We start from the raw sequence: 57,671 nt of genomic DNA, 5'->3' as shown, positions 1-57,671 counted from the left end.
GCCCACGGCCGCGTCGTCCCGCCCGGGCCGCAAACAGCGGCCGCACGTCGCCAGCTACGTCACGATGATCCTCGCGACGATCGTGCTCGGCGCCCCGCTGATCTGGATGCTGCTCGCCAGCCTCAAGACCTCCCAGGAGCTCTACCAGTTCCCGGTGCAGTGGCTGCCCGGCGCGCCCAGCCTGGACAACTACGCCCAGGCCGCCGACACCGTGCCGCTCGGCCGGCTGCTGCTGAACAGCGTCGGCCTGACGGTGGTCGGCGCCGGCCTCAAGGTGGTCCTCGGCCTCACCTGCGCCTACGCGCTGGTGTTCCTGGAGTTCCCGTTCAAGAAGATCGTGTTCGGGCTGGTCATCGCGACGCTGATGATCCCGCCGCAGGTCACGATCATCCCCAACTACACCCTGGTCGCCGAGCTCGGCTGGCTGAACACCTACCAGGGCATCCTCGTGCCCGGCCTGGCCAGCGCGTTCGGCACCTTCCTGTTCCGCCAGCACTTCCTGACGCTGCCGGGCTCGATCCTCGAGGCCGCGGAGCTGGACGGGGCCGGCCACTGGCGCAAGCTGTGGCGGTTCGTGGTCCCGATGAGCACGCCGACCATCGCGGCGGTCACCCTCGTGTCCGTCGTCACCGAGTGGAACGACTACCTCTGGCCGTTCCTGGTCATCGACCGCGCCGACAAGATGACGCTGCCGATCGGCCTCACCCTGCTGCAGAACATCGACGGCCTCACCAACTGGGGCGTGCTGCTGGCCGCCACGGTCGTCGTGACCCTGCCGATCCTGCTCGTCTTCCTCGTCCTGCAGCGCCGGCTCGTCGCCGGCCTCACCGCGGGCGCCGTCACCGGCTGACCCGCCCCGAGACGTGGCCGGTCCGCCGGCCGCCTGAGACGGCCGCGCCCCCGCGCGACCGTCAGCCCCCGAGCGCCGCGACGCGGCGCGAAACCCCCGAAGGAGCACCACCGTGTCCCACCCCCGCAGGCGCCGCCGCAGCACCGTGGCCATCGCCGCTGCCGTCGCCGGCACGACGCTCGCGCTCACGGCGTGCGGCGGCCCGTCGACCGCCGCCTCGTCCGACGAGTCCGCGGCCGCCGAGGCGACCGACTGGTCGCAGGTCGAGCCCGCGTCCGAGATCACCTGGTGGAGCAACCACCCCGGCCAGTCCCAGGCCGTGGAGGAGCAGCTCATCGCCGACTTCGAGGCGGAGAACCCGGACATCAAGGTCAACCTGGTCACGGCCGGCGCCAACTACGACGAGGTCGCCCAGCGCTTCCAGGCCGCCTCGCAGACCGACGAGAAGCCGGACCTGGTCATCGCGTCCGACGTCTGGTGGTTCCGCTACCACCTGAACGACCAGATCATGCCGCTGGACGACGTCTTCGAGGCGATCGACGCCGACGCGGACGACTTCCAGCAGGGCCTGTACGGCGACTACGAGTACGAGGGCCAGCACTGGGCCGCGCCGTACGCGCGCTCGACGCCGCTCTTCTACTACAACAAGGACATGTGGGCCGCGGCCGGCCTGCCCGACGCGGGCCCGGAGTCCTGGGAGCAGCTCGAGGAGTGGAGCACCGCGCTCGAGGCCCAGGTCCCCGCGGAGGGCTCGCCCTTCGGCCTGTCGCTCGGCACCTCCTGGTCCGCCTGGTGGTTCGAGAACATGATCTGGGGCCAGGGCGGCGAGTACTCCGACGAGTTCGACGTCACGCTCGACTCCGAGGAGTCGCTGGCCGGCGGCGAGTTCCTCCGCGGCCTGTTCCACGGCGACGACGCGATCGCCACGGTCTCGGCGGACGACTCGATGGCCGACTTCGCGTCCGGCCTCATCGCCTCGACCATCGGCTCGACCGGCTCGCTGAAGGGCGCGCTGGACGCGGCCTCCTTCGAGGTCGGCACGGCCTACCTGCCCGACGGCCCGGCCGGCGGCGGCACGCCGACCGGCGGCACCGGCCTCGCGATCTCCTCCTCCAGCACCCCGGAGAAGCAGCTCGCCGCCGCGATGTTCCTCGAGTTCCTCACGAACACCGAGAACACCGCGACGTTCTCCCAGGCGACCGGCTACATGCCCGTGCGCACCTCGGCCGTCGAGTCCGACACGATGAAGGCCGTGTACGAGCAGTACCCGCAGTTCCGCACCGCGGTCGACCAGCTGGCGGAGAAGGCGCGCCCGCAGGACTACATCCGCGTGTTCGTGCCGGGCGCCGACGCGCTGCTGACCGACGCGATCGAGCAGATCGTCCTCGAGGGCACCGACCCGGCCGAGGCGTTCGGGTCCGTCACGCCGCAGATCGAGACGGCGTACACCGAGAACGTCGAGCCGTACCTGTGACCGGAACCGTCACCGGTCCGGTCGCCGGGGTCGCCCAGGAGGGCGGCCCCGGCGCCGGGGCGTCCGCGCCCCTCGTCGTCGCGCACCGCGGCAACTCCGCGGTCGCGCCGCAGAACACCCTCGCGGCGTTCGAGGCGGCGTGGCGGGCGGGCGCCCACAGCATCGAGATCGACATCCAGCCGACGGCCGACGGCGAGGTCGTGGTGATCCACGACGACACCGTCGACGCCACCACGGACGGGCAGGGCGTCGTCGGCGAGATGACGCTCGACGCGGTGCGGGCCCTGGACGCGGGCTCGTGGTTCGCGGCCGCCTACGCCGGGCAGCGGGTGCCGACGTTCGCCGAGGTGCTGGACCTGATGGTCCGCCGGCCGGGGATCGACCTGCTGCTGGAGCTCAAGGGCGCCTTCACGGTCGACCAGGTCCGGCCGGTCACCGAGGCGATCCGCGCGGCCGGGCTGGCCGACCGGGTGATCGGGCAGTCGTTCTGGCCGGAGTCCGTGCGGGCGCTCGCGGCGGCGGACCCCGACCTGCGCCGGGGGCTGCTGATCTTCCAGGTGCCAGAGGACGGCGGGGTCGACGAGGTGGTCCGCGTCGCGGGCGAGCTCGGCGTCATGACCGTCAACCCGTACGGCCCGCTGCTGGTCGAGCACCCGGACCTGGTCGCACGGCTGCACGCCGCCGGCCTGCAGGTCCAGGTCTGGACGCTCAACGAGCCCGAGCACTGGGCCGCCGCGGTGGCGATCGGCGTCGACGCGGTCATCACCGACCGCCCCGACCGCCTGGCCGGCTGGCTCGCGGCCCGCGCGTCCTGAGCGCACCTCCGCCCCGCGCGCGGGGGCCGGTCACCCCGGACGGGTGCGACCGGCCCCGGCGCGGGGCGGTACCGTGGAGGCCATGCTCCCCGCCACCCCGTCGCGCCCCTTCGGCGCGGTGCTCACCGCGATGGTGACGCCCATGCGGGAGGACGGCTCGGTCGACCTCGACGCCGCCGTCTCCCTCGCCACGCACCTCGTGGACCACGGGCACGACGGCCTGGTGCTCAACGGCACCACCGGGGAGTCGCCCACCACGCACGCGCCCGAGAAGGCCGACCTGGTGCGGGCCGTCGTCGACGCCGTGGGGGACCGAGCCACGGTCGTCGCCGGCGCCGGGTCGAACGACACGCTGCACGCCGTCCGGATGGCCGAGCAGGCCGCCGAGGCCGGCGCGGACGGCCTGCTGGTCGTCGCGCCCTACTACTCCCGCCCGTCGCAGCCCGGCCTGGTCGCGCACGTGACCGCCGTCGCCGACGCGACGCCGCTGCCGGTGATGCTCTACGACGTGCCCGGCCGCACCGGCGTCCGGTTCGCCGCCGAGACCCTCGTCGAGCTCGCGCAGCACGACCGCGTCGTCGCGATGAAGGACGCCACCGGCGACCTGTACGGCGCCGCGAAGGCCGCCGCCGCGACCGGGCTCGCCTGGTACTCCGGCGACGACTCGCTCTACCTGCCGTTCCTGGCGCACGGCGCCGCCGGTGTCGTCAGCGTGGTCGGCCACGTCGCCGGCCCGCAGCTCGCCGCGCTCACCGCGGCCCACGACGCGGGCGACCACGCCCGCGCGCTCGAGATCTTCCTGTCGATCGCACCGGCGATCGACGCGCTCAACGGCCGGGGTTTCCAGGCGGTCGCGGCCAAGGCCGCCGTCTGGTCCCTCGGCCTGATCCCGTCCCGACACCTGCGGCTGCCCAACGTCGCCGCGTCGGACGAGGACGTCGAGGCGGTGCGCGCGGGCCTTGCTGCCGCGGGCATCGCCGGCGTCCTGTCCGCCTGATACAGGAGAAGCATGTCCCACCCGCACCCCGACCTCGCCCTGCCGCCCGCCCTGCCCGAAGGGGGCCTGCGCATCGTGGCCCTCGGCGGCCTCGGCGAGGTCGGCCGCAACATGGCCGTCCTCGAGTACGGCGGCCGCCTGCTCATCATCGACTGCGGCGTCCTGTTCCCCGAGGACCACCAGCCCGGCGTCGACCTGATCCTCCCGGACTTCGGCTACATCGCCGACCGCATGGACGACGTCGACGGCATCGTGCTGACGCACGGCCACGAGGACCACATCGGCGCCGTGCCCTACCTGCTGCGCCTGCGCCAGGACATCCCGCTGATCGGCTCGCAGCTGACCCTCGCGTTCGTCGAGGCGAAGCTCAAGGAGCACCGGATCACCCCGCTGACCCACGCGGTCAAGGAGGGGCAGACCGAGCAGATCGGCGCGTTCTCCTGCGAGTTCGTCGCGGTCAACCACTCGATCCCGGACGCGCTCGCCGTCGCGGTCACCACCGGCGCCGGCACCGTGCTGCACACCGGCGACTTCAAGATGGACCAGCTCCCGCTGGACGGCCGGATCACCGACCTGCGCGCGTTCGCGCGGCTGGGGGAGAAGGGAGTCGACCTGTTCATGGTCGACTCCACGAACGCCGAGGTCCCGGGCTTCGTCACCCCCGAGCGCGAGATCGGCCCGGTGCTGGACAACGTGTTCGCCACCTCCGCGCGGAAGATCGTCGTCGCGTCGTTCTCCTCGCACGTGCACCGCGTGCAGCAGGTCCTCGACGCCGCCGCCGCGCACGAGCGCAAGGTCGCGCTGGTCGGCCGCTCGATGATCCGCAACATGACGATCGCCGCCGAGCTCGGCTACCTCAAGGTGCCGGACGGCGTGCTGGTCGACGCCAAGCGCCTCGACGACGTCCGGGACGACGAGCTCGTGCTCATGTGCACCGGCTCCCAGGGCGAGCCCATGGCCGCGCTGTCCCGCATCGCGAACAACGACCACAAGATCTCGGTGGGCCCCGGCGACACCGTCATCCTCGCGTCGTCGCTGATCCCCGGGAACGAGAACGCGGTGTACCGCGTCATCAACGGCCTGACCCGGCTCGGCGCGCGCGTCGTGCACGGCGGCAACGCCAAGGTGCACGTCTCCGGCCACGCGAGCGCCGGCGAGCTGCTGTACTGCTACAACATCCTGCGGCCGCGCAACGTCATGCCGGTGCACGGCGAGGTCCGGCACCTCGTCGCCAACGGCGCGCTCGCCGTGAAGTCGGGCGTCCCGGCCGACCGCGTCGTGCTCGCCGAGGACGGCGTGGTCGTGGACCTGGTCGACGGCCGGGCCTCCGTCGTCGGCGCCGTGCCCTGCGGGTACGTGTTCGTGGACGGCTCGTCGGTCGGCGGCATCACCGAGGCCGACCTCAAGGACCGCCGCATCCTCGGCGACGAGGGCTTCATCTCGATCTTCGCCGTCATCAGCTCCACCGACGGCAAGGTGCTCGGCAAGCCGCAGATCCTCGCCCGCGGCGTGGCCGAGGACGACAAGGTGTTCGACGCGATCCTGCCGGACGTCACCGCGGCCCTCGAGGACGCGGCGCGCGGCGGGGCGGTCGACACCCAGCAGCTGCAGCAGGTGGTGCGGCGCGTGGTCGGGCGCTGGGCGTCCAACCGCCTGCGCCGCCGGCCGATGATCATCCCGGTGGTCGTGGAGGCCTGAGCCTCCCGGCCCCGCCCGGACGGCCCGGGCGCGCGACCCCACGGGGTGCGTGCACCCGGGCCGTCGGCGCGTCCGCGGTCAGGCGGGGTCGGCGCCGCGGAAGGCCGCGAGGCGCTCGTGCTGCTCCGCCACCGCCCGCTCCAGGGTCGGGTCCCACGGCGCCCACGGGTCGAGCTCCAGCGCCAGCCGCCGGCCCCGGGCGCGCGGGCGCCAGGTGCCGACGACCGCACCGTCGGCCAGCACGGCCCCGGGGCGGCCGAGCACCGGCCACAGCGCCTTCGCGCGGGCGGCGTCGGGGACGAGGACGTGCCGGTCGCGGGCCTGGAGGAACAGGTCGTACGGGCCGAGCAGCCGGACGACGGGCGCGCGGGCGGTGCCGCCGCCGTCCGCCGCGCCGAGCAGCGCGGGCAGGTCGTCCGCCAGCACCGACGTCGGGGCGCCGTCCACCTCGACCGGCACCGCGTCGGCCGGCCAGCGGCGCTTCACGTCGGCGACCGGCGCGTCGAGGAACGCGGCGACGTCCTTCGCGGTCGCCGGGCCGAGCAGGTGCAGCACCCCGCGCACGAGGTCGTGCGCCCCGTCGTCCGCCGGGTCCCCGGCGGGGTCCGCGCCGTCCGCGTCCCGGTCGACCGCCCCCACCTGCGCGGCCGGGTACCCCGGCGACCGCCGCAGCACCGGGGGGGAGGTGCCGGGCTCCAGCTCCAGCCCGGCGTGCAGCGCCCCGAGCCGGAACGGCATCTCGAACATGTGCGTCGCCCCGCAGGGCCGGCACCAGCGCAGGTACGGCTCGTCCAGCTCGGCGGTCATGCGCGTGGAGAGCGCGCCCTTGCCGGTGGGCGCGTCGACGACCGCGTGCATCGTGCGCGCGACGTGCCCGAGCGCGTCGGTCGGCCGGATCCCCGCGGCCCGCAGCGGCTTCGCCGCGTCGTAGATCCGCTTCCCGGCGTCGGCGTCGGAGTAGGGCCGCAGCGCGCGCTGCACGGCGGGCAGGTCGGCGCGGCGGTAGGTGTGCGGCGCGCCGCGGACGCTCCACGCCACCGCGAGGTCGTCCGGCCACGCGCCCGCCCGGACCGGCACGCCGCGGAGCGCCAGCGCCCACAGCGCCCCGTCAGGCCCGGTGTCCTGGACCCCGGCGTCCAGCACGGCCGCGTCCGTCGTGGCGCGCGCGGCGCCGGGCGCGCGGTCGAGCTGCTGCGCGTGGACGCGGTACCGGCGGACCTGGTCGGCGCTGACGCGGTGCTCCATGGACCGAGCGTCCCACCGGGCGCCGACACCCGTCGTCCGCCGGCGTGCGGCCCACGCCGCGCACCGCCTGTGGTGCGCGTCACCGACACGCACCCCACCGGCGCGGGCTCCCGGTCCCGCACCCGGGTGGCCGCTACCGTGAGGACCATGGCCGCCCGTCCGTCCTCCACCGCCACCCGTGCGGCTGCGCCGTCGTCGCGCGCCCGCACCGCGGCACCGGCGGCGCGCGCGTCCGGCTCCGGCTCCCGCGGCTCCGCCAAGAACGCCGCACCGCCTCCGCCGCCCCGCCCCGCGCTGCCGATCCGGATCGTCCGCGGCATCTGGATGGGCTGCGCCCACGTCGTCGGCGGCGCCGCCCGCCGGGTCGGCCACGGCGCGCGCGACCTCGACCCCGCGCTGCGCCGCGACGGCGCCGCGTTCTTCCTCATCGCCCTCGCGATCGTGGTCGCCGCCCGCGAGTGGTGGGGCCTGGACGGCATGGCGGGCGACGCCGTGCACGTCGTGGTCGCCGGGACGTTCGGTCGGGTCTCCGTCGCGGTCCCGGTCGCCCTGGTCGGCATCGCGATCCGGCTGATGCGCCATCCCGAGCGGAACCAGGCGAACTCCCGGATCAGCATCGGCCTCACCGCGATCACGCTCGCGGCGTGCGCGCTGGTGCACGTCCAGCAGGACCTGCCCGCGCCGTCGGGCGGGTTCGAGGCGGTCCGGGACGCGGGCGGCATCGTCGGCTACCTCGTCGGGACGCCGCTGGTGAGCCTGGTGACCGCGTGGGCGGCCGTGCCGCTGCTGGTGCTGCTCGCGTTCTTCGGCGTGCTGGTCGTCACCGCGACGCCGGTCAACCAGATCGGCCCCCGGCTGCGCGGGGTCTACGACCGGCTCACCGGCAACCACCGCGACGAGGACGGGGTCGAGGACGACGACGCCCCGCTGGTGATCAACGCCGGGCACACCGCGGTCGAGGAGCCCCCGGCCAAGCCGTCGCGCCGGAAGCTGATGGACCGGCTCAAGAAGCGTGCCGCCGCCGACCCCGACGACCCCGACACGCTCGAGGGGTACGCCGGCGACGAGGCGTTCGAGCGCGCCGCGTTCGTCGAGCGCCGCCGCCGCGAGGAGGAGGACGCCACGGCGGTCCTCGACGCCGACGAGGACGCCGACGACGTCGTGGCCCCGAGCACGGCCCCGACCCAGGCCGTCACGGCCGTGGCCGCGGTGCCGGCGGCGGCCGAGGCGCCCGCGCCGCGCCCGGACCCCGTCGCCCCGCCCACCACGGGCGTGCCCCGTGGCGAGCAGCCGATGCTCGGCGGCGACGTGCTCTACACGCTGCCGGACGAGAACGCGCTCGCGAAGGGCGCCCCGCACAAGGTGCGCTCCGCCGCGAACGACCGCGTGGTCGAGGCGCTGACGAGCGTGCTGGAGAACTTCGAGATCGACGCCCAGGTCACCGGCTTCACCCGAGGACCGACCGTCACGCGCTACGAGGTCGAGCTCGGCAAGGGCGTGAAGGTCGAGCGGGTCACGGCGCTGAGCAAGAACATCGCCTACGCCGTCGCCTCCGCGGACGTGCGCATCCTGTCGCCCATCCCCGGCAAGTCGGCCATCGGCATCGAGATCCCGAACACGGACCGCGAGACGGTGTCGCTCGGCGACGTGCTCCGGTCGAGCGCGGCGCGCCGCTCCGAGCACCCGATGGTGATCGGCGTCGGCAAGGACGTCGAGGGCGGCTACGTCACGGCGAACCTCGCGAAGATGCCGCACATGCTCGTCGCCGGTGCGACCGGCGCCGGCAAGTCGTCGTTCGTGAACTCGATGATCGTGTCCGTGCTCATGCGCGCCACACCGGACCAGGTCCGGATGGTGCTGGTCGACCCGAAGCGTGTCGAGCTGACGATCTACGAGGGCATCCCGCACCTCATCACCCCGATCATCACCAACCCGAAGAAGGCCGCCGAGGCCCTCGAGTGGGTGGTGCGGGAGATGGAGGCGCGGTACGACGACCTCGCGATGTTCGGGTTCAAGCACATCGACGACTTCAACGTCGCGGTCAAGGCCGGCAAGGTGAAGCCGCTGCCGGGCTCCGAGCGGAAGATCGCGCCGTACCCGTACCTGCTCGTGATCGTCGACGAGCTCGCCGACCTCATGATGGTCGCGCCGCGCGACGTCGAGGCGTCCATCCAGCGGATCACCCAGCTCGCCCGCGCCGCCGGCATCCACCTGGTGCTCGCGACGCAGCGCCCGTCGGTCGACGTGGTCACCGGCCTCATCAAGGCCAACGTGCCGTCCCGGCTGGCGTTCGCGACGTCCTCGCTGACCGACTCCCGCGTCGTGCTCGACCAGCCCGGCGCCGAGAAGCTGATCGGCCAGGGCGACGCGCTGTTCCTGCCGATGGGCGCCGCGAAGCCGATGCGCACCCAGGGCGCCTGGGTGTCCGAGTCCGAGATCCACGCCGTCGTCGCGCACGTGAAGCAGCAGCTCAAGCCGGTCTACCGCGAGGACGTCGCGGTCGCCGCGGTCAAGAAGCAGGTCGACGAGGACATCGGCGACGACCTCGACCTGCTGCTGCAGGCCGCGGAGCTCGTCGTCACGTCGCAGTTCGGCTCGACGTCGATGCTGCAGCGCAAGCTGCGCGTCGGGTTCGCCAAGGCCGGCCGGCTCATGGACCTGCTCGAGTCCCGCGAGATCGTCGGTCCGTCCGAGGGGTCGAAGGCGCGCGAGGTGCTCGTGCAGCCGGACGACCTGCCGGGCACCCTGGCGATGCTGCGCGGCGAGCCGGAGCCGGGCGGCTCGGGCGGCGGCGACGCGGGGTCGGCCGGCGAGGACCGGTACGCCGCGCCCGAGGGCCGGATGCCCGGCGAGCCGCCCGAGGCCGTCGACTACTACGACGACGCCGACGACCTGCGCTGACGCACCGCCCGAGGTCGGTGGGGGTCGGCGCGGGCGCGCCGCCCGGGCCGTGGTCCGCGCCCGCTGCCCGTAGGCTGTCGGGGTGAGCCGCCCTTCGCCGATGAACGTCGCCAACGTCGTGACGGTGCTGCGCATCGCCGTCGTGCCGTTCTTCGCGTGGGCCCTGCTGGTCGACGGCGGCCAGGACCCGCGCTGGCGCTGGGTCTCCGCGGGGATCTTCGCCCTCGCGGCCGCCACCGACCGGCTCGACGGCTACCTGGCGCGGCGGCTCGGCCTGGTCACGGACCTCGGCAAGCTGCTCGACCCGATCGCCGACAAGGCGCTGATCGGCACCGCGCTGGTCGGGCTGTCCTGGATCGGCGACCTCAGCTGGTGGGTGACCGGCGCGATCCTCGTCCGGGAGATCGGCATCACGGTGATGCGGTTCTTCCTCCTCAGGTACCTCGTCCTGCCCGCGTCGCGCGGCGGCAAGATCAAGACCGTGCTGCAGTCCCTCGCCGTGGGGCTCTTCCTGCTGCCGCTGTCGGAGCTGCCGACCGCGGTGCTCGTCGTGGCGAGCGTGCTCATGGGCGCGGCCGTGGTCGTCACCCTGGTCACCGGGGCCGACTACGTGCGGACGGCCGTGCGCGTGCACCGCGAGCACGTCGCCGGCGGGGCGGACGCGACCCGGCACGCCGCGGCCACCGGGACGACGTCCCCGCACGGCGACCCGGCGTGACGACGGGGGCCGGCGGGCGGGGCCCGGCGGCGGAGGCGGCCGCCGCGGTGCTCGACGCGCTGCGCGGGCGCGGCTGGACGGTCGCCACCGCCGAGTCGCTCACCGGCGGCCAGGTCGCCGCCACGCTCGTCGACGTCCCCGGGGCCTCCCGGTCCTTCCGCGGCGGCGTCGTCGCCTACGCGACCGACGTCAAGGGCGCGATCCTCGGCGTCGACGCCGACCTCCTCGCGGAGCACGGGGCGGTGCACCCCGAGGTGGCCCGCCAGATGGCCGAGCGCGTCCGCGGCGTCGTGGGATCGGACGTGGGGCTCGCGACCACCGGCGTCGCCGGCCCGGACCCGCAGGACGGGTTTTCACCCGGGACGGTGCACGTGGCCGTCGCGACCCCCGAGCGCACGGTCGTCCGGACCCTCGACCTGGCCGGCGACCGGGCCGCGATCCGCGCCGCCACCTGCGCCGCGGTGCTCCGGGAGGCGCTGTCCGCGGTGCGGCCCGGCGGCGGCGCCTGACCCCCGGGAACACCGGGGGTCGTGCAGGCGTTGTGGAGATCGTGATGAACACCAGGCCCACCAGCCGTCCCGGCGCTGCCCGTCAGGGGAGCGCACTGTACGGTGGGAGCCTCCCCACGCGGGGCCACAAGGGTGCCGCCGTCGTCCGGCCCGCTGCTGCGGGTCAGCAGACGGCGCGGCAGGAGCAGGATCGGGACATGAGAGGGGGACGCCAGATGGTCGTGTTGCGCCGAGAGATCGGTGACGTGCTGCGGGATGCCCGCCAGCGGCAGGGACGCACCCTGCGCGAGGTGTCCTCCGCCGCCCGGGTGTCGCTGGGCTACCTCAGCGAGGTCGAGCGGGGTCAGAAGGAGGCGTCGTCGGAGCTGCTCGCGAGCATCTGCGAGGCGCTCGACGTGCCCATGTCGCTCGTGCTGCGCGAGGTGAGCGACCGCATCGCCGTCGCCGAGGGTCTGCTGATCCCCGACACCGTCCCGGTCGACCTGGCTTCGGCCCTGGGCGGCCAGGACAGCACCTGGCGCCGACGCCCGGAGCTCGCCCCGGTCGGCTGACCGCGGGGGAACACCCACCCCAGACACCGACGACGCCCGGTCGTCCCGCCCTTCGCTCGGCGGGAGGCCGGGCGTCGTCGCGTCCGGGGGCGTGCGCGCGCCGACCTGACAGTGGAACGTCGTGACCGACACGCCCACGGCGTGTCGGTCACGACGTTCCACTGTCGGACGGGAGGGCTTGTGGGCACGACCCGGCGGACGAGGCATCCAGGCCGCCGGGATGCCTCGGACACCCGGCAGGTGGGGCGCGTCAGCGCGGCGTGGTCGCCGGGGCCGGCGGGCGCTGGCAGACGCCGCAGAAGTACGCCGGACGTTCCGTCGGCGGGTGGCCGGCCAGACCGCGCCGCACCGGCGCGCCGCACCGCCGGCACGGCTCCTTGAGCCGCCCGTGCACCCAGGTCTCCCGCCCCCGGTACACCTCCCCGGTGGTCGACGGCGAGGACGAGCCGACCGAGCGCTGCATGATCGCGCGCGCCACCCGGAGCAGCCGGGACGGGTCGGGCACCTCGTCCGCGGGGGTCCACGGCCAGATCTTCTCGAGGAACAGCGAGTCGGCCATGTAGATCGTGCCGATGCCGGCGACGACCGTCTGGTCGAGCAGCACCTCGCACACGGGCGTGGACCCGCGCGCGGCCCACCGGCGCAGCGTCTCGGGCAGCCCGGCGGTCTCGAAGTCGTCGGCCAGCAGGTCGGGACCCAGGTGGCCGATGAGGGTGTGCTCGTCGCGGGTCGGGACGACGTCGAGCATGCCGATGAGCTCGCCGACCGCGGTCCACGTCTCGTTGGCGAGCACCGCGCGGACGTGCGGCGCGCCGGCCCGGGCGCCGGGGGAGCCGGTCCGGGCGATCCGCCAGGACCCGTCCATGCGCAGGTGGGTGTGCAGGGTGCGGCCGTCGTCGAACCGGGTGAGCAGGTGCTTGCCGTACGACTTCGTGCCGAGGACCGTGCGGCCGACCAGGTCGACGGTGGCGGCGGTGGGCCAGCGCAGGTCGCTGCGGACGAGTACCCGGCGGGCGAGCGCCTCGTCGAGCCGCCGGGCGGTGCGGGCCAGGATGTCGCCCTCAGGCACCGGCCGTCACCGCCCGGTCCGGGCGGCTCGGTCACCCCGGGGCCGCCGCGCGCGCCCGCGCGGCGTCACCGCGCGCTCCGCAGCCGGATGCCCCGCGGCGTCGGCGCGAAGTCGGCCAGCGCGAGCGCCCGGCCCAGGGCCGTCGACTCCAGCCCACCGGTCAGGAGCTCCTCGCCGTCGGCGCGCACCAGCGTGATCCGGCCGAGCCGTCCCTCGCGCACGGTCTCGGCCAGCCGCGCGGTCGCCAGCCGGAGCGCGGTCTCGTCCTCGGTGAACGTGAGCACCGTGCGCCCGCCGCGCTCGAGGTAGAGCGCCAGCACCCCGTCGACCAGCACGACCACCGCGCCGGCCTTCCGACCGGGCCGGTGCCCGGTGGGCGCGTCGGTGCGGACCGGCCACGCGAGGGCGGCACCGTACGGGTTGGCCGGGTCGGTCGCGGCGAGGAGGACGACCGAGCGGTCGGCGTCGGCGGGGACGGACTGCTCGGCGATCCGCTCGATCTGCCGGGCCTCCGCGCGCAGCTGGTCGACGGCCCCGGGGAGCGCGAACTGCGAGCCGCCGAGGTGCTCGACGAAGTACCCGCGCCGTACCTGCCCCTGCTGCTCGAGCGCGGCGAGCACCCGGTACACGGGAGCGAACTGCCCGGCGACGCCCTCGGCGGGCGCGACCGCGCGGGTCAGCACGCCGTGCCGGTCGAGCAGCTGCGCGGCCAGGGCGTGCGCGCGGCGGGTGGGGTCCTGCTCGCGGGACGGCAGGATCGACCAGCGGCCGCCCGCCTCGCCGCCCGAGGTCGCGAGGCCGCCGCCGAGCCCGCCCAGGCCGCCACCCGCGAGCCCCGCGGACCGGAGACCCACCCCGCTGCCGCGCAGGCTCGGCCGCCCGCCGAACCGGCCGCCGCCCATCGTGAGCTGCCGCGCCCGGGACGGCGGCGCCGAGGCGGTGGTCTTGTGGGTCGTCTTCCCGCCGGCCAGCCGCGCCCGCAGCGGCGCCAGGCCGTCGTTCGTCACGAGCCCGGCCCACACCAGGTCCCAGAGCGCGTCGACCAGCGCGGCCTGGGACGGCGGGGCCTCGGGCAGCGCCTCGGCCACCCGCGACCCCAGGGCGCCGACGAAGTACGCGCCGCCGCCGCGCAGCGCCTCGACCAGCGCGCGGTGCAGCGGCGTGTCCAGGTGCTCCGGCGGAGGCGCCGGCTCGGAGCCGGGTGCGGTCAGCAGCGGCAGCGTGAGGTCGGCGGTCGCGGCGAGGTGCAGGCTGACGAGCCCGTCCTTGCCGGGGAGCGTGCCGTGCCCGGCCCACAGCACCTCGCCGGACGCGGTCAGCTCGTCCAGGAGCGCGGGGCTGTAGTCCGGCACCCGCGCGGGCAGCACCAGCGACTCCAGGGCGGAGGCGGGCACGACGGCGCCCGCCAGCTGCTCCACCGCTCGCGCCAGCCCGTCGACGCCCCGGAGCGCCCCCGGCGCGGACCGGCCGATCGCGTGCTGCCACGCCGGCAGGAACCGGCCGAGCGCCACCTGCGGCACGGGCTCGACCTCGGAGCGCAGCGCCGCGAGGGACCTGCGGCGCAGGGTGCGCAGCACGTCCGCGTCGCAGTACTCGTCGCCGACCCCGCCCAGCGCGTCGGGCCGCAGCCGCCCCTGGACGACGACGCCGGCCCGCTCCAGCGGCCGCAGCGCCGCCTGCACCACGGCGGTGCCGAGACCGAACCGGGCGGCGACCTGGGCGGCGGTGAACGGGCCGTGCGTCCGGGCGTGCCGGCGCATGAGGTCGCCGAGCGGGTCGGGCAGCACCTCGGTGAACACCTCGGGCACCCCGACGGGCAGGGCGACGCCGAGGGCGTCCCGGAGCCGGCCGGCGTCCTCGACGGCGGCCCACTGCTCGGCGTCGGCGGGCGCGACGCCCGAGATCCGCACCCGGATGATCCGGCGCGCGTGCTCCAGGTCGGCGAGCCAGCCGGCGACGTCGTCCCGCACGTCCTCCCGGGTGCGCGCCTCGACCCCCGCGAGCGGCAGGGGCCCGTGCCGGCGGAGCACGTCGGCGACCTGCTCGGCGGTGCGCGCCTGCCGGTCGGGGGTCGGTGGCGGTCAGCTCTGCCTCGGTGCGCACGACCGCGTCGGGGTCGAGCAGGTCGGCGATCTGCGAGCCGCCGCCACCCCCCAGCAGCTCGTCCAGCAGCGTCGGGTCGAGGGTCAGGGCGGCGGCGCGGCGCTCGGCCAGCGGGGCGTCGCCGTCGTAGAGGAACTGCGCGGTGTAGCCGAACAGCAGCGACTGGGCGAACGGCGACGGCCGGGTCGTGGTGACCTCGACCACCCGCACCCGCCCGGCGGACACGTCCCGCATGAGCTCGACCAGCGCGTCGATGTCGAAGTCGTCCTGGAGGCACTCGCGCACGGCCTCGAGCAGGATCGGGAAGTCCGGGTACCGGGACGCGACGCTGAGCAGCTGCGCCGAGCGCTGCCGCTGCTGCCACAGCGGCTGCCGGCGGTCAGGGCGGCGGCGGGGGAGCAGCAGCGCGCGGGGCGGCGGCCTCGCGGAACCGGGCGCCGAACATCGCGGAGCCGCCGAGCTCCTCGCGGACGGCGTCGGCCACCTCGTCGGGCTCGATCAGCAGGTCCGCCGCGTCGACGGGCGCGGCGTCCGTCAGGCCGCCGGGGCTGAACGGGGAGCCGTCGGCCGACCAGGAGTCGGGCGCGGTCCAGCCGAGCAGGTCGCCCACGGGGTCGGCGGTCGCCGCGAGCATGTCGGGCAGCCGCAGCACGATGCCGTCGTCGGCGTGCATCGCGGCGGCGTCCACGCCGAACCGCTCGCGCAGCCGCGCGCCGAGCACGAGGGCCCAGGGCGCGTGCACCCGAGCCCCGTACGGGGAGTGCACGACGACGCGCCAGTCGCCGAGCTCGTCGCGGAACCGCTCGACCACCACGGTGACGTCGCTCGGCAGCGTGCCGGTCGCGTCCCGCTGCTCGCGGAGGTAGCCGAGCAGGTTGTCGGCGGCCCAGGGGTCGAGCCCGGCCTCGGCGACCCGGGTGCGCGCGTCCGCGTCGGGCAGGTCGGCGACCTCGCGGGACCAGGCACCCATCGCGCGGCCGAGCGAGGCGGGGCGGCCCTGGGAGTCACCCTTCCAGAACGGCAGCCGCCCGGGGACGCCGGGGGCGGGGGTGACGAGCACGCGGTCCGGCGTGATGTCCTCGATCCGCCAGGTGCTCGACCCGAGCGTGAACGTGTCGCCGACCCGCGACTCGTAGACCATCTCCTCGTCGAGCTCGCCGACGCGCTTGCCGCCGCGGGTGCGCCCGCCGGATCGCTCGGGGTCGACCGGCACGTCGGCCGTCTCGGAGCCGGACGCGAGGAACACGCCGTACAGGCCGCGGTCCGGGATCGTGCCGCCGCTGGTCACGGCCAGCCGCAGGGCGCCGGGCCGGGCGCTGAGCACGTCGGTCGCGCGGTCCCACAGGATGCGCGGGCGCAGCTCGGCGAACTCCTCGCTCGGGTACCGGCCCGCGAGCATGTCGAGCACGGCGCGCAGCGTCGCGTCGCCGAGGGTCGTGAACGGCGCGGAGCGGCGCACGACCGCGGCCAGCTCGGTGACGGTCCAGTCCTCCTGGGCGACCATCGCCACGACCTGCTGCGCGAGCACGTCGAGCGGGTTGGTCAGCACGTGCAGCGGCTCGATCTGCCCGGCGCGCATCCGCAGCGCCGTCACCGCCGCGGGCACGAGGTCGCCGCGGAACGTCGGGAAGACGACGCCGTGCGACACCGCGCCGACCTGGTGGCCCGCGCGGCCGATGCGCTGCAGGCCGCTCGCGGCCGACGGGGGCGCGCCCACCTGGACGACGAGGTCCACCGCGCCCATGTCGATGCCGAGCTCCAGCGAGCTGGTCGCCACCACGGCGGGCAGCCGGCCGGCCTTGAGCTCGGACTCGGTGCGGGTGCGCTCCGCCCGGCTCATGGACCCGTGGTGCGCGCGGGCGATGATCGTGTCCGCGTCCCGGGCGTCCACGCCGACCGCGGTCCCGGACTGGGCGTTGGCCTGCGCGGCCCACAGCGTGCCGGGGTCGGGGACGTCCTCGCCCTGCCGCTCGGCCCACACCTCGTTCATCCGGGCGGTCAGCCGCTCGGCGCCGCGGCGGGAGTTGGTGAACACCAGCGTCGACCGGTGGTCGGCGACCAGGTCGACGACGCGCTCCTCGACGTGCGGCCAGATGGACGGCCGGGGCGCGCCGGACCCGGCGGCCTGCCCGGTGAGGTCCGCCTCGCCGGGCGCGAGCGGGGGCAGCTCGTCGTCGACGACAGGCTTCGGCGCGGGCCCGCGGGCCTTGCCGTCGCTCGGCAGCGGCGCGCCGAGGTCCGTGAGGTCGGGCACCGGGACGACGACGTCGACCCGGATCTCCTTGGTCGACGGCGGCTGCACGACGACCACCTCGCGCCCGCCGTCCGCGGGGGCGCGGCCGCCGCTGAGGAACGCCGCGACCCGGTCGACGGGGGTCACGGTCGCGGACAGGCCGATGCGCTGGGCCGGGCCGGGGCCGTCGGGCCGGTCGAGCAGCGCGTCCAGCCGCTCCAGCGACACCGCCAGGTGCGCGCCGCGCTTGGTGCCGGCGACCGCGTGGATCTCGTCGAGGATCACCGTCCGCACGCCCGACAGCCCCGCCCGCGCGCCCGACGTCAGCACGAGGAACAGCGACTCGGGCGTCGTGATGAGGATGTCCGGCGGCTTCGTCGCGAACTGCCGCCGCTCGTTGGGCGGGGTGTCGCCGGTGCGGACGCCCACCCGCACGTCGGGCAGCGTGAGCCCGCGGCGGGTCGCGGCCTGCCGGACGCCGACCAGGGGGGAGCGCAGGTTGCGCTCGACGTCGGTGGCCAGCGCCTTGAGCGGCGACACGTACAGCACCCGGCACCGCTGCAGCGGGTCGGCCTCGGCGTCGACGGGCTCCGCGGTGATCCGGTCGAGCGCCCACAGGAACGCCGCGAGCGTCTTGCCGGACCCGGTCGGCGCGACGACGAGCGCGTGCCGGCCGGTCGACACCGCGTCCCACGCGCCCCCCTGGGCGGCCGTCGGCTCGGCGAAGACGCCGCGGAACCAGTCCTGCGTCGGCTCGGAGAACCGCCCGAGGACGTCGGCGCCGGTGGGGCCGCCGGCGGTCGGGGGAGGTGTCACCGCGCCATTCTGTCGCGGGGCACCGACACGCGCGCCCCCACCTGCGGGTCCGCGGCTGCGCGCTGGGCGAACGGCTGCGCGCGGGGGACCGGTCGCGGCAGGATCGGGGCATGCCGATCGACGACGCGACGCAGTCCGCGGTCCGTGCGCTGTGGGAGGCGGGTGCGCGCCACGGCCGGGCGCCCGCGCCGGTGCCCGAGGCGGACCCCTGGGAGGACGAGGTCCAGGGGGCCGAGCGGTCACCGGTCTCCGTGGTGCTCGCGGGGACGCCGGACCTGCAGGTGCGGCTCCACCGGGACGGGCAGGACGAGGTGGAGGTCGAGGACATCGCCACGCTGGAGGTCCCGCGCCGGGACACCGCGGCCGTGGTGGACGCGCTGCTCGACCGCCGCGGGCGCCGCGCACGGCGGCGGCCCCGGGTGCGCGGCGTGCTCGGGAACGTGCTCGCGGCGCTCGTCGGGAGCCCGGCGCCGTCGGACCTGGAGGTCTGCGTCGGCGAGGGGGACGCGGCGCGGGTGTACCGGGCGCAGGTCGTGGCGCGGCACCCCGTGTCCGGGTGGCTGCTGGCGCTGCCCACGACGGACGACTGACCGCCCGCGCCCCGGCACGCGTACGCTCGCAGGTCCACGACGCGGACGGGAGGGAGCGCGAGGTGCGGTACCGCGAGTTCTGGCAGCTGGTCGACGAGGTGCTCGGCAGCGCCCACGGCCGCGTCCTCACCCACGAGCTCGTGCTCCAGCGTCTCGGCGACCGCACCCCCGAGCAGGCCCTCGACGCCGGCATCGACCCGCGGGACGTGTGGCACGCCCTGTGCGACGAGCTCGACGTCCCCGACGCGCAGCGCTGGGGCTCGGACAAGTACCGCCAGGCGCCGCCCGCGCGCCCCTGACCTCGGTCGCGACGCCACGCACCACCCGCAACGGGTCGCCCGCGGCGCGCCCGCGCGTGGCAGGCTGAGGGCGTGTCGCCCGACGACCCGCACCGCCCGGACCCCGGCTGGTGGTCGGTCACGCTCAGCGACGTCGGCGACGCCCTGCTGGGCCTGGTCACGACGGCCCTGGGGCTCGGCATCGCGATCGCGGTCGTCGACGGGGTGAGCGCCTCCAACCCCGGGTCGGTGCTGCTCGCGGCGCTCGCGGTCGCGGTCGGCGACCTGGTGCTGCGCCCGGCCGCTGCGGCTGCTCGCCCGGGTGGGCGGGGCGATGGGGGCGTTGCTCGCCGGCCTGGCCGCGCAGGTGCTCGTCGCGTGGCTGGCCCTGACGCTGCTGCCCGGCCTGCAGGTGCGGAACGCGTGGGCCGTCGTCCAGGTGCTCGTCATCGCGGCCGTCGTGATGGCGATCGGCCGCTGGGTGTGGGGCGCCTCCGACTCGGACTACGTGGTGGGCGACGTGCTCCGCCGGGCCCGGGCGCACGCCCGCCGCGCCGGGGAGGGCGGCGGCGCCGTGCCCGACGACCGGCCACCCGGGCTGCTGGTGGTGCAGCTCGACGGGGTCGCGGCGCCGGTCCTCGCCCAGGCGGTCGACGCCGGGCTGGCGCCCACGATGGCGCGCTGGGTCGCGGACGGCACGCACGTCGTGCGGGAGTGGTGGGCGCAGGCCCCGTCGACGACGCCGGCGAGCCAGGCCGGGCTGCTGCACGGTGCCGCGGACGCGATCTGCTCGTTCCGGTGGTGGGACCGCGAGGTCGGCCGGCTGGTGGTGACGAACCACCCGGAGGACGCCGCGCTGGTGGAGCGGCGGCTGTCGGACGGCCGCGGGCTGCTCGCGGACGGCGGCGCGGCGGTGGCGACGATGTTCTCCGGCGACGCGGAGCGGCAGCACCTCGTGATGAGCCAGGCGCGGCGCGGGATCGGTCCCGGGACGTCGTACCTGCGGTTCTTCGCGAGCCCGTTCGTGCTGGCGCGCGCGGTGACGCTGACGGTGGGCGAGATGGTCAAGGAGCTGTACCAGGGGCGGCGGCAGCGGGTGCGCGACGTGCGGCCCCGGGTGCCCCGCCGTGGTTGGTACGTGGTGCTCCGCGGGGTGACGAACGTGCTGCTGCGGGACCTCGCGACGTCCGTGGTCGCGGAGCAGCTCGTCCGCGGGGCGCCGGTGGTGTTCGTCGACCTGGTCGACTACGACGAGATCGCGCACCACGCCGGCCCGACCCGGCCCGAGTCGATGCGGGCGCTGGAGGGCCTGGACCGGGTGCTGGACACGCTCGTCCGGGTCGCCGCCGCCGCGCCGCGCGACTACCGGGTGGTCGTGCTGTCCGACCACGGGCAGTCGCTCGGGGCGACGTTCGAGCAGGTCGCGGGGCGGCCGCTGGTCGACGTGGTGCGCGGGCACATGGCCCGGGGCGGGGTCGACGCGGTGCAGGCGGGCACCGACGACGAGCAGTGGGGTCCGCTGAACGCGTTCCTCAGCTCGACCGCCGTGCGGCACGGCGCGGACCGGTCGCGGGTGCTCGGGCCCCCGGGGCGGGACCGCCGCGAGGGCGACGCCCCGGAGCCCGGGAGCGACGGGGTCGCCCCGCCGGACGTCGCCGTCGCGGGGTCCGGCAACCTCGGCATGGTGTGGTTCCCGCGGTCCGGGCGTCGGCTGGTGCTCGAGGAGGTCGAGGAGCGCTGGCCGGGCCTCGTGCGCGGGCTCGCCGGCACGCCCGGGATCGGGCTGGTGGTCGTCGACACCGCGGCGCGCGGCCTCGCGGCGGTCGGGCCGGGCGGCGTCGCGTGGCTCGAGGAGGCCGACGGCGAGGCCGCCGTCGACGGCGTGGACCCGGTCGCGCGGTACGGCGGGCGGGCGGCGGACGACCTGCGCCGGCTCGGGCGGCTCGACCACGTCGGCGACCTGGTGGTCCTGTCGGACGTCTCCGCAGACGGGCGCGTGCACGCGTTCGAGGGGCAGGGCGGGTCGCACGGCGGGCTCGGCGGTGCGCAGAATCGGGCCGTGCTCCTCCACCCCGTGGACCTCGCGGTCGACGACGACCTGCTGGCCGACGTCGACGGGCGGCGCATGCCCGTCGGGGCGGACCGGGTGCACGAGCAGCTGGTCCGCTGGGCGACCGCGCTCGGGCTGCGCCGCACGGCGACGCGCCGGGCGGCGGACGAGGCGGCGGACGAGGCCGCGGAGGCGGGGAGGTGACCGCCGGCGACCCGGTGGGCGCTGGGGCGACGCTGCGCTGGCTCGGGCACGCGACGGTCGTCCTCGACGTCGGCGGGACGCGGCTGGTCACCGACCCGCTGCTGCGCCCGCACGCCGGCCTGCTGCGTCGCAGCGCCCCGGCGCCGCACCCCGAGGACTGGGCCGACGCCGGCGCGGTGCTCGTCTCGCACCTGCACCACGACCACGCCGAGGTCGGCTCGCTGCGGCTGCTCGGCGACGTGCCGGTGCTCGCCGCGCGGGCGAACGCGCACTGGCTCGACCGGCAGGGGCTGCACGCGGTCGGCCTGGGGGCGGAGGAGTGGTGGACCGTCCCCGGCACCGCGGTCCGCGTCCGCCCGGTGCGCGCCGAGCACGGGCACCGCCCGATGCCGCACCGGCCGAACGCCACCCACGGGTTCCTGGTCGTGGCGCCCGGGCTCCGGGTGTGGTTCGCGGGCGACACGGCGCCGTACCCGCAGATGCGCCGGCTGCCGGACCTCGCGGGCGGCCCGATCGACCTGGCCCTCGTCCCGGTCGGCGGCTGGGGGCCGCGGCTCTCGGGCGGGCACATGGACCCGCACCAGGCGGCCGAGGTGTGCGAGGCGGTCGGGGTGCGGTGGGCGGTCCCCGTGCACTGGGGCACGCTGCACGCACCCGCGTCCCGGCGGCTGCCTCCGGGGTGGATGGACCGGGCGGGCCCGGCGTTCGCGCGGGCGCTCGCGCGGCGGGCGCAGGTGGAGCCGGTGCTGCTGGCGCCGGGGGAGGCGGTGCGGCTCGGCGAGCCGGGGGCGTCGCCGGTGGGCGGCGTGCCGGGCGGTGGCGCGGGCGGCGCGGGCGGCGTCGGCGCGGGTGGCGTCGGCGCGGGCGACGCGGCGCGCTGACCCCGACGCGCCGGGCGTGTCGGTGCGGTGCCGGTCGAACATGTGTTCGGTAGAGTGGTCCGCGTTGGCGCGCCGCGGGTCCGGGTGCGGCCGGCGGGATCGTCCCCAGGAGGGGCGTGCCGCGCGGGCTGTGGACGGGGCCGGGGTCCATGTCGGTGGTCGGGCATAGCGTCAGCGCACGACACGAGAAGACCAGCCCTGCCGGCGCAGCGCGAGGCTGCACGAGACGCACGAGGTGGAACACCATGCCCGCACCCCAGGACCGCGAGAAGGCTCTCGAGGCCGCCCTCAGCCAGATCGACCGTCAGTTCGGCAAGGGCTCGATCATGCGTCTCGGCGACGACGGCCGCGCCCCGGTCGAGGTCATCCCGACCGGCTCCGTCGCCCTCGACGTCGCGCTCGGCATCGGCGGTCTGCCCAAGGGCCGCATCGTCGAGATCTACGGCCCCGAGTCGTCCGGTAAGACCACCGTCGCGCTGCACGCCGTGGCCAACGCCCAGCGCCAGGGCGGCATCGCCGCGTTCATCGACGCGGAGCACGCGCTGGACCCGGACTACGCCAAGAAGCTCGGCGTGGACACCGACGCGCTGCTCGTGTCGCAGCCGGACACCGGTGAGCAGGCGCTCGAGATCATGGACATGCTGATCCGCTCCGGCGCGATCGACATCATCGTCATCGACTCCGTCGCGGCGCTCGTGCCGAAGGCCGAGATCGAGGGCGAGATGGGCGACAGCCACGTCGGTCTCCAGGCCCGCCTCATGTCCCAGGCGCTCCGCAAGATCACCGGTGCGCTCAACGCGTCCGGCACCACCGCGATCTTCATCAACCAGCTGCGCGAGAAGATCGGCGTGTTCTTCGGCTCGCCCGAGACCACCACCGGTGGCAAGGCGCTCAAGTTCTACGCCTCGGTCCGCATGGACATCCGCCGCATCGAGACCCTGAAGGAGGGGTCGGACGCGGTCGGCAACCGGACCCGCATCAAGGTCGTCAAGAACAAGATGGCGCCGCCGTTCAAGCAGGCCGAGTTCGACATCCTGTACGGCGTCGGCATCTCCCGCGAGGGCGGCCTCATCGACATGGGCGTCGAGCACGGCTTCATCCGGAAGTCCGGCTCGTGGTTCACGTACGAGGGCGACCAGCTCGGCCAGGGCAAGGAGAACGCGCGCGGGTTCCTGCGCGACAACCCGGACCTCGCCGCGGAGATCGAGAAGAAGATCCTCGAGAAGCTCGGCATCGGTGCCAAGGTCGACGCGCCCGCCGGCGCGGAGGTGAAGGTCGACTTCTGATGTCGACCCGGCACGACCCGGCCGCCGCCGTCGACGCGGAGGCGGCCGGGGACGACTCGGCATGGCTCGACACCGCCCCGGCGGGCGAGTCGGCGTGGGACGACCTGTCCGACGGCGACGCGTCCGCCTGGGCGGGGTCGGGGGAGTCCTCGGCGTCGGTCTGGGACGACGACGCGCCGGCCCCCGCCACGGTGTGGGAGGACGACGCGCCGCCCCCTGCTCCCGGGTGGGAGGACGACGCGCCGCCCCCTGCTCCCGGGTGGGAGGACGACGCGGCGGGGTCGGCGTCGCCGTGGGGCGGTGGCTCCGCGGCTCCCGATCCGGTCGCGGACGACGACGCCGCGGCCGGCGACGCGTGGGGGGACTCCGGCACCGCCCCGCGGGCCGCGGCGCGCTCCCGCACCCCTGCACGCTCGCGCACCGCTGCGCCCACCGGGGCCCCTGCGGAGCGCGCGCCTCGCCGACGCCCGCGCACCGGCGGACCCGCGACCACCTCGGGGGAGCAGTCGCCGGAGGTCGCGGCCGTGGCGGCGCGGCTCGTCGAGATCGTGGCGCGGTCCGGGGGTGCCCGGCCGGAGCCCGTCGTCGCCACGCCCGCGGCCGATCCGAGCACCGCCGACCCGGGCGCCGTCGACCCGGGCGCCATCGACCCGAGCGCTGCCGACCCGCGCGCCGTCGACGCCCCCGGCCCGGAGCTCGGCCCACGCCGGGGAGGCGCGCGCGGCCCCACCACCGGTCGACGCCGCGCGCCCGCGACCGAGCCGCCCGAGGCCGGTGCCGCCGCGGCCGAGGCCGAGCCCGACCCCGAGTCCGTGGCCCGCGCGATCGCCCTGCGCCAGCTCACCGCGGCCCCGCGGAGCCGGTTCCAGCTCGCGGAGGCGATGGCGAAGCGCGACGTGCCCGAGGACGTCGCGGACCGGGTGCTCGACCGGTTCACCGAGGTCGGCCTGGTGGACGACGCGGCCTACGCCGAGGTCCTGGTCCGCAGCCGGCACGCCGAGCGGGGCATGTCCCGCCGCGCGCTCGCGATGGAGCTGCGCCGCAAGGGCGTGGACGACGAGGTGGCCCGCGAGGCGCTGGAGCAGGTCGACGACGCCGACGAGGAGCAGGCGGCCCGCGCGCTCGCCCGCAAGAAGCTCCGCGCGACCCGGGGCCTCGACCGTGAGGTCCGGCTGCGCCGCGCGTACGGGGCGCTCGGGCGCCGCGGGTACGGGGGGTCGCTCGTGTCGAGGGTCGTGCGCGAGGAGCTCGACGCCGAGGGCGCGGACCCCGCCGATCCCGGCGACGGGTGGGCGGGCGGCCTCGACCCGGCCTGACGGCTCGCGCGACGCCGCGCGCCCGACCTCGCCGGTGCGGTCACCCGCATGGGGAACAATGGGGCCACTCGCGTCGCCGTCGACCCCGCACCCACCCGCGTGCCGCCCGCCTGGGCGGCTGCGCCCGGGCGCGGGCGGAGACACGGCGCGCGAGCACCCCCGGGCACGTAGCACCGCGGCCGCCCGGGCCAGCAGCAGCACCAGGGACCGGGAGCGTGGACGCATGCAGGACGTGGCGATCGTCGTCGGGTTGCTCGCCGCCTGCCTGGTCGCGCTCGTGCTCGTCCTGCTGGCGCGCCGCGAGGCCGCCGCCGTGCGCCGTCAGGCCCAGGACGACGTCCAGTCGATCCGCGACGAGGCCCGCACCGCCCTCGCGGACGCGCAGCGACGGGAGGCCCGCGCGGCCGAGCGGGAGCAGCACGCCGCGACGGCCGAGCGCGCGGCGACGGAGCAGGAGCGCGCCGCCCGGACCGCGAACGAGGCGGCCGCCGACCTCCGCCGCCGGGCGGCCGAGCAGGCGGCCACCGCCGCCGCGGCCGCCGCGGAGCGCCTGGCGACCGCCGAGCGGGAGGCCGCCCGGGTCGCCGCCGCAGCCGAGAGGGAGGCCGCCGACCAGCGGGCCGCCGCCGAGCGCCAGGCGGCCGACCGGCTGGCCGCGGCCGCCCAGGAGGCCGCCGAGCGCCTGGAGGCGACGTCCGGCCTGACCGCGGCGGAGGCCCGGGCCGAGCTGCTCCGCCAGCTCACCGCCGAGGCGCAGACCGCGGCGGCCGCGACGGTCCGCCGGGTCGAGGCGCAGGCGCGCCGCACCGCCGACGCGCGGGTCCGCCGCGTCCTCGCCACCGCCGCGCAGCGCGCCGCCGTCCCGACGAGCAGCCAGGCCGCCGTGACGCTGCTGCCGCTGCCGTCGGACGAGATGAAGGGCCGCATCATCGGCAAGGAGGGTCGGAACATCCGGCTGTTCGAGGCGCTGACCGGCGTGAACGTCCTCGTCGACGAGACCCCGGGCACCGTCGTGCTGTCCTGCTTCGACGCGGACCGCCGGGAGGTCGCCCAGGTGGCGCTCGAGGCGCTGATGGCGGACGGCCGGATCAACCCGCAGCGGATCGAGGCGGCGTACGCGGAGGCGCAGGCCGGCGCGGACGAGCGCGCCGACGAGGCCGGGCACGCGGCCGCCGAGCGGGCCGGTGTGCGCGGGCTGGACCCGGAGCTCGTGCGGGTCCTCGGCCGGCTGCGGCTGCGCACGTCGTTCGGGCAGAACGTGCTGGAGCACCTGGTGGAGTCGGCGCTGATCGCCGCGCAGGTCGCGGGGGAGATCGGCGCCGACGTCGACGTCGCCCGCCGCGCGGCCCTGCTGCACGACCTCGGCAAGGCGCTCACCGGCGAGGTCCCCGGCACGCACGCGCAGGTCGGCGCGGCGCTGGCCGCCCGGCACGGAGAGTCCGAGGCCGTCGTGAACGGCATCGCGGCGCACCACGACGAGGTGCCCGCGGACACCGTCGAGGCGGTGCTGGTGCAGGTGGCGGACGCGATGTCCGCGGCCCGGCCGGGCGCCCGCCGTGAGGACACCGACCAGCACGTCGAGCGGCTGGAGCAGCTGGAGGAGCTCGTCGCGAGCCACGCCGGCGTCCGCCGGGCGCTCGCCATGGCGGCCGGTCGCGAGATGCGGGTGGTCGTCGAGCCGAGCGCGGTGCCGGACACGGAGATCGGCCGGCTCGCGGTCGAGATCGCCCGGCACATCGAGCAGGACCTGTCCTACCCGGGCGAGATCAAGGTGACCGTCGTCCGCGAGGTCCGCGCGAGCGCCACCGCGGGCTGACGCGGCCCGCGGGCTTCGCCGAGACAGGACCCCCGCCGAGGTAGGACCCCGGACGGTCCTACCTCGGCGGAACGCTCCTCTCTCGGCGGGAGCACGCGGTCAGACCGTGCCGCCCGCGCCCGAGGCGAACCCGCCGGGGCCGCCCGGGCCGCCGACGCCCGCCGGAGCGATCGTCACGTCGCGCGTGACCTTCCCCGCCGTCTTCGCCCCGCCCCGTCGCTGGAGCCACACGGCCAGCCGGGTCAGGGTGATGTTCACGACCAGGTAGATCCCGGCCCCCACCACGAACAGCGCCACGTAGTACTTCTGCCCGAAGTACTGCGCGTTGGTCTGCATGGCCCGGAGCAGCTCGGGGTACCCGACGATGAACCCCAGCGACGAGTCCTTGAGCAGCACGACGAGCTGCGCGATGAGGCTCGGGAGCATCGTCCGGACCGCCTGGGGCAGCTGGACGAGCAGCAGCGTCTGCCACCGCGACAGCCCGATGGCGTAGGCGGCCTCGGTCTGGCCCTTGGGCAGCGACGCCAGCCCGGCGCGCAGGATCTCGGCGATGATCGCCATGTTGTAGACCGTCAGGCCGAACACGACGGCGGCGAACGCGTCCCAGCCGAAGCCGAGCAGGCCGAACAGCATCATCAGCAGCACGGGCAGGCCGCGGAACAGCTCGATGACGACCGTCGCGGGTGCGCGCAGCCACGCGATCCGGGTGGTGCGCCACATCGCGAGCAGCAGCCCGAGGACGAGCGCGAGCGGGGCGGCGACGACCGCGGCGCGCAGCGTGGCGCCGAGGCCGCGCACGACCATCGACGTCCACACGGCCTCGGCGGACTGGTTCTTCGGCGGGTCGTACAGCACGTCCCACCGGTCGGCGCCGAACAGGCCGCGGCCGTCGGCGTACCGGAACGCCAGCACGAGCAGGGCGACGACCAGCAGGCCGCCGACGACGGAGCCGATCCGCTCGCGCCGCCGGGCGACGGGTCCGGGCTCGTCGTACAGGACGGTGCTCATCGCGCGAACGCCACCTTCCGCTCGAGGACCCCGGCCAGGTAGCCGGCCGGGATGGTGATGACCAGGTAGAACAGCCCGACGCCGACGAGGGCCAGCGTCGCCTCGGACGGGTTCGCCAGCGCGATCCGGCGACCGGAGGCGAGCAGCTCCACGACCGCGAAGCCCGCGGCCACGGAGGTGTTCTTGGTGAGGGCGATCAGGACGTTGATCAGCGGCGGGACGACCGACCGGACGGCCTGGGGGAGCACGACCAGCCCGAGCGTCTGCCCGAACGTGAGCCCGATCGCCCGGGCCGCCTCCGCCTGGCCGACGGGGACGCCGTTGATGCCGGACCGGATCGCCTCGCAGACGAACGCCGAGGTGTAGGCGGACAGCGCGATGACCGCGGTCCAGAAGCCCAGCGGCGGCAGCACGCCGAACTGCGGCGCCACGAACACCAGGAAGAAGAACACCAGGGTGAGCGGGGTGTTGCGCAGCAGCTCGACGTAGGTCACGGCGAAGCCGCGCAGCGTCGCGAGCGGGGAGACGCGCATGGCGGCGAGCACCGTGCCCCAGACCAGGGCGAACGCCCCGGACAGGAGGGTGAGCTGCAGCGTCACGCGGAAGCCGCTCAGGTAGGCCGGCAGGTTGTCGGCGATCAGGTCCACGCGGGGGTCCTTGCCTTCGGGGGACGGCGGGGTCGACGGGCGTCGAGGGGGGCGTCGACGGGGCGCCGACGGCGCGGACGGGCCGCCCGGCGCCCGGGAGCCGTGGCCCCCGGGCGCCGCGGCGCCGTCAGTAGCGGTCGACGGCGGGCGGCTCAGGCGTCGGCAGCACGGTGCCGGCGGTCGCCTCCCACGCCTCGGTCCAGGTGCCGTCCTCGAAGGACTGCTCGAGGACGTCGTTGATCCACATCCGGAAGTCGGTGTCGTCGAGCGCCAGGCCGATGCCGTAGGGCTCCTCGGTGAACGGCTCGCCCCGGACCTCGAACGCCGGGTCGTCGGCCGCGAAGCCGGCGAGGATCACGTTGTCGGTGCTGATGGCGTCGACCTGCCCGCCGCGCAGCGGCTCGAGGCAGTCGGAGTACGCGCCGAACGGCACGACCTCGGTGTCGGGGTAGTTCTCCAGCAGGTTCGCCTCGGGGGTGGACCCGGAGACCGTGCAGACCTTCTTGCCCGCGAGGTCGTCGGGACCCTGGATGTCCTCGTTGTCGGCGAGCGTGAGGATCGACTGCCCGGCCTCGTAGTACGGGCCCGCGAACGACACGACCTGCTTGCGCTCGTCGTTGATCGTGTAGGTCGCGACGACGATGTCGACCTGGTCGGACTCGATGAACGACTCGCGGTTGGCGGACACCGTCTCCTTCCACTCGATGCCGTCCTCGGGGATGCCGAGCGCGCCGGCGATGATCTTGCCGATCTCGACGTCGAAGCCCTCGGGCGTGCCGTCGGGCCCGACGAGGCCGAACAGCGGCTGGTCGAACTTGGTGCCGATCGTGATGGAGCCCGCCTCGGCGAGCTCGGCCATCGTGGAGCCCTCGGGGAAGTCGGCGGCCTCGACGTCGGAGACCTCGGGGGTCGAGCCGCCGTCGGCGTCGTCGGAGCCGCCGCACGCGGCGAGGGTCAGGACGGTGGCGGCGGCGAGGGCGATCGGGCCTGCGGTGCGGGTTCTCATGTCGGGCTCCTGGGGTCGCGTCGGGTGCGGTGCGTCTCGGTCGGTGCCGGTCGGGGTTCGTGCGGGTGGTGCGTGGTGCTGCGGGCGCGGGGGCGCCCGGGCTCAGTGGGTGAGGATCTTCGACAGGAAGTCGCGCGCCCGCTCGCTGCGCGGGGCGGTGAAGAACGTCTCGGGGTCCGCCTCCTCGACGATGGCGCCCCCGTCCATGAACACGACGCGGTCGGCGGCCCTGCGGGCGAAGCCCATCTCGTGCGTGACGACGACCATCGTCATGCCCTCGGCCGCGAGGGAGGTCATCACGTCGAGGACCTCGTTGATCATCTCGGGGTCGAGCGCGGAGGTGGGCTCGTCGAACAGCATCACCTTGGGCTCCATCGCCAGCGCGCGGGCGATCGCAACGCGCTGCTGCTGCCCGCCGGACAGCTGCGCGGGCAGCTTGTCCGCCTGGCTGGCGACGCCCACCCGCTCGAGGAGGGTCATCGCCCGCGCCTTGGCCTCGGCACCGCCGATCCGGCGGACCTTGCGCAGCCCGAGCGTGACGTTCTGCAGCACCGTGCGGTGGGCGAACAGGTTGAACGACTGGAACACCATGCCGACGTCGGCGCGGAGCCGGGCGAGCGCCCGGCCCTCGGCGGGCAGCGGCTCGCCGTCGACGGTGATCGTGCCGGACTCGATCGTCTCGAGCCGGTTGATCGTCCGGCACAGCGTGGACTTGCCGCTGCCGGACGGGCCGATCACGACGACGACCTCGCCGCGGCGCACGGTGAGGTTGACGTCCTGCAGCACGTGCAGCGCACCGAAGTGCTTCTCCACGTGCTCGAGGACGACGAGGGGCGCACCGGGGTGGGGTGCCGGGGACGCCGCGGGGGTGGGGGCCGGGGCCGGGTCGGGCTGTGCCATCCCTGGAACCTATGAGTCTCGTGTTACCTGCGCCACCTTTTGAGGTCACAGATCGGAAACAAGACGGTCATGTGGAGACCGGGGTGGAGTCATCGCTGCGGAGGGCGGCGAGCCGCGGACGTACCCTGGTCCGCGATGAGCACGACGACCCCGCCCCCCGTCCTCGTGGCCCCCGACGCCCCCACGTCGCCGGGCGGCGCGCCCGCGCGCACGTACCTGGTGAAGACCCTCGGCTGCCAGATGAACGTGCACGACTCCGAGCACATGGCCGGCATGCTCGAGCAGGCCGGCTACGTCGCCGCGTCACCCGAGGCCGCGGCGGCCGAGGAGGCCGACGTCATCGTCATCAACACGTGCGCGGTGCGCGAGAACGCGGCGGACAAGCTCTACGGCAACCTGGGCCGGCTGGCCGGGACCAAGCGCGGCCGCCCGGGGATGCAGATCGCCGTCGGCGGCTGCCTGGCGCAGAAGGACCGCACGGGCATCGTCGAGCGCGCGCCGTGGGTCGACGTCGTGTTCGGCACGCACAACCTCGACGTGCTGCCGGTGCTCCTGGAGCGTGCCCGGCACAACGAGGCCGCCCAGGTCGAGATCGAGGAGTCCCTCAAGGTCTTCCCGTCGACGCTGCCGACCCGTCGCGAGTCCGCCTACGCCGGCTGGGTGTCGATCAGCGTCGGCTGCAACAACACCTGCACGTTCTGCATCGTGCCGCACCTGCGCGGCAAGGAGCGCGACCGCAGGCCGGGCGACGTGCTCGCCGAGGTGGCCGCGCTGGTGGACCAGGGCGCGATCGAGGTCACCCTGCTCGGCCAGAACGTGAACTCCTACGGCGTCGAGTTCGGCGACCGGGGCGCGTTCGCCAAGCTGCTGCGCGCCGCGGGCGCGATCGACGGCCTGGAGCGGCTGCGGTTCACCTCCCCGCACCCGGCCGCGTTCACGGACGACGTCATCGCCGCGATGGCCGAGACGCCCGCCGTGATGCCGAGCCTGCACATGCCGCTGCAGTCCGGCTCGGACCGGGTCCTGCGCGCGATGCGCCGGTCCTACCGGTCGGAGAAGTTCCTCGGCATCCTCGACCGGGTCCGCGCGCAGCTCCCGGACGCCGCGATCACCACCGACATCATCGTGGGCTTCCCGGGGGAGACCGAGGAGGACTTCGCCGAGACGCTGCGCGTGGTCGAGGCCTCGCGGTTCTCGTCGGCGTTCACGTTCCAGTACTCGCCGCGCCCCGGCACGCCGGCCGCCGACCTGCCCGACCAGCTGCCCAAGGCGGTCGTCCAGGAGCGGTACGAGCGGCTGATCGCGCTGCAGGACCGGATCGGCCTCGAGGAGGCGCAGCGGCAGGTCGGCCGCACGGTCGAGGTGCTGCTCGCCGAGGGCGAGGGCCGCAAGGACGGCGAGACCCGCCGGCTGTCCGGCCGCGCCGCGGACAACCGCCTCGTGCACCTCGCGCTGCCGGCCGGTCTGGCGGAGGCCGACGCACCGCGCCCCGGCGACCTGGTCACGGTCGACGTCACGCACGCGGCCCCGCACCACCTGGTCGCCGACTCGGCGGCGCAGGGCGGCACCTTCGCGGTGCGCCGGACCCGGGCGGGCGACGCCTGGGAGCGGCGGCAGTCGGGCGAGGACGACCACGCGCACGGCGGCGCGGGCGACGCGTGCGGGACGGGCGCCGCCGCGGGCGGGCCCGCGGCCCCGGTGCTGCTCGGCCTGCCGACCCTCGGGCGGCGCTGACGGTCGACCCGGCGCCGGCCGCCGCTCAGACCTGCGGCGGCAGCAGCTGGTCGAACGAGGCGAAGCTCTGCACCCCGGTGCCGAGCCCGCAGGACAGCAGCTGGTCCAGCTGCTCGGCGGTCACGCCGTGCTCCAGGTCCGTCGAGACCTCGCTGTACACCGCGAGCTGGCCCTCCTCCTCACGGAGGTAGAGCTTCGGCCAGATTCGCTCGCGGTTCCAGTCGTTGAGCGCGAGCGTCACCGCGCGGCGGCTGTCGACCGGGAGCTGCCGGTGCCAGCGGCCGCGCACCTGCAGGATCTCCCGCTGCTCGCCGAGCAGCAGGAACCAGAACCGGGAGTCGTTCCACACGCCGGTCAGGTCGCCGTCCTCGTCGACCCGGAAGTGGTAGCCGCGGGACGACAGCGCCGAGGCGACCCGGTCGCGGGTCAGCGGCGTCGGCCGGGCCTGCAGCGGCACCCGGCGCTGCGGCACGGGGGCGGCGGCGCGCTCGCCGAGCACCCGGGACAGCCAGCCCGGCGTGCGGGGCGCGGTCACGGGGCCACCGCCGCGGGGTCGGGGTAGAGCTCGTCGATCGCGTCGAAGAACGTGCTCGACGTGGACAGGCCGCAGAACAGGATCTGGCTCAGCTGCTCGTCGGTCGCGCCGTGCTCCAGGTCGGTGGAGACCTCGGCGACGACGTGCACCATGCCGTTGTCGCGGACCCGCACGTACGCCTTCGGCCAGATGCGCTCGGCGTTCCACTCGGTGCAGGCGTCGAGCACCTCCTCGAGCCGCTCGATCGCGATCTCGCGGTTCCACTGCCCGCGCACCTGGACGATCTCCTGGTGCTCGCCGAACAGGAAGAAGTAGAACAGCCGGCCCCGCCACAGCCCGCCGAGGTCGCCGTCGTCGTCGGTGAAGTAGTGGAAGTCGTTGCGCTCGAACCAGCGCACGATCCGGTCGGTGCTCAGCGGGGTGGGCCGGCCGTCGTCCACGGACACGCCGCCGGGTTCCGAGCCGCGCGCGCCGCCCCGACCGGGGTTGGCGGGGACTGGCGCGGCCTCGCGACCGCTCGCCGGGCGGCCCGGTCCGCGGCGGGGGCGGCGGTTCCCGAACAGACCCATGCGCACACCATACGCGCGGGCGCCCACGCCGCCAGCGTGGTCACCCTCCGTTCACCGGATCGGACATCTCGGGCGGCTGGGTGCTCGCGCGATCGGGTTAGGCTCGTGCTGGACGGGCTGCTCCGCGCCCGCCACCAGCACCGCACGCAGCCCGCGGGACCGAGGTGGCCCCGCACGACACCCACGAGGACGCCATGGGTTTCTTCACCAAGCCGGACGCCGCGGCGTCCGTCCCCGGACCGCAGCCCCTGTCGCACCAGCGCGTCATCGACGTGCTGGACGCGCGCGAGATGAACTACGGCGTCGACGACGACGGCGACATCGGCGGCTACTGGGACGGGCACCTGTTCTACTTCTTCCGGCTCGGCGGGCAGCAGGAGTACCTGCAGACCCGCGGCCGGTGGAACCGCAAGGTCGGGATCGACCAGTACGCGCGGGTGGTCGACCTGGTGAACACCTGGAACTCCGAGAAGCTGTGGCCGAAGGGCTACGTGCGGGCCGAGGACGACGTCGTCGGCGTGTACGCCGAGCACACGGTCGACTACGAGCACGGCGCGACCGACGAGCAGATCGACCTGCACCTCGCGTGCGGCATCACCACCGCGCTGAGCCTGTTCGAGCACCTCGACGAGCAGTTCCCGGCCGAGGCCGCCGCGGCGAAGGCCGCCGAGGCCGCGGCCTCCGGGGAGTGACCCGGCGCCGATGACGGACCCCGCCGCGCGGGCGTTCCAGGTCGACCTGCACGGCGTGGTCGACCTGCTCGCCCGGCACCTGTACTCCGGACCCCGGGTCTACCTGCGCGAGCTGCTGCAGAACGGCGTCGACGCGATCACCGCGCGCCGCGCCGAGGACCCGGGGTGCCCGGCGACCGTCCGGCTGCGGCCGCTGCCGGACGGCTCGCTGCTCGTCACCGACTCCGGCGTGGGCCTGACCCGCGCCGAGGCGGAGGAGCTGCTCGCGACCGTCGGACGGTCGTCCAAGCGCGACCTCGACCTCGGCGTCGGTCGCGAGGAGTTCCTCGGGCAGTTCGGCATCGGCCTGCTGTCGGCGTTCATGGTGGCCGACCGGATCGAGCTGGTGTCCCGGTCCGCCCGGGACCCGCTGGCCCCGGCCGTGCGCTGGCGCGGGCACGCGGACGGGTCGTACGACCTCGTCGAGCTGCCGGACGCCGACCTGCCGGCGGGCAGCACCGTGCGGCTCCGGCCGCGGCGGGACCTCGAGCACTGGCTGGCGGGGGAGACGGTCGCGGCGCTCGCCGCGGAGTTCGGCTCGCTGCTGCCGGTCGACGTGGCGGTGGAGGTGCCGCTGGGGACCGCCCCCGCGGCCGCGGCACCGGGAGCCGGTGACCCCGCCGACGACCTGCCCGGCGACGGCGCCCCGCGCCCCGGGCACGTGTGGCGCCGCATCTCGGCGCCCGAGACGCCCTGGGCGCGCGAGCACCCGGACGAGGCCGCCCGCGCGCAGGCGCTGGCCCGGTACTGCGAGCAGGCCCTCGGCTTCACGCCGCTCGCCAGCATCGACCTGTCGGTCCCGCTGGCCGGGGTCACCGGGGTGGCGTTCGTGCTGCCCGCGGCGGTCCCGCCGGGCGGCGGCGGCTCGCACCGGGTCTACCTCAAGCGGATGCTGCTCGGGACGCGCGTCGACGGGCTGCTCCCCGAGTGGGCGTTCTTCGTCCGGTGCGTCATCGACGCCTCGGGCCTGCGCCCGACCGCGTCCCGCGAGGCGCTGTACACGGACGAGGTGCTGCTGGCGACACAGGAGGCGCTCGCGGACGCGGTCCGGTCCTGGACGCTGCGCACCCTGGAGTCGTCGACCGCTCTCGCGCGGCAGTTCGTGAGCACGCACCACCTGGCGGTGCGCTCGCTCGCCCTGACCGACGACACGATGCTCGACCTCGCGGCGCGGATCCTGCCCTACGAGACGACCGACGGGACGCTCACGCTCGCCGAGGTCGCGCAGGAGCACGGGCAGGTGGTGTTCGCGCCGACGCTCGAGGAGTACCGGCGGATCGCCCCGGTCGCCCGCGCGCAGGGCCTGGCCGTGGTGAACGCGGGGTACGTCTACGACGCGGACCTGCTGGCTCGGCTCGCCGCGCGCGGGCCGGGGCGCGGACTCGGCGAGGTGCGGCCGCTCGGCGCCGGCGACATCGCGCAGGTGCTGGCCCCGGTGGCGCCGGAGCGCGAGCTCGCGACCCTCGACGCGGTGCGGGCGGGCGGCGAGGTGCTGCGGCCCCTCGACACCGAGCTCGTGCTGCGGACGTTCGAGCCCGCCGAGCTGCCCGCGGTCCTGCTGCACGACCGGGACGGCGACCACCAGCGCGACCTGCAGGCGGCGATGGCCGAGGCCGACGACGTGTGGAGCGACGTGCTCGCGGGGTTCGCCGCGCCCGCCGCCGCGCGCCGGCTCGTGCTCAACGACGCCAGCCCGCTGGTGCGCGACCTGCTCGACGCGCCACCGGGCGAGGTGGTCGCCGCGGGGCTGCGGTCCCTGTACGTGTCCGCCCTGCTGCTGTCCGGCGAGCCGCTGCGCGCGCGGGACTCGGAGCTGATGACCGGCTCGATGTCGGTGCTGCTGCGGGCCGGGCTGGCCGGGTCCGGTGCGGGCCCGCGGGGCGGCGCGGGCGAGGGGGTGCCGGGCGCGCTGCCCGGCGCCGACGACGAGGCGGCCGGGGGACCGGCCGGGGAGGAGCGCGCGTGACGCGCACGCTGGACGAGGCCAACCGCGAGATCTCCCGCGTGCGGCAGATGCCGTACGGGCTGGCCCGGTCCCAGGCCGCCGAGCGCCAGGTGCGGCTGGTCGACGCCGAGGGCCCGGACGCCGCCCGCGCCTACGCGCTCGGCACGCTGGTCGAGGCGTACCAGTGGGGCGGCGAGGTCGACCGGTCGTTCGTCGCGTTCGCGCGGCTGCTGCGCTGGTACGACGAGCACCCCGAGCACTTCGACGCGCACGACCGGCACGGCCTGTTCTGGTCGTTCAAGTGGATGATCTCCGGGCTCGCGGACTTCCCGACGGTCCCGGCCGAGCAGATCGACCGCACCCTCGCGGACATGGAGCGCCGCTACGCCCTGGCCGGGAACGGCATGGACGCGGTCGCCTACGAGCGGTTCGCCTGGGCCCGGCAGCGCGGCGCCGCCGACGTCGAGGCCGCCTACCAGGCGTGGATCGCCACCCCGCGCGACGACTTCTCCCAGTGCGAGGCGTGCGACCCCGGCGACCGCGCCGCGTGGCTCATCGGCACCGACCGGGCCGAGGAGGGCATCCGGATCATCGAGCAGACCCTCGCCGAGGACCCGTCGTGCGCGTCCGAGCCGGCGGACATGCTGTCCTACCTCGCCGAGGCCTACCTGGACCAGGGCCGGCCGCGCGACGCCGCCCGGACCCACCGGCGTGCCGTCGCGGCGCTCGCGGAGGCCGAGTCCGACATGGTCGGCGCCCGCGGTCGCCGGGTGCGGCTGCTCGCGCGCGGCGGGCAGGCCGAGCGCGCCGTCCGGGCGATCGAGGCGGACCAGCAGTACCTCACCGGCGGGGACACGCCGTACTCGCGGCTGGCGTTCGCGCGGCTGGTCGGCGGGGCGACGCACGTCCTGCGCTCGGCCGGGCAGGGCGACCTGCCGGTGCGGCTGGCCTCCGTGCCCGCGACGACCGTGGCCGAGCTCGACGACTGGTTGCGGGCCGAGGCGACCGCGCTGGCGAGGCAGTTCGACGCGCGGAACGGGACGAGCGCCGAGAGCGAGTCGGTGGCCCGCGCGTGGGCGACCGAGCCGGCTCCTCACGCGCTGGACCTCGACGTGCTGCCGCGGGGCCTGGCGGCGCGCGGCGGGGCGACCCCGGACGCGGGCGGGTCGGACGCCGACGGCTCGGCCGGCAGCGCGGCGGGTGCCGCGACGAGCGCGGACGGTGCGGCCCCCGGCGACGCGCGGCGTGCCGCCCCGGCCGACCCCGCGGCGCTGGCCGCGGAGGCCGAGCGCCTCGCCGGAACCGGTGACCTGGAGTCCGCGGCCGGTGCCTACCTCGACGCCGCGGTCGCGTTCGAGGGCGCAGGCCTGCTGACGGAGTCCGGCTTCGGCTACGCGGAGGCCGCGCACTGCGCGCAGGTGCTCGGCGACGACGACGGGTGCGGCCTCCGGCTACGCCGCGGCGGTCGCCCGGCTCCGGGCCGCGGACGTCCCCGCCACGGTCGTCGCGCCGGTGGTCGTCGCGTGGGCCGGCGCCGCCGCGGTGACCGGCCGGGCCGAGGCCGTGCTCGCGGAGGCGGACGGCCTGCTGCTCCGGCTGGCCGCGGACGCCGCTCCGGGAGACGACGAGCGGGCCCCGGAGCTCGTCGCCCGCGAGCAGGCCGAGCACCGCCGCGCCGCCGCCGACCTGGACGACGCGGCCGCCCGGCTGCTGGCGACGCTCGGCGGCCCGGAGCGCAGCGCCGCCGCGGCCACCCGCGCGCAGTCGGCGGCCGAGGCCTACGCCGGCCTCGGCGCGCTCGCGGACGCCGCGCACGCGTTCTGGCTCGCGCCGGGCGGCTGCACGACGACCTGGGCCACGTCGAGGACGCGGTGTGGCACCTGGAGTCGGCGATGGAGGGGTTCCAGGCCGCGCGCCAGCGGGCCCCGCACGGCGAGGTCGCGAACGCCCTGGTCGACGTACTGCGCCGCTCGGGCCAGGACGCCCGCGCCGACGACCTGGCCCGCACCCTGACCACCTGACCCCGCGCCGCGCGCTCGCGCTGCGCCGAGTGGGCACTAGACGTCCCCTCCGCACGCCGGATGGGGACATCGACTGCCCGCTCGGCGAGCGGTCTCGCCGAGAGGGCAGCTCTCGGCTGTGCGCGGGGACGGCCGCGCAGCCGAGAGCTGCCATCTCGGCGGGGGTCTTGCAGGCAGCGGGTGCGGGGCGGAGGGGCGGGCGCGGCGGGATACGGTGCCGGGGTGAGCCTGGCCGTGGTGTTCCTGCCCGACACCGCCCTGCTCGTCCCCGGTGCCGCCGGGCGGGCCGACCCCGCCGCCGGGCTGCGGGACGCGGCGGTGGCGGCGCTCGCGGACCTCGCCGGAGACACCGGAGCCGGCGGGAACCCGGGCGTCGAGCGGGTGCTCGTGATCGCGCCCGCGCGCCGCCTGCGGTTCCTGCCGCACCCCGTCGCGCCCGGGCTCGGTGCCGCGGGCCTCGACCTGCCCGACCTCGCGCCGCCCGCGCTCGACGGCGCCCCGCGCGCGGACGTGCCCGCGTCGGTCGCGCTCGTGCTGCTGCGCGCCGCCGGGGTCGCCTCGCCGGTCGACGTGGTCGAGATCGACCGCGCCGCCGACCACGTCGTCGCCGCCCACGACTCCTCCGCCGCCCCGCGCGCGGTCGTGGTCGTCGGGTCGCTCAGCGCCCGGCACGGACCGGACGCCCCGCTCGCGGACGACCCGCGTGCACCCGCCGCGGACGACGCCCTGCTCGCCGCCCTCGCCGACGGGCCCGCCGCGCTGGGCCGGGCGCTCGACGACCTCGGTGCCGACGGCGCGCGCGACCTGGCCGTCTCGGGCCGGGGTCCGTGGCGGGCCGCCCTGGCGCTGCTGCCCGCGGGCGCCGTCACCGAGGCCGCCAGCCTGCACCGCGAGGTCGTGGCGGGCGCCCAGCACGTCGTCGCCGCCTGGCGGCTCGCCGACCCGGCCGCGCTCGCCGGCCCGACGCTCCCCGACCCGCACGACCGTCCCGTCCCGCACCACCTCGAGGAGCCCCGTTGACCGTCGTCGTCGCCGTGGTCGGCCCGACCGCGACCGGCAAGTCCGACCTGGGCGTCGCCCTCGCGGAGCACCTGGACGGCGAGGTCGTGAACGCCGACGCGCTGCAGCTCTACCGGGGCCTGGACATCGGCACCGCCAAGCTCGCCGTCGCGGAGCGCCGGGGCGTCCCGCACCACCTGCTCGACGTGCTCGACCCGCACGAGGACGCCACGGTCGCCGCGTACCAGCGCGACGCCCGCGCGGCGCTCGCCGACATCGCCGCCCGCGGCCGCCGACCGGTCGTGGTGGGCGGGTCGGGGCTGTACGTGCGGTCCCTGCTGGACCGGATCGAGTTCCCCGGTACCGACCCCGAGGTCCGCGCCGCGCTGGAGGCCCGGGTCGAGACCGAGGGCGCCCGCGCCCTGCACGCCGAGCTCGCCGCCGCCGACCCGGTCGCCGCGGAGGAACATCGGCCCGCGCAACGCCCGCCGGATCGTCCGGGCGCTGGAGGTCATCGCGCTGACGGGGCGGCCGTACTCGGCGAACCTGCCCGGTCACGACTACGAGGTCCCCGCCGTGCAGATCGGCCTGGACTGCGACCGCGCCGTGCTCGACGAGCGGGTGCAGGCGCGGGTCGACCGGATGTGGGCCGCCGGGCTCGTCGACGAGGTGCGCGGCCTGGTCGGGCGCGGCATCGGCCGCACGGCCTCGCGCGCCGTCGGCTACGCCGAGGTGCTGTCCGCCCTGCGCGGCGAGATCACCGAGGACGAGGCACGCGCCCAGGTGGTCGCCGGCACCCGGCGGCTGGCCCGCAAGCAGATGGGCTGGTTCGGGCGCGACCCGCGCGTGCACTGGCTCGACGCGCAGGACCCGGACCTCGTCGACCGGGGCCCTCGCGCTCGTCCGGGGGGCCGACTCCGGGGAGCTGGGGCTCGCCACGGACGACCCGGCGCCGCGCCGTAGTCTGGGGTCATGACCGCCCCCGCCGCGTCCCCGGCCGCCCGCGCCCTGCCCGACACGGTCGCGGCGCTGCGCGTGACCAAGGGCCACGGCACGCAGAACGACTTCGTGCTGCTCGACGGCCGGACCGGGATCGCGCTCGACGCCGACCTGGTCCGCGCGCTCGCCGACCGCCGCGCGGGGATCGGCGGCGACGGGGTCATCCGGCTGGTCGCCAGCGCCGAGCTGCCCGAGGGCGCCGCGGTGCTCGCGGAGGACCCGGCCGCCACGTGGTTCATGGACTACCGCAACGCCGACGGGTCGATCGCGGAGATGTGCGGCAACGGCGTGCGGGTCGTCGCGGAGTACGCCCGCGCGCTCGGCCTGTGGGACCCCGCGACGGGCGAGCTCGTGCTCGGCACCCGCGCCGGCGTCCGGCGCGTCCGGGAGGCCGCCGGCCCCGCGGGCGAGACCTGGTACGCCGTCGACATGGGGGAGTGGCGGCTGCCGGGCGGGCCCGAGGCGGCCGCCGCGGGCGCGGACGCCCAGGTGGACGTCCCGGGTCTGCCGGTGCCGCGCCCCGCGCTCAGCGTCGACCTGGGCAACCCGCACACGGTGCTGGCGCTCGCGGACGACGCCGAGCTCGCCGCCGCCGACCTCACCCGGGCCCCCGCGGTCGACCCGGTGCCGCCGCACGGCACGAACGTCGAGCTGGTCGTCCCGCTCGGGGAGCAGCGGCTCGCGGACGGCACGGTCGTCGGCCGGGTGCGGATGCGCGTGCACGAGCGCGGGGTCGGCGAGACCCGGTCCTGCGGCACCGGCGCGTGCGCCGCGGCGCTCGCGGTGCGGGCCTGGGCCGGGCCGCAGGCGCCCGACGTCTGGCTGGTGGACGTGCCGGGCGGGACCGTGCGGGTCGCGGCCCTGCCGGACGGCCACGTCGAGCTCGCCGGCCCGGCGGTCCTCGTCGCGGACCTCGACGTCGACCCGGCCGCGCTGTCCCGCTGACCGCGTCCGGGTCCCGGCCGAGCGCCGGAACACCCCGGGCCGCGGGCGCGTTGCACCCCGCGTGACCGACACGTCGACCGCCGCCGCCCTGACGGCCGAGGACCTGCGCCGCCCCCTGGGGCGCGACGCGACGTTCCTCCAGCTGTCGTCGGGATTCTGCGCGCCGTGCCGGGCCACCCGCCGGGTGCTGGAGCGGGTCGTGGCGACCCAGGACGGCGTCGCGCACGTCGAGGTCGACGTGGCCGACCGCGCGGACCTGGCGGAGCGGTTCGGGGTGACCGAGACGCCGACGGTGGTCGTGCTCGACGCCGACGGCGCGCCCGTCGTCCGGGTCGCGGGCGTGCCGAGCCTCGCCCAGGCGCGCGCCGTGGTGGCCGCGCTGCGCTGACTCCCGGCGCCCCGCGACCCCGGCTCGGTCAGTCCAGCACGTCGGCGATCGCCTCCGCCGCGGCGGCGAGCACGGCGTCGAACGCGTGCGCCCCCGGGGCCCCGTAGCCGACGACCACGGCCGGCCCCCGGCCCCGCCCCGTACCGGGGGCCGCGAACGCCGAGAGCCCCTCCAGCCGCACCCCACGGCGCGCCGCTGCGGCCACGACCGCGGTCTCGGACGTCCCGGCGGGCAGCTCGACCAGGCAGTGCAGGCCCGCGGGCAGCCCGGCGACCGCGCAGGCCGGCAGGCGCTCGGCGACCACGGCCTCGACCCGCGCGCGGCGCGCCCGGTAGTGCTGCCGCAGTCGGCGCACCGAGCGGTCCAGGTCGTGCGCCTCGACGAACCCGGCGAGCGCCAGCTGGTCGACGGCCGGCGGCCCGCCCCCGAGCAGCTCGGTCTGCCGGGCGAGCGGTGCCACCAGCCGCTCCGGCGCGACCGCCCACGCGAGCCCGAGCCCCGGCCCGACCGACTTGCTCGCGGTGCCGGCGTACAGCACGTGCTCCGGCGCGAGCGCCTGCAGCGCCCCGACCGCCCGGCGGTCGTACCGGAACTCGCCGTCGTAGTCGTCCTCGAGCACGAGCGCGCCGGTGGCGGCGGCCCAGCGCACCACCGCGGTCCGGCGGTCCGGGGCCAGCGCGACGCCGGTGGGGAACTGGTGCGCCGGGGTGAGCAGCACGGCGTCGACCCCGAGCTCCGCGAGCTGCGCGACGTCCGCCCCGTCCCGGTCGACGGGCAGCGGCACGACCGCGAGGCCCGCCGCGACGATCGCGTCCCGGTGCCGTGCGTGGCCGTACTCCTCGACGGCGACCCGGGTCGCGCCCGCGGCGGCCAGCGCCCGGCAGGCCGCGGCCAGCAGGCCGCCGAACCCGCGCGCCAGCAGGACGCGCCCGGACGTCGCGCGCACGCCGCGGGTCCGGGCCAGGTAGCCCGCCAGCGCCTCACGGGCCGCCGGGACGCCGCGCGGGTCCGGGTACCCGAGCGAACCGGCCGGGGAGTCGAGGACGGCGCGCCGCACCGCCGCGGCCCACTCGCGGCGCGGGAAGGCCGCGGCGTCGGGGATGCCCGCGCGCAGGTCGGCTCCCGCGGGTGGGCCGGGCGAGCCGGCCGCGGGCTGTCCGGTCGGTCGCCCCTCCGCCGGAGCCGGGCTCGCGGCGGGCTCGGCGACCCAGGTCCCCGCCCCGACACGGCTGGTCAACCAGCCCTCGGCGGCGAGCTGCTCGTAGACCTGCGCGACGGTGTTGCGCGCGACGCCCAGGTCGGCGGCGACGGAGCGCGTCGCCGGGAGCCGCGTGCCGGGGGCGAGCCGGCCCTCGGTCACGGCCGCCCGGAGCGCGTCCTCCAGGCCCCGGCGCGGACGCGCGGCGCGCAGGTCGAGGAACAGGTCCAACCCGCCGATGGCCCACGTCGCGCGCACGACATTGGACTGTAGAGGAGGGCCGCCCCGTCCGTAGCGTCGCCGGCATGACCACGCAGACCACCGCCCCGGCACCCGACCACGCGCAGCATACCGACGGCTCCGACGGCCCCGACCGCCCGGTGCGCGTCCCGCGCCGCCTCGACGTCGACGGCCTCGCCCCCACGTTCTCCGCCGCGCTCGCCGACCTGGACGCCGCCGCCACCGCCGAGCTCGACCGCGCCGGGGTCGAGCCCGCGCTGCGCGAGATCGTCCGGCTCCGCGCCTCGCAGCTGAACGGCTGCGCCTACTGCGTCGACACCCACGCCCGGGACGCCCGTGCCGCGGGCCTGCGGACCCAGCAGGTGGACGCGGTCGCCGTGTGGCGGGAGTCGTCGTTCTTCACCGCGCGGCAGCGTGCCGCGCTCGAGCTGGCCGAGTCCGTGACGCTCGCTCCGCAGACCCGGGTGCCGGGCGAGGTGGTCGCGGCGGCGACCGCCGCGTCCGGCGAGCAGGCCACCGCGGCGCTGCTGGCGCTGGTCGTGGCGATCAACGCCTGGAACCTGGTCGGCGTCACGGCCCGCTGCTGGTCCGCGCCGGTCGTCGCGGACTGACGCGCGCCGGGCCGCGCCGGGGTCCGGGCCTCAGCCAGCCGCGACCACCCGCAGCACCCGGAACCCCCGCGCGGTCGCGACCCGGTCCACCGCCGCGGCCCCGTCGAGCTCCGTCGCCAGCCAGCGCAGCAGCGAGTCCGACCCGAGGTTCTTCGCCACCACGAGGTACGCCTCGCCGCCCGGGAGCAGCCGCCGGAGCCACTGCCGCAGCATCGCGTGCAGCGTCTCCTTGCCGACCCGGATCGGCGGGTTCGACCAGATGGCGGCGAACCGCACGTCGTCGGGCACGTCCTCGGGACGCACCGCCGTCAGCCCGTCGACCCCGAGCCGCGCCGCGTTGCGCCGGGTCAGGTCGAGCGCCCGCTCGTTCACGTCGACGGCCCACACCCGCGCGTGCGGGGCGAGCAGGCCGAGGCTGAGCGCGACCGGCCCCCAGCCGCAGCCGAGGTCGAGCAGGTCGCCGTCGCGGGGCGGGTCGGGCACGTGCTGCAGCAGCACCTCGGTCCCGCCGTCCAGGTGGTCGGGGGAGAACACGCCGCCGGCGGTCTCGACCTCGACGTCCCGGCCCGCGAGGTGCACGGTGCGGGCCCGGCGCTCGTCGGGGGAGGCGGGCTCGGCGGTGAAGTAGTGCTCGGTGCCGGTCACGCCGCGACCCTACCGGCCCGCCCCGGCGCACCGTCCGCCCGTGGCGAATAGCCTCGCGCCCGCCCCCGCGGCGCGCGACACTGGTACCCGGGCCACCGACGACGGCGGCCACCGCCGACAGCGAAGGAACCGCGTGAACGACCCCCAGAACCCCACGACTCGCGAGCAGGACGTCCCGGAGACCGAGGTGGACGCGCAGCAGGCCGCGCGCGACGCCCAGCGGGTCGCCGACGACGTCGTGGCACGCGTGCTCGCGCGGGCGGGCACGGCGGTCCACGACGGCGCGACCGTCCACACCACCTACGACGGCGAGCAGCTCGACCTGGAGGAGCGCACGTCGCTGCGCCGGGTGGCGGGGCTGTCGACCGAGCTCCAGGACGTCACCGAGGTCGAGTACCGGCAGCTGCGCCTCGAGCGCGTCGTGCTGGTCGGCCTCTGGGGCGGCGGGGGCGTCACCCAGGAGAGCGCGGAGATCTCGCTGCGCGAGCTCGCCGCCCTGGCCGAGACCGCGGGCTCGCAGGTGCTCGACGGCCTGCTGCAGCGCCGGCAGAACCCCGACCCCGGCACCTACCTCGGCTCCGGCAAGGCGGCGGAGCTCGCGGGCGTGGTGCTGGCCGTCGGCGCGGACACCGTGGTCGTCGACGGCGAGCTCGCCCCGTCCCAGCGCCGCGCGCTGGAGGACGTGGTGAAGGTCAAGGTCGTCGACCGGACCGCGCTGATCCTCGACATCTTCGCCCAGCACGCGAAGTCCCGGGAGGGCAAGGCCCAGGTCGAGCTCGCGCAGCTCGAGTACCTGCTGCCGCGCCTGCGCGGCTGGGGCGACTCGATGTCCCGGCAGGCCGGTGGCCAGGTCGGCGGCGCCGGCGCGGGCATGGGCTCGCGCGGTCCCGGTGAGACCAAGATCGAGCTGGACCGTCGCCGCATCCGCGACCGGATGGCCAAGCTGCGCCGGGAGATCGCCGCGATGGAGCCGGCTCGTGCCACCAAGCGCGCGTCCCGGAAGAAGAACGCGATCCCGTCGGTCGCGATCGCCGGGTACACCAACGCGGGCAAGTCCTCGCTGCTGAACCGGCTCACCGACGCCGGCGTCCTGGTGGAGAACGCGCTGTTCGCCACCCTGGACCCGACGGTGCGGCGCGCCCAGGCCGCGGACGGACGGGTGTTCACGCTCGCGGACACCGTCGGCTTCGTCCGGAACCTGCCGCACCAGCTGGTCGAGGCGTTCCGGTCGACGCTCGAGGAGGTCGCCGACGCCGACCTGGTGCTGCACGTCGTCGACGCCTCGCACCCGGACCCGGAGGGGCAGATCGCCGCGGTGCGGCACGTGTTCGCCGACATCCCGGGCGCCATGGACGTGCCCGAGATCATCGTGCTCAACAAGGCCGACCTGGCCGAGCCCGAGGCCGTGGCCCGGCTGCGCTCGCGGGAGCACGGCGCCGTCGTGGTCTCCGCGCACACCGGCGAGGGCATCGAGGAGCTGCAGGCGGTCATCGCCGACCAGCTGCCGCGCCCGGGCGTGACGGTCGACCTGGTGATCCCGTACGACCGCGGCGACCTGGTGCACCGGGTGCACGAGACGGGCGAGATCGACGCCGAGGAGCACACGCCGCAGGGCACCGCGCTCCGCGGCCGGGTCGACCAGGCGCTGGCGACCGAGCTCGCGGCCGCGGCGGTCGAGCGGGGCTGAGTCCCCGCGCGGGGACCCTCCACGTGCCGGAGGTGTCCCCGCGCCCGACTACCCTGTCCGGGTGCCCGATCCCGCTCCCGACGTCGACCACCTGCTCGACGTGGCGGTCGCGGCGCTCGGCGGCTCGCCCCGCGAGGGCCAGCGCCGGATGGCGAACCAGGTCGCCGAGGCGGTCGAGAAGGGCGAGCACCTGCTCGTCCAGGCCGGCACCGGCACCGGGAAGTCGCTCGGGTACCTGGTGCCCTCCGTGCGGCACGCCGTGGTCGCCGACGAGCGGGTGGTCGTGTCGACCGCGACGCTCGCGCTGCAGCGCCAGGTGATGACCCGCGACCTCCCCCTGGTCGCCGACGCGCTCGCCCCCGAGCTGCCCCGCACGCCCCGGATCGCGCTGCTCAAGGGCTGGCACAACTACGTGTGCGTGCACAAGACGTCGGGCGGCTACCCGCCGGACGACCAGGGCATGCTGTTCGACCTCGGGGACCGCGGCGCGGCCGAGCACCCGTCGACGACCGACCCCGCCGACGGCGAGGACGCCGGCAAGGAGTCGCTCGGCGCGCAGGTGGTCCGGCTGCGGGAGTGGGCCGAGGAGACCGAGACCGGCGACCGCGACGACCTGGTCCCGGGCGTGACCGACCGGGCGTGGCGCCAGGTGTCGGTCACGTCGCTGGAGTGCCTGGGCCAGCGCTGCCCGCTGCTCGAGGAGTGCTTCCCCGAGCGCGCCCGCGCCGCCGCCCGGTCCGCCGACGTGGTGGTGACGAACCACGCGATGCTCGGCGTGGCGGCGTCCGGCTCGCCGCACGTGCTGCCCGAGCACCAGGTGCTGGTCGTCGACGAGGCCCACGAGCTCGCCGACCGGGTCACCGCCCAGTCCACGGCCGAGCTGTCCGTCGGCAGCGTCGAGCACGCGGGACGGATGGCGCGCCGGCACGGCGGCATCGCCACCACCGAGCTCGACTCGGCGGCGACCGCCCTCGGCGCCGCGCTGATCCACCTGCCCGAGGGGCGGTTCACCGAGGGCCTGCCGGAGGGCACCCGCCAGGCGGTCGCGATGGTGCGCGACGCGGCTCGCGGGCTGCTGTCGGCGCTGCGCCCCGAGAAGCCCGCGGCGGGCGAGGCGGCACCGGCGGACAGCGGGCTGAAGATCGCGACGTCGTCCGTGCTCGCGCTGTTCGAGGTCGCCGAGCGGATGGCCGCCGAGGCCGACGACCAGCGGTACACGGTGCTGTGGTGCTCCCGCGCCGAGCGCGACGGCGCCACCCGGCTGTACGCCGCCCCGCTCGCGGTGAACGGCCTGATCCGCACCCACCTGCTGTCCGGGCGCGCGTCGGTGCTGACCTCGGCGACGCTGAGCCTCGGCGGCGAGTTCCGGTCGATGGCCCGCAGCATCGGCCTGGAGGGCGCGGGCGAGGCGGCCGCGGCCACGGCGACGGCGGCGACCGTGGCGGTGTCGGCGCCGGGCGGGAGCGAGGGCACCACGCTCGACGTGCCGAAGCCGGCGGCGAGCCCGGCCCCCGCGTCGCTGCCCTGGCACGGCGTCGACGTCGGCAGCCCGTTCGACTACCCGAAGCAGGGCATCCTCTACATCGCCCGCCGCCTGCCGCCCCCCGGGCGCGAGCCCGCCACCGACGCGCAGCTCGACGAGATCGAGGCTCTGATCACCGCCGCGGGCGGCCGCACGCTCGGCCTGTTCTCCTCCCGGCGGGCCGCCGTCGCGGTCGGCGAGGCGATGCGTGAGCGGCTCGACGTCCCGGTGCTCGTGCAGGGCGAGGACCAGCTCCCGACCCTCGTGAAGCAGTTCGCCGCCGACGAGCCCACCTGCCTGTTCGGCACCCTGTCGCTCTGGCAGGGCGTCGACGTGCCGGGGCGGTCGAACCAGCTCGTGATCATCGACCGCATCCCGTTCCCGCGGCCCGACGACCCGGTGAAGTCGGCCCGGTCGGAGGCGGTGGCGGCGTCCGGCGGCAACGGCTTCATGTCCGTCGCTGCCACGCACGCCGCGCTGCTGCTCGCGCAGGGCGCGGGCCGGCTGATCCGGTCGACGGGGGACCGGGGCGTCGTCGCGGTGCTCGACCCCCGGCTGTCGACGGCCCGGTACGGGGAGTTCCTCACGCGGTCGCTGCCGGCGTTCTGGCGCACGACCGACCGCGAGGTGGCCCTGGGGGCGCTGCGCCGGCTCGCGTCGACCGCGCCGACCGCCTGACCAGGGCGTCGGCGGCCTCGCGACGCGCCCGGGACCTCCGCCCGGGGCGCGCCCGGGCGGGTCGGCCCGCTAGCCTCGTGACCAGCGCGCCGACCGGCGCGCGGGCACGGGCAGCACGTACGGGAGGACCGCCGTGAGCGAGCAGATCGACGACGTCGAGGGCGACGAGCTGGGTCTGGTGGGCACGCCCCTGCAGCCCCGCCGCACCACCAAGCTGGCGGTCGTCGGCGCGGGCGCGGTCGGGTCGACCATGGCCTACGCGGCGCTCATGCGCGGCGCGGCTCGCAGCGTCGTGCTCTACGACATCAACAAGGCGAAGGTCGAGGCCGAGGCGCTGGACCTCGGGCACGGCATCCAGTTCATGCCGATGGCCGAGGTCATCGGCTCGGACGACATCGCCGCGTGCGCCGACGCCGACGTCGTCATGATCACCGCGGGCGCGAAGCAGAAGCCCGGGCAGACCCGGATCGACCTGGCCGAGGCGACCATCGCCCTGGTCAAGAAGATCCTGCCCTCGCTCGTCGAGGTCGCGCCGAACGCGGTGTACGTGATGGTCACCAACCCGGTCGACATCGTCACCTACGCCGCGCTGAAGTTCTCCGGCCTGCCGCCGACGCAGCTGTTCGGGTCCGGCACGGTGCTCGACTCCTCGCGGCTGCGCTACCTCATCGCGCAGTACACCGGCGTCGCCGTGCAGAACGTGCACGCCTACATCGCGGGGGAGCACGGCGACACCGAGCTGCCGCTGTGGTCCTCGGCGACCATCGGCGGCGTGCCGATCCTCGACTGGAACGCCATCGAGGGCCACGTGCCGCTCACCCACGAGGTCCGGGAGTCGATCGCCCGCGAGGTCGTCGACTCGGCCTACCGGATCATCGCCGGCAAGGGGGCGACGAACTACGCCGTGGCGCTCGCGGGCTCGCGGATCATCGAGGCGATCGTCAAGGACGAGCGCCGCATCCTGCCGGTGTCGTCGCTGCTCGACGGCTACCACGGCATCAGCGACGTCTGCCTCTCGGTGCCGTCGATCGTCGGCCGCGCGGGCGTGGGCGAGCGGCTGGAGGTCCCGATGTCGACCGACGAGCTCGCGGGGCTCCGGCGCTCGGGCGAGCAGCTGCGCGCGGTCGCCCGGCGGTTCGGGCTCTAGGCGACGCGCGGTCGCGGCACCCGCACGTGCGGGTGCCGCACCGCCGCCGCGGCCTCGCGCAGCGCCGCCACCGCGGCGACGACGGCGGGCACCCGCGCGGTGCCCGCCTCGCCGACCGCCTCCACCAGCCGCGCGGCACCGGGCCGCGCCGGGTGCACCGTGACGTCCGGGTGCGGCAGCGCGGCCAGCGCCAGTCCGGGCAGGGTCGCCACGCCGAGCCCGGCCCGGACCAGGCCGAGCACCGCCAGGTAGTCGTCGGTCGCGAAGTCGACCCGCGGGGCGAAGCCGGCGCGGGCGCAGGTCCCGACGAGCTGCGCGCGGCACTGCGGGCAGCCCGCGATCCACGGCCGGTCGGCGAGCCCCGCGAGGTCGGCGGGCTCGCCGTCGGTCCGTCCGTCGGACGCGGGCAGCACGACGAGCACCTCGTCCCGCAGCAGGGCCGCCCGCCGCAACCCGTCGGCGTCCGCGAGGCCGGCGTCGGGCGCCGCGTCGCGGAACGTCACGGCGACGTCCACCCGGCCGGCGGCGAGCTCGTCCAGCGCCTCGGGCGGCTCCGCCTCCACGAGGGTGACGCCCACGCCCGGGTGGGCGGCGCGCAGCGCGGCGAGGGCGGCGGGGAGCAGGGTGGCCGCCGCGGACGGGAAGGCCGCCACGCGGACCCGGCCCGCGCGCAGGCTGGCCACGGCGGCGACCTCCTCCAGCGTCGCGTCCAGCGCCGACTGCACGGCCGAGGCGTTCCGGGCGAGCACGTGGCCCGCGTCCGTGAGCCGCACGCCGCGCCCGGCGCGGACCACCACCGGCGTGCCGACGACTCGTTCCACGGCACGGAGCTGCTGGCTCGCCGCCGGCTGCGTCAGGCCGAGCTCGCGCGCGGCGGCGGTGACGCTGCCGGTGTCGCGGACGGCGCGCACGAGGCGCAGGGCGGCGGCGTCGAGGCTGCGGGCGACCACCGACCCAGAATAAGCCAGATGCATGGATCGATGCGGAACTGGCTCTTGTCCGCATGAGTGCGTGCCGACGAGGCTGGCCGCATGCGTTCTCCCGCCGACCTGCCCTCCGCCTTCGACCCCGCTCCGGGCCACCTCGACGCAGCCACGGCGGGCGTCGCGCCGCGGCGCACCGCCCGGGCGCTGCGCGAGGACGTGGACCGCTGGTCGTCCGGCGGCCTCGACGTGGCGCGGTACGAGCGCGCCGTCCACGTCGCCCGCGAGCGGTTCGCGGCCCTCGTCGACGTGCCGGCCGACCGGGTCGCGATCGGGTCCCAGGTCTCGGCGATGGTCGCGGTGGTCGCGGCGTCGCTCCCGGACGGCGCGCGGGTGGTGTGCGTGGACGGCGACTTCACCTCGGTGGTGTTCCCTTTCCTCGCGCAGGGCCGGCTGCGGGTCGAGCACGTGCCGGCCGACCGGCTGGCCGAGGCCGTCGTGCCGGGGGTCGACCTGGTCGCCTACTCGCTGGTGCAGTCGGCGACGGGTGCGGTGCTCGACGACGACGCGGTGCTCGCGGCGGCGCGGGGAGCGGGCAGCCGGACGCTGTGCGACCTGACCCAGGCCGCCGGGTGGCTCCGCGTCGACGCGTCCCGGTACGACGTGAGCGTGACCGCGGCGTACAAGTGGCTGTGCGCCCCGCGCGGGACCGGCTTCCTCACCGTCCGGGCCGAGGCCCAGGACGCGCTGGTCCCCGTGCACGCGGGCTGGTACGCGGGCGACGACCCCTGGGCGTCCTGCTACGGGCCCGAGATGCGGCTGGCGGGGGACGCGCGGCGGTTCGACGTGTCGCCGGCGTGGCAGGCGTGGCTCGGCGCCGCCGAGTCGCTGGACCTGTTCGCGGGTGCCGACCGGGACGCCGTCCAGGCGCACGCGGTCGGGCTCGCCGACGCCTTCCGCGCGGGCCTCGGGCTGGAGCCCGGTGGCAGCGCGATCGTGACGCTGCCCGACCCGGAGGGACGACGTCGCGGCGCGCTGGTGGCCGCGGGCTGCCGGGTCGCCGGGCGCGCCGGGCGGGTGCGGCTGGCGTTCCACGTCTGGAACGACGCCGTGGACGTGCAGCGCGCGCTCACCGCGCTGCACGGGGAGGTCTGACCACCGGCCGGGTCGCGCCCGGCCGGTGCCGCGTCAGAGGGAGCGGAGCACCGAGACGACGCGGCCGAGCACCTGCGCGTGGTCGCCGTCGATCGGGGAGTACGCGGGGTTCTGCGGCAGCAGCCACACGTGCCCGTCCGCGCGCTTGAGGGTCTTGACCGTCGCCTCGCCGTCGAGCATCGCGGCGACGATCTCGCCGTTCTCGGCGACGGGCTGCCGGCGGACCACGACCCAGTCGCCGTCGCAGATCGCGGCGTCGACCATCGAGTCCCCGACGACCTTGAGCAGGAACAGCTCGCCCGTGCCCACGAGCTGGCGGGGGAGCGGGAACACGTCCTCGACGAGCTGCTCGGCGAGGATCGGGCCGCCGGCGGCGATCCGCCCCACCACGGGCACGTACGCCGCCTCGGGCGCGCCCTCGCGCGCGGCGGAGTCGGCGTCGCCGATCCCCGTGATGCCGGCGACGCCGGGGAGCGGCGCGACGCCGCGCGAGTCGTCCGGCTGGACGACCTCGATCGCGCGCGGCCGGTTCGGGTCGCGGCGCAGGTAGCCCTTGCGCTCGAGCGCGGTGAGCTGGTGCTTGACGCTCGACGGGCTGGTGAGGCCGACGGCGTCGCCGATCTCCCGCATGCTCGGCGGGTAGCCGCGCGACTCGACCGACGCGCGCACCGTCTCGAGGACCAGCCGCTGGCGCGGCGTGAGGCCGTCGCCGTCCCCGAGCTCGGCCACGGCCGCCTCGCCGAGGCCCGCCGCGGTGCCCGTCCCGTCGCTCGCCATGTCCCGCTCCCGTCCCGTCCGCCCAGGTCAGCCGCCCGCGGGTGCGTCCGCGGCGGTCCGTCGGGCGGGCGTGTCAGTGCCTCGTGGTGCGCTGTACCCGACGTCACCGAGCGTAGGGGGACGGACGGACGGGATCAAACACCTGTTCGATCGTGTCTCGACATCGTCGGTGGGGTGTGGTTCCATCGTACAAGCGTTCGAACGAACAGGTGTTCGACTCGGGTCGCCCGGCGGCCCAGGAGGGAAGTGGTGGGGATGAGCGCGATCGCAGCACACCCGGGGATCGCCCGTCCGGCGCGCCGGCAGGCGCCCGCCCGACGCGACGGGGATGCGCGTCGGCCGGTCGCCGCAGGTGGCGAGGGCCGCCTCCACCTCACGCGGCGCGGTCGCGTCGTCGTCGCCCTCCTGGGCCTGGCGGTCGTCCTCGGCGGCCTCGTGGGCGGTCGCGCGGTGGCCGAGGCCCCGGAGCGCGCCACCGAGGTGACGACGCACGCCGTGCAGTCGGGCGAGACGCTGTGGGCGATCGCCGCGAGCGTGGCGGACCCGGGGGAGGACGTGCGGGACGTCGTCCTCGGCCTGCAGGAGCTCAACGGCCTGGCGGACGCCTCGCTCCAGGCCGGCCAGGTCCTGCTGCTCCCCGCCGGCTCCTGACGTCGCTCCGAAGTCGCTGGTCAACCCGGCATCGAGGTCTCGAACGGATTACGGCACTCGGTGCTTGCGTAATTGGCAGGCGCGCCTCTACTGTGGTGCCACCTCGAACGGCTGGCTGGGGGGCTCGCCGCGAGGGACGCGTCGTCGTCCTGGCTTCCGGGCCGGACGCAGAGGCGTGCAGCAACCGTCCGGACGAGGCGAGTCGTCCGGACGAGACGGGACGGGGGCGTCCCCACGAGGGTGGCCGCAGCAGCGGCCACCCTCGTCGTCTTCCCGGGCGCCGCTCTCCGGTGCGCTGAACTGCGCGTTCACCCCTCCGCGGATCTGCCTTGCACCGCCCGCTCCCGGGGCCCTACCGTGTCTCGGTCGTCCGGGCGGGCGCGCGTCGCCGCGGTCGCCGGCCCGGCGCGTGCACCACATCCCGGAGGAGGCGTCCATGCACTGCCCGTTCTGCCGTCACGCCGACTCCCGCGTCGTCGACTCCCGCACGTCCGACGACGGCCTGTCGATCCGCCGGCGGCGCCAGTGCCCGCAGTGCAACCGACGGTTCACCACCATCGAGACCGCGAGCCTGTCCGTGGTGAAGCGGTCCGGTGCCACCGAGCCGTTCAGCCGGGAGAAGATCGTCAACGGCGTCCGGAAGGCCTGCCAGGGCCGTCCGGTCAGCGACGACGACCTCGCGGTGCTCGCCCAGCGCGTCGAGGAGAACCTGCGTGCGAGCGGGAGCGCCGAGCTCGACGCGTACGAGATCGGCCTCGCGATCCTCGGCCCGCTGCGCGACCTGGACGAGGTGGCCTACCTGCGGTTCGCCAGCGTCTACCAGGCGTTCAACAGCCTCGAGGACTTCGAGGCGGCGATCACCGTGCTGCGTGCGGAGAACGAGGCGGCCGACGCCGCCCGCGCCGCGTCGTCGGCCGCCCCCGCCGAGGACGCCCCGACCGCCTGAGGCCTCGCCCGGTGGCTTCGGACCGGCCCCTGGTCCGCCGCGCGGGCCCCGCGTCGGCGGCTCCGGCCCCGCGGGGGCCCCGAGCGTATTAACGTCGGCTGCGTGATCCCTGCTGACCTCGCGCTCCTGCACGCCCCCGGAACCCCTGCGGTCGCCCCTGACGGGTCCTTCGCCGTCGTCGCCCGCACCGCCCCGGACCTCGAGTCCGACGAGTACACCGGCCAGCTCTGGCGGGTGGCGACCGACGGCGCCACCCCGCCGCAGCGCCTGACCCGCGGCCACCGCGACACCGACCCGCAGGTGTCCCCGGACGGCCGCTGGGTCGCGTTCCTGCGCGCCGAGGCGAAGGGCCGCCCGCAGCTGTTCCTGGTCGAGGCCGCCGGTGGCGAGCCGGTGCGGCTCACCGACGCCCCGCTGGGCGTGCAGTCCGCCCGCTTCTCGCCCGACGGTGCCGCGATCGCCTTCGTCGCGCGCGTGCCCGAGGAGGGCCGGTACGGCGACGGCGACTCCGGCGCGGAGCGTCCTCGGCACATCACCGAGCTGCCGTACCGCAACGACGGCGTCGGCTTCACGCGCGACAAGCGCCGCCAGCTGTTCGTGGTCGACGTGCCCGCCGACCCGGACGCGCGGGCCGCCCGGCCGGGTGCGGACGACGAGCCCGCCGCCCGCCAGATCACCTCCGGCGACACCGACGTCGAGCAGATCGCCTGGCTGCCCGGCGGCCGGTACGTCGTCGCCGTCGCCGCCCGGCACGCCGGCAAGGACCAGGACCTGCGCTCGGACGCGGTCGTCGTCGACACCGCGCCCGACGCGGACCACGCGCTCGTCCCGCTCACCGACGCGGACGCCGGCAGCACGCTCGCCGTCGCCGCCGTGCTGCCGTCGGCGGACGGCGCGGCGCTGTGGCTCTCCTCGCGCAGGACATGGGCCCGTCGGGCCGGGAGTTCGTCGCGACCCAGACCGGGCTCTTCCGCCTCCCGCTGGCCGCCGGCGACGCCGCGCCGACCCCCCGCGGGCGCCCCGGAGCGGCTGACCGACGCCGAGGCGGTCGACCTCGACCCCGGGACGTTCGCCGTGACCGCCGACGGCGTGCTCGCGGGGGTGCTGCACCGCGGCACGGTCGTCCTGCGCGAGCACCGCGCCGACGGCTCGACCCGTGACCTGCTCACCGGCCTCGTCGCCCACGGCGTCGCCGCGGCGACGGACGCACCGGTCGCCGTGGTCACCGCGGCCGGCCCGGTCACGTCCGGCGACCTGCACGCCGTCGACCTGGCGACGGGCGCGTCCCGGGCGCTCACCGACTGGTCGGCGCCGCTGCGCGCGACCGGTCGGGTCCGCGAGCCGCGCGAGGTCACCGCGACCGCGCCCGACGGCTACCCCGTGCACGGCTGGCTCGTCTCCCCGGACCCGGAGCGGTTCGCGGGCCCGCACCCGACGATCCTCATGATCCACGGCGGTCCCTACGCCCAGTACACGGTCGGGCTGTTCGACGAGGTGCAGACGTTGGCCGAGGCCGGCTACGCGGTCGTCTACGGCAACCCGCGCGGCGCGGCCGGCTACGGGTCGGCGCACGGCAAGGCGATCCAGCACGGCTTCGGCACGGTGGACACGGACGACGTCCTCGCCCTGCTCGACGCGGCCCTCGAGGACCCGGCGCTGGACGGCGAGCGGGTCGGCGTCATGGGCGGCTCCTACGGCGGCTACCTCACGGCGTGGCTGACCACGCGCACCGACCGGTTCGTCGGCGCGATCGTCGAGCGCGGCTTCCTCGACCCGGTGTCCTTCGTCGGGTCGAGCGACATCGGTTGGTTCTTCGGCCTGGAGTACCTCGGCGACGGCGACGACGAGGAGTCCCGCGCGAAGGTGGCGGCGCAGTCGCCGATGGCGCACGTGTCCCGCGTGACCACGCCGACGCTCGTCATCCACTCCGAGCAGGACTGGCGGTGCCCGGTCGAGCAGGGTCAGCGCTGGTTCGTCGAGCTGAAGCGCCGCGGGGTGCCGGCCGAGCTGCTGCTGTTCCCGGGCGAGGGCCACGAGCTGACCCGGTCCGGCCGCCCGCAGCACCGGCTGGTCCGGTTCGAGCACGTGCTCGACTGGTGGGAGCGGACGCTCCCGGTCGCCCGCGGCTGACCCGCCCGGCACGACGAGGGGCCCCGCACCGGTTCTCCGGTGCGGGGCCCCTCGTCGTGCCGTCGCCGGGCGCGCGGCGGGCGTCAGACCGCCGAGGCCGCCAGCAGGTCGTCCCGGACCACCCGCCGGAGCACCTTGCCGATCTGGGAGCGCGGCAGCTCGGGCAGGATGACGAGGTCGCGCGGCACCGCGTACCGGGCCAGCCGCTCGCCGCACCACTCCCGCACCGCGGCGATGTCGACGTGCGCCCCGAGCTCGGTGACGATCGCGGCCACGACCTTCTCCCCGAGGTCGCCGCCGGGGAGGCCGACGACGGCCACGTCCCGGACGCCCGGCATGCCCCGGAGCTTGTCCTCGACCTGCGACGGGTACACCTTGAAGCCGCCGGTGACGATCATCTCCTTGATCCGGTCGACCAGGACGACGAAGCCGTCGTCGTCGAGCCGGACCACGTCGCCGGTGCGCAGCCAGCCGCCGGGCAGCAGCTGGTCGGCGGTCTCCTCGGGCCGGTTCCAGTAGCCGGAGAACACCTGCGGGCCGCGGATCAGCAGCTCGCCCTGCTCGCCGGGGGTGACGTCGCGGGTGGGGTCCTCCTGGTCCACCACGCGGACGTCGGTGCTCGGGAACGGCAGGCCCAGCGCTCCGGGCCGGCGGGCGGGGGACAGCGGGCTGCCGAGCGCGACCGGGGAGGTCTCGGTCATGCCGTAGCCCTCGATGACGAGGCCGCCGGTCAGCCGCTCCCACCGGGCGGCCGTCTCGGCCGACAGCGACATCGCGCCGGAGATCGCGTACCGGAAGGACGACAGGTCGGCCTTCTTCTCCTCGGCGGCCGCGGCGAGCCGGTCGAGCATCGGCGGCACCGCCGGCAGGAAGGTGCCGGGGCGGCGCCGCTGCGCGGCGAGCACGGTCGCCGGGTCGAACTTCGGGAAGGCCACGAGCGTCGCGCCGACGCGGGTCGCGTAGGTGAGGCAGAGCGTCAGGCCGAACGCGTGGAAGAACGGCAGCACGCCGTAGATCGTCTCGGTGCCCGGCTCGGCCTGGGTCCACGCGTGCCCCTGCACCGCGTTCGCCACCAGGTTCCGGTGCGTGAGCACGGCGGCCTTGGGGGTGCCGGTGGTGCCGCCGGTGTACTGCAGGAGCGCGACGTCGTCGGCGGTGGGCCCGGGCGTCCCGACAGGGAGCGCGGTGGCCTCGGCGACCAGGCGGTGCCACACCGGGGTGCCGGCAGGCAGGGCGGCGCGCAGGGCGGTCCGGGTCCGGCGGGCGGCCGGCAGGGGGAGCCGCAGCGCGAGGCGCTTGGCGGCAGGCAGGTCCGCCGACACGTCGACGGCGACGACGGTCCGGACCGACGTGCGGTCCTGCCCCGCGAGCACGGGTGCGACGGCCTTCTCCCAGACGAGCGCGACGGTGGCGCCGGAGTCGGCGAGCTGGTGCGCGAGCTCGTCCGCGGTGTACGTCGGGTTGGTCTCGACCACGACCGCGCCGAGCCGCAGCGTGGCGTAGAAGGCGACGACGTGCGAGGCGCAGTTGGGCAGCACGATCGCGACCCGGTCGCCGGCGCGGACGCCGAGGCCGCGGAGCACGGCGGCGCCCCGCGCCACGGCACCCGCGAGCTCGGCGTACGTCGTGGTCTCGCCCATGAAGTCCACGGCGACGCGGTCGGGCCAGGCCGCGGCGGCGTGGTCCAGGGCGGCGGTCAGCGGCTCGTCGGGCACGTCGACGACGGGCGGGACGCCCGGCGCGTAGGAGGTGTGCCACGGTCGCGTGAAGTCGGTCACGAGGTCACCGTAACCTACGGATGCGTAAGTTACGTGTGCGTAGCCCGAGGCAACGGCGCAGAGTTCCCTGTGAGTGTCAGAGGTCGGAGGACCGCGAGCCCCACAGGTTGATGCCGGCGTCCACCGCGTGCCGGTCGATCTCCGTCAGCTCGTCGTCGGTCAGGGCCGGGCCGGCGACCGCCGCGAGGTTCTCCCGGAGCTGCTCGGGGGTGCGGGCGCCGAGCGCCACCGACGTCACCCGCGCGTCGCGCAGCACCCAGGCGATGGCGAGCTGCGCGAGCGACTGACCCCGGGCCTCCGCCACCGCGTGCAGCGCGCGGACCCGGTCCAGGTTCTCGTCGCTGAGGTACTCGGATCGCAGCGGCCCGCCCCGCGCGGCCCGGGAGTCCTCCGGCACGCCGCCCAGGTACTTGCGGGTGAGCATGCCCTGGGCGAGCGGGGAGAACGCGACGACCCCGAGCCCGGCCTCCCCGGCGACGTCGAGCAGGCTGCGGTCGCCGGCCTCGCCGTCGGGCTGCTCGACCCAGCGGTTCAGCATCGAGTACGACGGCTGGTGCAGGGTCAGCCGCAGGCCCAGGTCGTCGGCGACGGCCAGCGCCTCGGCGGTGCGGCGCGCGGAGTACGACGAGATCCCCGCGTAGAGGGCGCGACCGGAGTCGACGGCGGTCTTGAGCGCGCCGAGGGTCTCCTCCAGCGGGGTGCTCGGGTCGTACCGGTGGCTGTAGAACACGTCGACCCGGTCGGTGCCGAGCCGGC

General features: G+C 76.3%; 45 protein-coding genes and 2 pseudogenes (2 of these 47 cut by a window edge). 32 read left to right on the top strand and 15 right to left on the bottom strand.

The genetic code is table 11. The features are described 5' to 3' along the window. The 5 genes from FKM96_RS02070 to FKM96_RS02050 form a co-directional block, all read left to right on the top strand. Window positions 1-850: the 3' portion of a carbohydrate ABC transporter permease gene (locus tag FKM96_RS02070; protein ID WP_147793831.1), read on the top strand. It extends 77 nt beyond the left edge of the window; the window shows 850 of its 927 coding nt (coding positions 78-927); its start codon lies off the left edge, out of view; its stop codon occupies window positions 848-850. A 112-nt stretch (window positions 851-962) separates the two neighbouring features. Continuing rightward, window positions 963-2,324 carry an ABC transporter substrate-binding protein gene (locus tag FKM96_RS02065; protein ID WP_147793830.1) on the top strand — a complete coding sequence of 454 codons (1,362 nt, stop codon included), beginning with the start codon at window positions 963-965 and terminating at the stop codon, window positions 2,322-2,324. After that, on the top strand, window positions 2,321-3,139 hold the full coding sequence (locus FKM96_RS02060; RefSeq protein ID WP_147793829.1) for a glycerophosphodiester phosphodiesterase family protein: 819 nt from the start codon (window positions 2,321-2,323) through the stop codon (window positions 3,137-3,139). Before FKM96_RS02065 ends, FKM96_RS02060 begins: the two co-directional genes overlap by 4 nt. Window positions 3,140-3,221: 82 nt before the next feature. Further along, entirely contained in the window at window positions 3,222-4,136 is a 915-nt protein-coding gene (dapA, locus tag FKM96_RS02055; RefSeq protein WP_147793828.1) for a 4-hydroxy-tetrahydrodipicolinate synthase, read from the top strand. A gap of 12 nt (window positions 4,137-4,148) precedes the next feature. Beyond that, the gene (locus tag FKM96_RS02050; RefSeq protein WP_147793827.1) at window positions 4,149-5,834 is read left to right on the top strand and encodes a ribonuclease J; all 1,686 of its coding nucleotides are present in this window, start codon (window positions 4,149-4,151) and stop codon (window positions 5,832-5,834) included. Window positions 5,835-5,912: 78 nt separating this feature from the next. Here FKM96_RS02050 and FKM96_RS02045 read toward each other — a convergent pair whose 3' ends face one another. Beyond that, the gene (locus FKM96_RS02045; RefSeq protein WP_147793826.1) at window positions 5,913-7,079 is read right to left on the bottom strand and encodes a DNA glycosylase AlkZ-like family protein; all 1,167 of its coding nucleotides are present in this window, start codon (window positions 7,077-7,079) and stop codon (window positions 5,913-5,915) included. Window positions 7,080-7,226: 147 nt separating this feature from the next. Here FKM96_RS02045 and FKM96_RS02040 point away from each other — a divergent pair, with 147 nt between their 5' ends. From FKM96_RS02040 to FKM96_RS02025, 4 genes are all read left to right on the top strand, one after another. Then, on the top strand, window positions 7,227-9,980 hold the full coding sequence (locus FKM96_RS02040) for a DNA translocase FtsK (protein WP_147793825.1): 2,754 nt from the start codon (window positions 7,227-7,229) through the stop codon (window positions 9,978-9,980). 100 nt (window positions 9,981-10,080) lie between these two features. After that, window positions 10,081-10,698 carry a CDP-diacylglycerol--glycerol-3-phosphate 3-phosphatidyltransferase gene (gene pgsA, locus FKM96_RS02035; RefSeq protein WP_147796864.1) on the top strand — a complete coding sequence of 206 codons (618 nt, stop codon included), beginning with the start codon at window positions 10,081-10,083 and terminating at the stop codon, window positions 10,696-10,698. After that, complete coding sequence (locus tag FKM96_RS02030) at window positions 10,695-11,207, top strand: CinA family protein (RefSeq protein ID WP_147793824.1); 513 nt, start codon at window positions 10,695-10,697, stop codon at window positions 11,205-11,207. The genes pgsA and FKM96_RS02030 overlap by 4 nt, the downstream gene beginning before the upstream one ends. 215 nt (window positions 11,208-11,422) lie before the next feature. Further along, on the top strand, window positions 11,423-11,758 hold the full coding sequence (locus tag FKM96_RS02025) for a helix-turn-helix domain-containing protein (protein ID WP_147796863.1): 336 nt from the start codon (window positions 11,423-11,425) through the stop codon (window positions 11,756-11,758). A gap of 250 nt (window positions 11,759-12,008) precedes the next feature. Here the strand turns inward: FKM96_RS02025 and FKM96_RS02020 are convergent, their stop codons facing one another. Together FKM96_RS02020 and FKM96_RS22045 are read right to left on the bottom strand one after the other, a co-directional pair. Further along, window positions 12,009-12,827: a DNA-formamidopyrimidine glycosylase family protein gene (locus FKM96_RS02020; RefSeq protein ID WP_147793823.1), complete on the bottom strand. Its 819-nt coding sequence runs from the start codon at window positions 12,825-12,827 to the stop codon at window positions 12,009-12,011. A 65-nt stretch (window positions 12,828-12,892) separates the two neighbouring features. Then, window positions 12,893-17,979: pseudogene (locus FKM96_RS22045) on the bottom strand (DEAD/DEAH box helicase). Between the two features lie 110 nt (window positions 17,980-18,089). On the opposite strand from FKM96_RS22045, the gene FKM96_RS02010 reads away from it, so the two are divergent. The 7 genes from FKM96_RS02010 (at window position 18,090) to rny (ending at window position 26,400) form a co-directional block, all read left to right on the top strand. Next, entirely contained in the window at window positions 18,090-18,569 is a 480-nt protein-coding gene (locus FKM96_RS02010; protein ID WP_147793822.1) for a hypothetical protein, read from the top strand. Window positions 18,570-18,631: 62 nt separating this feature from the next. Further along, window positions 18,632-18,868: a DUF3046 domain-containing protein gene (locus tag FKM96_RS02005; RefSeq protein WP_147793821.1), complete on the top strand. Its 237-nt coding sequence runs from the start codon at window positions 18,632-18,634 to the stop codon at window positions 18,866-18,868. Between the two features lie 313 nt (window positions 18,869-19,181). Beyond that, entirely contained in the window at window positions 19,182-21,101 is a 1,920-nt protein-coding gene (locus FKM96_RS02000) for an alkaline phosphatase family protein (RefSeq protein WP_246855153.1), read from the top strand. Then, window positions 21,098-21,982 (top strand): MBL fold metallo-hydrolase, encoded by an 885-nt coding sequence (locus tag FKM96_RS01995; RefSeq protein ID WP_246855152.1) that lies wholly within the window; start codon window positions 21,098-21,100, stop codon window positions 21,980-21,982. Before FKM96_RS02000 ends, FKM96_RS01995 begins: the two co-directional genes overlap by 4 nt. Before the next feature lie 245 nt (window positions 21,983-22,227). Next, window positions 22,228-23,268 carry a recombinase RecA gene (gene recA, locus FKM96_RS01990; RefSeq protein WP_147793820.1) on the top strand — a complete coding sequence of 347 codons (1,041 nt, stop codon included), beginning with the start codon at window positions 22,228-22,230 and terminating at the stop codon, window positions 23,266-23,268. Further along, the gene (locus FKM96_RS01985; RefSeq protein ID WP_147793819.1) at window positions 23,268-24,584 is read left to right on the top strand and encodes a regulatory protein RecX; all 1,317 of its coding nucleotides are present in this window, start codon (window positions 23,268-23,270) and stop codon (window positions 24,582-24,584) included. Before recA ends, FKM96_RS01985 begins: the two co-directional genes overlap by 1 nt. A 223-nt stretch (window positions 24,585-24,807) precedes the next feature. After that, a complete protein-coding gene (gene rny / locus FKM96_RS01980) occupies window positions 24,808-26,400 on the top strand; it encodes a ribonuclease Y (protein WP_147793818.1) in 1,593 nt (530 codons plus the stop codon). Between the two features lie 99 nt (window positions 26,401-26,499). Here rny and FKM96_RS01975 read toward each other — a convergent pair whose 3' ends face one another. The 4 genes from FKM96_RS01975 to FKM96_RS01960 all read right to left on the bottom strand — a co-directional run bounded on the left by FKM96_RS01975 (window position 26,500) and on the right by FKM96_RS01960 (window position 29,961). Next, window positions 26,500-27,408: an amino acid ABC transporter permease gene (locus tag FKM96_RS01975; protein ID WP_147793817.1), complete on the bottom strand. Its 909-nt coding sequence runs from the start codon at window positions 27,406-27,408 to the stop codon at window positions 26,500-26,502. Next, on the bottom strand, window positions 27,405-28,055 hold the full coding sequence (locus tag FKM96_RS01970) for an amino acid ABC transporter permease (protein WP_147793816.1): 651 nt from the start codon (window positions 28,053-28,055) through the stop codon (window positions 27,405-27,407). Before FKM96_RS01970 ends, FKM96_RS01975 begins: the two co-directional genes overlap by 4 nt. Window positions 28,056-28,182: 127 nt before the next feature. Next, window positions 28,183-29,061, bottom strand: coding sequence for a glutamate ABC transporter substrate-binding protein (locus FKM96_RS01965; RefSeq protein ID WP_147793815.1), 879 nt, complete (start codon window positions 29,059-29,061; stop codon window positions 28,183-28,185). A 102-nt stretch (window positions 29,062-29,163) separates the two neighbouring features. After that, window positions 29,164-29,961 carry an amino acid ABC transporter ATP-binding protein gene (locus FKM96_RS01960; RefSeq protein WP_147793814.1) on the bottom strand — a complete coding sequence of 266 codons (798 nt, stop codon included), beginning with the start codon at window positions 29,959-29,961 and terminating at the stop codon, window positions 29,164-29,166. A 135-nt stretch (window positions 29,962-30,096) separates the two neighbouring features. Between FKM96_RS01960 and miaB the strand changes: the two genes are divergently transcribed. After that, window positions 30,097-31,695, top strand: coding sequence for a tRNA (N6-isopentenyl adenosine(37)-C2)-methylthiotransferase MiaB (miaB, locus tag FKM96_RS01955; RefSeq protein WP_147793813.1), 1,599 nt, complete (start codon window positions 30,097-30,099; stop codon window positions 31,693-31,695). Window positions 31,696-31,720: 25 nt separating this feature from the next. On the opposite strand, the gene FKM96_RS01950 is transcribed toward miaB, so the two are convergent. After that, window positions 31,721-32,230, bottom strand: a complete 510-nt coding sequence (locus FKM96_RS01950; protein ID WP_246855151.1) for a YbjN domain-containing protein — start codon at window positions 32,228-32,230, stop codon at window positions 31,721-31,723. Then, a complete protein-coding gene (locus tag FKM96_RS01945) occupies window positions 32,227-32,676 on the bottom strand; it encodes a YbjN domain-containing protein (RefSeq protein WP_246855150.1) in 450 nt (149 codons plus the stop codon). The genes FKM96_RS01950 and FKM96_RS01945 overlap by 4 nt, the downstream gene beginning before the upstream one ends. A 317-nt stretch (window positions 32,677-32,993) precedes the next feature. Here FKM96_RS01945 and FKM96_RS01940 point away from each other — a divergent pair, with 317 nt between their 5' ends. The 7 genes and pseudogenes from FKM96_RS01940 (at window position 32,994) to FKM96_RS01910 (ending at window position 40,827) form a co-directional block, all read left to right on the top strand. Continuing rightward, window positions 32,994-33,491 (top strand): YbjN domain-containing protein, encoded by a 498-nt coding sequence (locus tag FKM96_RS01940; protein ID WP_147793811.1) that lies wholly within the window; start codon window positions 32,994-32,996, stop codon window positions 33,489-33,491. 10 nt (window positions 33,492-33,501) lie between these two features. Further along, the gene (locus tag FKM96_RS01935; protein ID WP_147793810.1) at window positions 33,502-35,496 is read left to right on the top strand and encodes an HSP90 family protein; all 1,995 of its coding nucleotides are present in this window, start codon (window positions 33,502-33,504) and stop codon (window positions 35,494-35,496) included. Further along, window positions 35,493-37,496, top strand: coding sequence for a hypothetical protein (locus FKM96_RS01930; RefSeq protein WP_246855149.1), 2,004 nt, complete (start codon window positions 35,493-35,495; stop codon window positions 37,494-37,496). The genes FKM96_RS01935 and FKM96_RS01930 overlap by 4 nt, the downstream gene beginning before the upstream one ends. Before the next feature lie 222 nt (window positions 37,497-37,718). Next, window positions 37,719-38,516 carry a hypothetical protein gene (locus tag FKM96_RS01925; protein WP_147793809.1) on the top strand — a complete coding sequence of 266 codons (798 nt, stop codon included), beginning with the start codon at window positions 37,719-37,721 and terminating at the stop codon, window positions 38,514-38,516. Then, window positions 38,513-39,471 (top strand): annotated as a pseudogene (miaA, locus tag FKM96_RS01920) (tRNA (adenosine(37)-N6)-dimethylallyltransferase MiaA). The gene FKM96_RS01925 and the pseudogene miaA overlap by 4 nt, the downstream one beginning before the upstream one ends. Then, complete coding sequence (dapF, locus tag FKM96_RS01915; RefSeq protein ID WP_147793808.1) at window positions 39,468-40,439, top strand: diaminopimelate epimerase; 972 nt, start codon at window positions 39,468-39,470, stop codon at window positions 40,437-40,439. Before miaA ends, dapF begins: the two are co-directional and overlap by 4 nt. Window positions 40,440-40,500: 61 nt before the next feature. Continuing rightward, on the top strand, window positions 40,501-40,827 hold the full coding sequence (locus FKM96_RS01910) for a thioredoxin family protein (protein ID WP_147793807.1): 327 nt from the start codon (window positions 40,501-40,503) through the stop codon (window positions 40,825-40,827). Between the two features lie 28 nt (window positions 40,828-40,855). Here FKM96_RS01910 and FKM96_RS01905 read toward each other — a convergent pair whose 3' ends face one another. After that, entirely contained in the window at window positions 40,856-42,283 is a 1,428-nt protein-coding gene (locus FKM96_RS01905) for a PLP-dependent aminotransferase family protein (protein ID WP_147793806.1), read from the bottom strand. A 47-nt stretch (window positions 42,284-42,330) separates the two neighbouring features. Between FKM96_RS01905 and FKM96_RS01900 the strand changes: the two genes are divergently transcribed. Continuing rightward, window positions 42,331-42,876, top strand: coding sequence for a carboxymuconolactone decarboxylase family protein (locus FKM96_RS01900; RefSeq protein ID WP_147793805.1), 546 nt, complete (start codon window positions 42,331-42,333; stop codon window positions 42,874-42,876). Between the two features lie 30 nt (window positions 42,877-42,906). Here FKM96_RS01900 and FKM96_RS01895 read toward each other — a convergent pair whose 3' ends face one another. Beyond that, complete coding sequence (locus FKM96_RS01895; protein ID WP_147793804.1) at window positions 42,907-43,521, bottom strand: class I SAM-dependent methyltransferase; 615 nt, start codon at window positions 43,519-43,521, stop codon at window positions 42,907-42,909. Window positions 43,522-43,708: 187 nt separating this feature from the next. On the opposite strand from FKM96_RS01895, the gene hflX reads away from it, so the two are divergent. The 3 genes from hflX (at window position 43,709) to FKM96_RS01880 (ending at window position 48,555) form a co-directional block, all read left to right on the top strand. Then, window positions 43,709-45,208, top strand: coding sequence for a GTPase HflX (gene hflX, locus FKM96_RS01890; protein WP_147796860.1), 1,500 nt, complete (start codon window positions 43,709-43,711; stop codon window positions 45,206-45,208). Between the two features lie 61 nt (window positions 45,209-45,269). Next, a complete protein-coding gene (locus tag FKM96_RS01885) occupies window positions 45,270-47,408 on the top strand; it encodes an ATP-dependent DNA helicase (protein WP_246855148.1) in 2,139 nt (712 codons plus the stop codon). Window positions 47,409-47,586: 178 nt separating this feature from the next. Next, window positions 47,587-48,555, top strand: a complete 969-nt coding sequence (locus FKM96_RS01880) for an L-lactate dehydrogenase (protein ID WP_210417416.1) — start codon at window positions 47,587-47,589, stop codon at window positions 48,553-48,555. On the opposite strand, the gene FKM96_RS01875 is transcribed toward FKM96_RS01880, so the two are convergent. Further along, the gene (locus tag FKM96_RS01875; protein ID WP_246855147.1) at window positions 48,552-49,505 is read right to left on the bottom strand and encodes a LysR family transcriptional regulator; all 954 of its coding nucleotides are present in this window, start codon (window positions 49,503-49,505) and stop codon (window positions 48,552-48,554) included. The two genes, FKM96_RS01880 and FKM96_RS01875, sit on opposite strands and share 4 nt — an antisense overlap. Before the next feature lie 81 nt (window positions 49,506-49,586). Between FKM96_RS01875 and FKM96_RS01870 the strand changes: the two genes are divergently transcribed. After that, window positions 49,587-50,633 (top strand): aminotransferase class V-fold PLP-dependent enzyme, encoded by a 1,047-nt coding sequence (locus FKM96_RS01870; protein ID WP_147793802.1) that lies wholly within the window; start codon window positions 49,587-49,589, stop codon window positions 50,631-50,633. Window positions 50,634-50,666: 33 nt separating this feature from the next. On the opposite strand, the gene lexA is transcribed toward FKM96_RS01870, so the two are convergent. Then, entirely contained in the window at window positions 50,667-51,410 is a 744-nt protein-coding gene (gene lexA, locus FKM96_RS01865; protein ID WP_147793801.1) for a transcriptional repressor LexA, read from the bottom strand. 255 nt (window positions 51,411-51,665) lie between these two features. Between lexA and FKM96_RS01860 the strand changes: the two genes are divergently transcribed. The 3 genes from FKM96_RS01860 to FKM96_RS01850 all read left to right on the top strand — a co-directional run bounded on the left by FKM96_RS01860 (window position 51,666) and on the right by FKM96_RS01850 (window position 55,137). After that, window positions 51,666-52,061 carry a LysM peptidoglycan-binding domain-containing protein gene (locus tag FKM96_RS01860; RefSeq protein WP_147793800.1) on the top strand — a complete coding sequence of 132 codons (396 nt, stop codon included), beginning with the start codon at window positions 51,666-51,668 and terminating at the stop codon, window positions 52,059-52,061. Window positions 52,062-52,497: 436 nt separating this feature from the next. Further along, window positions 52,498-53,007: a transcriptional regulator NrdR gene (gene nrdR / locus FKM96_RS01855; RefSeq protein WP_246855146.1), complete on the top strand. Its 510-nt coding sequence runs from the start codon at window positions 52,498-52,500 to the stop codon at window positions 53,005-53,007. Window positions 53,008-53,109: 102 nt separating this feature from the next. Further along, window positions 53,110-55,137, top strand: coding sequence for an alpha/beta fold hydrolase (locus FKM96_RS01850; protein ID WP_371300472.1), 2,028 nt, complete (start codon window positions 53,110-53,112; stop codon window positions 55,135-55,137). 83 nt (window positions 55,138-55,220) lie between these two features. Here the strand turns inward: FKM96_RS01850 and FKM96_RS01845 are convergent, their stop codons facing one another. Further along, window positions 55,221-56,915: an AMP-binding protein gene (locus tag FKM96_RS01845; RefSeq protein WP_147793799.1), complete on the bottom strand. Its 1,695-nt coding sequence runs from the start codon at window positions 56,913-56,915 to the stop codon at window positions 55,221-55,223. 76 nt (window positions 56,916-56,991) lie between these two features. Then, window positions 56,992-57,671 carry the 3' portion of an aldo/keto reductase gene (locus FKM96_RS01840; protein WP_147793798.1) on the bottom strand. The gene runs 370 nt beyond the window's last position, so the window shows 680 of its 1,050 coding nt (coding positions 371-1,050); its start codon lies beyond the right edge, outside the window — the gene reads right to left on this strand; the stop codon is at window positions 56,992-56,994.

Source organism: Cellulomonas sp. Y8 (assembly GCF_008033115.1).
Lineage (GTDB): Bacteria > Actinomycetota > Actinomycetes > Actinomycetales > Cellulomonadaceae > Cellulomonas.
The sequence above is the reverse complement of the archived record's forward strand: the minus strand, read 5'-3'. Positions and strand labels throughout refer to the sequence as shown.

Coding starts and splice junctions, on each gene's coding strand:
- dapA (WP_147793828.1), top strand. CDS start 3,222: ATGCTCCCCGCCACCCCGTCGCGCCCCTTCGGCGCGGTGCTCACCGCG.
- FKM96_RS02050 (WP_147793827.1), top strand. CDS start 4,149: ATGTCCCACCCGCACCCCGACCTCGCCCTGCCGCCCGCCCTGCCCGAA.
- FKM96_RS02045 (WP_147793826.1), bottom strand. CDS start 7,079: ATGGAGCACCGCGTCAGCGCCGACCAGGTCCGCCGGTACCGCGTCCAC.
- FKM96_RS02040 (WP_147793825.1), top strand. CDS start 7,227: ATGGCCGCCCGTCCGTCCTCCACCGCCACCCGTGCGGCTGCGCCGTCG.
- pgsA (WP_147796864.1), top strand. CDS start 10,081: ATGAACGTCGCCAACGTCGTGACGGTGCTGCGCATCGCCGTCGTGCCG.
- FKM96_RS02025 (WP_147796863.1), top strand. CDS start 11,423: ATGGTCGTGTTGCGCCGAGAGATCGGTGACGTGCTGCGGGATGCCCGC.
- FKM96_RS02010 (WP_147793822.1), top strand. CDS start 18,090: ATGCCGATCGACGACGCGACGCAGTCCGCGGTCCGTGCGCTGTGGGAG.
- FKM96_RS02000 (WP_246855153.1), top strand. CDS start 19,182: ATGGGGGCGTTGCTCGCCGGCCTGGCCGCGCAGGTGCTCGTCGCGTGG.
- recA (WP_147793820.1), top strand. CDS start 22,228: ATGCCCGCACCCCAGGACCGCGAGAAGGCTCTCGAGGCCGCCCTCAGC.
- FKM96_RS01985 (WP_147793819.1), top strand. CDS start 23,268: ATGTCGACCCGGCACGACCCGGCCGCCGCCGTCGACGCGGAGGCGGCC.
- rny (WP_147793818.1), top strand. CDS start 24,808: ATGCAGGACGTGGCGATCGTCGTCGGGTTGCTCGCCGCCTGCCTGGTC.
- FKM96_RS01975 (WP_147793817.1), bottom strand. CDS start 27,408: ATGAGCACCGTCCTGTACGACGAGCCCGGACCCGTCGCCCGGCGGCGC.
- FKM96_RS01965 (WP_147793815.1), bottom strand. CDS start 29,061: ATGAGAACCCGCACCGCAGGCCCGATCGCCCTCGCCGCCGCCACCGTC.
- FKM96_RS01960 (WP_147793814.1), bottom strand. CDS start 29,961: ATGGCACAGCCCGACCCGGCCCCGGCCCCCACCCCCGCGGCGTCCCCG.
- miaB (WP_147793813.1), top strand. CDS start 30,097: ATGAGCACGACGACCCCGCCCCCCGTCCTCGTGGCCCCCGACGCCCCC.
- FKM96_RS01940 (WP_147793811.1), top strand. CDS start 32,994: ATGGGTTTCTTCACCAAGCCGGACGCCGCGGCGTCCGTCCCCGGACCG.
- FKM96_RS01935 (WP_147793810.1), top strand. CDS start 33,502: ATGACGGACCCCGCCGCGCGGGCGTTCCAGGTCGACCTGCACGGCGTG.
- dapF (WP_147793808.1), top strand. CDS start 39,468: ATGACCGCCCCCGCCGCGTCCCCGGCCGCCCGCGCCCTGCCCGACACG.
- FKM96_RS01900 (WP_147793805.1), top strand. CDS start 42,331: ATGACCACGCAGACCACCGCCCCGGCACCCGACCACGCGCAGCATACC.
- FKM96_RS01870 (WP_147793802.1), top strand. CDS start 49,587: ATGCGTTCTCCCGCCGACCTGCCCTCCGCCTTCGACCCCGCTCCGGGC.
- lexA (WP_147793801.1), bottom strand. CDS start 51,410: ATGGCGAGCGACGGGACGGGCACCGCGGCGGGCCTCGGCGAGGCGGCC.
- FKM96_RS01860 (WP_147793800.1), top strand. CDS start 51,666: ATGAGCGCGATCGCAGCACACCCGGGGATCGCCCGTCCGGCGCGCCGG.
- nrdR (WP_246855146.1), top strand. CDS start 52,498: ATGCACTGCCCGTTCTGCCGTCACGCCGACTCCCGCGTCGTCGACTCC.